This is a genomic window from Methylobacterium isbiliense, from assembly GCF_022179325.1.
GTDB lineage: Bacteria > Pseudomonadota > Alphaproteobacteria > Rhizobiales > Beijerinckiaceae > Methylobacterium > Methylobacterium isbiliense.
This window is the reverse complement of sequence record NZ_BPQQ01000023.1, coordinates 57400-108353: the sequence shown is the minus strand read 5'-3', so window position 1 is coordinate 108353 and position 50954 is coordinate 57400. Positions and strand designations below refer to the sequence as shown.

General features: G+C 72.4%; 47 protein-coding genes and 1 pseudogene (1 of these 48 running past the window's edge). 23 read left to right on the top strand and 25 right to left on the bottom strand.

Annotated elements, in window-relative coordinates:
- Positions 1-9 precede the first annotated feature (9 nt).
- Positions 10-1299, bottom strand: a complete 1290-nt coding sequence (locus MFF61_RS11570; protein WP_238235269.1) for a hypothetical protein — start codon at positions 1297-1299, stop codon at positions 10-12.
- Positions 1300-1512: 213 nt separating this feature from the next.
- Here MFF61_RS11570 and MFF61_RS11565 point away from each other — a divergent pair, with 213 nt between their 5' ends.
- The 10 genes from MFF61_RS11565 (at position 1513) to cysG (ending at position 15480) form a co-directional block, all read left to right on the top strand.
- Positions 1513-2133, top strand: a complete 621-nt coding sequence (locus MFF61_RS11565) for an ANTAR domain-containing response regulator (RefSeq protein WP_238235268.1) — start codon at positions 1513-1515, stop codon at positions 2131-2133.
- The gene (locus tag MFF61_RS11560) at positions 2130-3137 is read left to right on the top strand and encodes a CmpA/NrtA family ABC transporter substrate-binding protein (RefSeq protein ID WP_238235267.1); all 1008 of its coding nucleotides are present in this window, start codon (positions 2130-2132) and stop codon (positions 3135-3137) included. Before MFF61_RS11565 ends, MFF61_RS11560 begins: the two co-directional genes overlap by 4 nt.
- 408 nt (positions 3138-3545) lie before the next feature.
- On the top strand, positions 3546-4802 hold the full coding sequence (locus MFF61_RS11555) for a CmpA/NrtA family ABC transporter substrate-binding protein (protein ID WP_238235277.1): 1257 nt from the start codon (positions 3546-3548) through the stop codon (positions 4800-4802).
- Positions 4802-5668 (top strand): nitrate ABC transporter permease, encoded by an 867-nt coding sequence (gene ntrB, locus MFF61_RS11550; protein ID WP_238235266.1) that lies wholly within the window; start codon positions 4802-4804, stop codon positions 5666-5668. Before MFF61_RS11555 ends, ntrB begins: the two co-directional genes overlap by 1 nt.
- Before the next feature lie 12 nt (positions 5669-5680).
- Positions 5681-6475 carry an ABC transporter ATP-binding protein gene (locus MFF61_RS11545; RefSeq protein WP_238235265.1) on the top strand — a complete coding sequence of 265 codons (795 nt, stop codon included), beginning with the start codon at positions 5681-5683 and terminating at the stop codon, positions 6473-6475.
- A gap of 11 nt (positions 6476-6486) precedes the next feature.
- Positions 6487-7716, top strand: coding sequence for an NAD(P)/FAD-dependent oxidoreductase (locus MFF61_RS11540; RefSeq protein ID WP_238235264.1), 1230 nt, complete (start codon positions 6487-6489; stop codon positions 7714-7716).
- An 11-nt stretch (positions 7717-7727) separates the two neighbouring features.
- Positions 7728-9518 carry a NirA family protein gene (locus MFF61_RS11535; protein ID WP_238235263.1) on the top strand — a complete coding sequence of 597 codons (1791 nt, stop codon included), beginning with the start codon at positions 7728-7730 and terminating at the stop codon, positions 9516-9518.
- A 59-nt stretch (positions 9519-9577) separates the two neighbouring features.
- Positions 9578-11191 (top strand): sulfite reductase subunit alpha, encoded by a 1614-nt coding sequence (locus tag MFF61_RS11530; protein ID WP_238235262.1) that lies wholly within the window; start codon positions 9578-9580, stop codon positions 11189-11191.
- Between the two features lie 108 nt (positions 11192-11299).
- Entirely contained in the window at positions 11300-13984 is a 2685-nt protein-coding gene (locus MFF61_RS11525) for a nitrate reductase (protein ID WP_238235261.1), read from the top strand.
- 38 nt (positions 13985-14022) lie between these two features.
- Positions 14023-15480, top strand: a complete 1458-nt coding sequence (gene cysG / locus MFF61_RS11520) for a siroheme synthase CysG (protein WP_238235260.1) — start codon at positions 14023-14025, stop codon at positions 15478-15480.
- A 1-nt stretch (position 15481) separates the two neighbouring features.
- Here the strand turns inward: cysG and MFF61_RS11515 are convergent, their stop codons facing one another.
- The 4 genes from MFF61_RS11515 to ispH form a co-directional block, all read right to left on the bottom strand.
- On the bottom strand, positions 15482-15919 hold the full coding sequence (locus MFF61_RS11515) for a type II toxin-antitoxin system PemK/MazF family toxin (RefSeq protein ID WP_283205989.1): 438 nt from the start codon (positions 15917-15919) through the stop codon (positions 15482-15484).
- Positions 15873-16118 (bottom strand): AbrB/MazE/SpoVT family DNA-binding domain-containing protein, encoded by a 246-nt coding sequence (locus tag MFF61_RS11510; protein ID WP_238235258.1) that lies wholly within the window; start codon positions 16116-16118, stop codon positions 15873-15875. The genes MFF61_RS11515 and MFF61_RS11510 overlap by 47 nt, the downstream gene beginning before the upstream one ends.
- A 72-nt stretch (positions 16119-16190) precedes the next feature.
- Complete coding sequence (locus MFF61_RS11505) at positions 16191-17156, bottom strand: homoserine kinase (RefSeq protein WP_238235257.1); 966 nt, start codon at positions 17154-17156, stop codon at positions 16191-16193.
- A gap of 135 nt (positions 17157-17291) precedes the next feature.
- A complete protein-coding gene (ispH, locus tag MFF61_RS11500; protein ID WP_238235256.1) occupies positions 17292-18293 on the bottom strand; it encodes a 4-hydroxy-3-methylbut-2-enyl diphosphate reductase in 1002 nt (333 codons plus the stop codon).
- A gap of 227 nt (positions 18294-18520) precedes the next feature.
- On the opposite strand from ispH, the gene MFF61_RS11495 reads away from it, so the two are divergent.
- The 3 genes and pseudogenes from MFF61_RS11495 to MFF61_RS11480 all read left to right on the top strand — a co-directional run bounded on the left by MFF61_RS11495 (position 18521) and on the right by MFF61_RS11480 (position 23142).
- A complete protein-coding gene (locus MFF61_RS11495; protein ID WP_238235255.1) occupies positions 18521-20470 on the top strand; it encodes a monovalent cation:proton antiporter-2 (CPA2) family protein in 1950 nt (649 codons plus the stop codon).
- A pseudogene (locus tag MFF61_RS11490) lies at positions 20463-21872 on the top strand (MATE family efflux transporter); the annotation flags it as partial. The gene MFF61_RS11495 and the pseudogene MFF61_RS11490, both read left to right, overlap by 8 nt.
- Positions 21873-22266: 394 nt before the next feature.
- Complete coding sequence (locus tag MFF61_RS11480; protein ID WP_238235254.1) at positions 22267-23142, top strand: LysR substrate-binding domain-containing protein; 876 nt, start codon at positions 22267-22269, stop codon at positions 23140-23142.
- Positions 23143-23161: 19 nt separating this feature from the next.
- Here the strand turns inward: MFF61_RS11480 and MFF61_RS11475 are convergent, their stop codons facing one another.
- The 3 genes from MFF61_RS11475 to MFF61_RS11465 all read right to left on the bottom strand — a co-directional run bounded on the left by MFF61_RS11475 (position 23162) and on the right by MFF61_RS11465 (position 24715).
- Positions 23162-23362 (bottom strand): Flp family type IVb pilin, encoded by a 201-nt coding sequence (locus MFF61_RS11475; RefSeq protein ID WP_238235253.1) that lies wholly within the window; start codon positions 23360-23362, stop codon positions 23162-23164.
- A gap of 109 nt (positions 23363-23471) precedes the next feature.
- The gene (locus MFF61_RS11470; RefSeq protein ID WP_238235252.1) at positions 23472-23717 is read right to left on the bottom strand and encodes a DUF3072 domain-containing protein; all 246 of its coding nucleotides are present in this window, start codon (positions 23715-23717) and stop codon (positions 23472-23474) included.
- A gap of 110 nt (positions 23718-23827) precedes the next feature.
- Positions 23828-24715, bottom strand: a complete 888-nt coding sequence (locus MFF61_RS11465; protein WP_238235251.1) for a branched-chain amino acid aminotransferase — start codon at positions 24713-24715, stop codon at positions 23828-23830.
- Positions 24716-24908: 193 nt separating this feature from the next.
- On the opposite strand from MFF61_RS11465, the gene MFF61_RS11460 reads away from it, so the two are divergent.
- The 3 genes from MFF61_RS11460 to MFF61_RS11450 are packed head-to-tail and all read left to right on the top strand — an operon-like array spanning position 24909 to position 27607.
- Positions 24909-25457, top strand: coding sequence for a MarR family winged helix-turn-helix transcriptional regulator (locus tag MFF61_RS11460; RefSeq protein ID WP_373324677.1), 549 nt, complete (start codon positions 24909-24911; stop codon positions 25455-25457).
- 4 nt (positions 25458-25461) lie between these two features.
- Positions 25462-26184: a response regulator gene (locus MFF61_RS11455; RefSeq protein WP_238235250.1), complete on the top strand. Its 723-nt coding sequence runs from the start codon at positions 25462-25464 to the stop codon at positions 26182-26184.
- Positions 26185-26188: 4 nt separating this feature from the next.
- Positions 26189-27607 carry an ATP-binding protein gene (locus MFF61_RS11450; protein ID WP_373324676.1) on the top strand — a complete coding sequence of 473 codons (1419 nt, stop codon included), beginning with the start codon at positions 26189-26191 and terminating at the stop codon, positions 27605-27607.
- 28 nt (positions 27608-27635) lie between these two features.
- Here MFF61_RS11450 and MFF61_RS11445 read toward each other — a convergent pair whose 3' ends face one another.
- From MFF61_RS11445 to gap, 14 genes are all read right to left on the bottom strand, one after another.
- Positions 27636-28847, bottom strand: a complete 1212-nt coding sequence (locus MFF61_RS11445) for an NAD(P)/FAD-dependent oxidoreductase (RefSeq protein WP_238235249.1) — start codon at positions 28845-28847, stop codon at positions 27636-27638.
- A gap of 107 nt (positions 28848-28954) precedes the next feature.
- Positions 28955-30598: a B12-binding domain-containing radical SAM protein gene (locus MFF61_RS11440; protein ID WP_238235248.1), complete on the bottom strand. Its 1644-nt coding sequence runs from the start codon at positions 30596-30598 to the stop codon at positions 28955-28957.
- A gap of 792 nt (positions 30599-31390) precedes the next feature.
- Positions 31391-32371 carry a D-erythronate dehydrogenase gene (gene denD, locus MFF61_RS11435; protein ID WP_238235247.1) on the bottom strand — a complete coding sequence of 327 codons (981 nt, stop codon included), beginning with the start codon at positions 32369-32371 and terminating at the stop codon, positions 31391-31393.
- 19 nt (positions 32372-32390) lie between these two features.
- Positions 32391-33137 carry an SDR family oxidoreductase gene (locus tag MFF61_RS11430; RefSeq protein WP_238235246.1) on the bottom strand — a complete coding sequence of 249 codons (747 nt, stop codon included), beginning with the start codon at positions 33135-33137 and terminating at the stop codon, positions 32391-32393.
- 24 nt (positions 33138-33161) lie between these two features.
- On the bottom strand, positions 33162-34331 hold the full coding sequence (locus MFF61_RS11425) for a GNAT family N-acetyltransferase (RefSeq protein ID WP_238235245.1): 1170 nt from the start codon (positions 34329-34331) through the stop codon (positions 33162-33164).
- The gene (locus tag MFF61_RS11420; protein ID WP_238235244.1) at positions 34328-35200 is read right to left on the bottom strand and encodes an isocitrate lyase/PEP mutase family protein; all 873 of its coding nucleotides are present in this window, start codon (positions 35198-35200) and stop codon (positions 34328-34330) included. Before MFF61_RS11420 ends, MFF61_RS11425 begins: the two co-directional genes overlap by 4 nt.
- 136 nt (positions 35201-35336) lie before the next feature.
- A complete protein-coding gene (locus MFF61_RS11415; protein WP_238235243.1) occupies positions 35337-35882 on the bottom strand; it encodes an adenine phosphoribosyltransferase in 546 nt (181 codons plus the stop codon).
- A gap of 76 nt (positions 35883-35958) precedes the next feature.
- Positions 35959-36753, bottom strand: a complete 795-nt coding sequence (locus MFF61_RS11410; protein ID WP_238235242.1) for an inositol monophosphatase family protein — start codon at positions 36751-36753, stop codon at positions 35959-35961.
- A gap of 94 nt (positions 36754-36847) precedes the next feature.
- Entirely contained in the window at positions 36848-37816 is a 969-nt protein-coding gene (locus MFF61_RS11405) for a tetratricopeptide repeat protein (protein WP_238235241.1), read from the bottom strand.
- On the bottom strand, positions 37813-38454 hold the full coding sequence (locus tag MFF61_RS11400) for a thiamine phosphate synthase (protein ID WP_238235240.1): 642 nt from the start codon (positions 38452-38454) through the stop codon (positions 37813-37815). The genes MFF61_RS11405 and MFF61_RS11400 overlap by 4 nt, the downstream gene beginning before the upstream one ends.
- 76 nt (positions 38455-38530) lie before the next feature.
- Positions 38531-39616, bottom strand: a complete 1086-nt coding sequence (fba, locus tag MFF61_RS11395) for a class II fructose-bisphosphate aldolase (protein WP_238235239.1) — start codon at positions 39614-39616, stop codon at positions 38531-38533.
- An 85-nt stretch (positions 39617-39701) separates the two neighbouring features.
- Positions 39702-40904, bottom strand: a complete 1203-nt coding sequence (locus MFF61_RS11390; RefSeq protein ID WP_238235238.1) for a phosphoglycerate kinase — start codon at positions 40902-40904, stop codon at positions 39702-39704.
- Positions 40905-40927: 23 nt separating this feature from the next.
- On the bottom strand, positions 40928-41425 hold the full coding sequence (locus tag MFF61_RS11385) for a hypothetical protein (protein WP_373324675.1): 498 nt from the start codon (positions 41423-41425) through the stop codon (positions 40928-40930).
- A 124-nt stretch (positions 41426-41549) separates the two neighbouring features.
- Positions 41550-42557, bottom strand: a complete 1008-nt coding sequence (gene gap, locus MFF61_RS11380) for a type I glyceraldehyde-3-phosphate dehydrogenase (protein ID WP_238235272.1) — start codon at positions 42555-42557, stop codon at positions 41550-41552.
- A gap of 369 nt (positions 42558-42926) precedes the next feature.
- Here gap and MFF61_RS11375 point away from each other — a divergent pair, with 369 nt between their 5' ends.
- The 3 genes from MFF61_RS11375 (at position 42927) to MFF61_RS11365 (ending at position 44553) form a co-directional block, all read left to right on the top strand.
- On the top strand, positions 42927-43220 hold the full coding sequence (locus MFF61_RS11375; RefSeq protein WP_238235237.1) for a DUF4164 family protein: 294 nt from the start codon (positions 42927-42929) through the stop codon (positions 43218-43220).
- A gap of 133 nt (positions 43221-43353) precedes the next feature.
- Positions 43354-43725, top strand: coding sequence for a cell division protein ZapA (locus MFF61_RS11370; RefSeq protein WP_238235236.1), 372 nt, complete (start codon positions 43354-43356; stop codon positions 43723-43725).
- 201 nt (positions 43726-43926) lie between these two features.
- On the top strand, positions 43927-44553 hold the full coding sequence (locus tag MFF61_RS11365; RefSeq protein WP_238235235.1) for a L,D-transpeptidase: 627 nt from the start codon (positions 43927-43929) through the stop codon (positions 44551-44553).
- 76 nt (positions 44554-44629) lie between these two features.
- Here MFF61_RS11365 and MFF61_RS11360 read toward each other — a convergent pair whose 3' ends face one another.
- Entirely contained in the window at positions 44630-45001 is a 372-nt protein-coding gene (locus tag MFF61_RS11360; protein WP_238235234.1) for a gamma-butyrobetaine hydroxylase family protein, read from the bottom strand.
- Between the two features lie 135 nt (positions 45002-45136).
- Between MFF61_RS11360 and moaA the strand changes: the two genes are divergently transcribed.
- On the top strand, positions 45137-46177 hold the full coding sequence (gene moaA / locus MFF61_RS11355) for a GTP 3',8-cyclase MoaA (protein WP_238235233.1): 1041 nt from the start codon (positions 45137-45139) through the stop codon (positions 46175-46177).
- 192 nt (positions 46178-46369) lie between these two features.
- Entirely contained in the window at positions 46370-47023 is a 654-nt protein-coding gene (locus MFF61_RS11350; protein WP_238235232.1) for a transglutaminase-like cysteine peptidase, read from the top strand.
- Here the strand turns inward: MFF61_RS11350 and MFF61_RS11345 are convergent.
- On the bottom strand, positions 47007-47294 hold the full coding sequence (locus tag MFF61_RS11345; RefSeq protein WP_238235231.1) for a hypothetical protein: 288 nt from the start codon (positions 47292-47294) through the stop codon (positions 47007-47009). The two genes, MFF61_RS11350 and MFF61_RS11345, sit on opposite strands and share 17 nt — an antisense overlap.
- A 170-nt stretch (positions 47295-47464) precedes the next feature.
- Positions 47465-47890, bottom strand: a complete 426-nt coding sequence (arfB, locus tag MFF61_RS11340) for an alternative ribosome rescue aminoacyl-tRNA hydrolase ArfB (protein WP_238235230.1) — start codon at positions 47888-47890, stop codon at positions 47465-47467.
- Positions 47891-48016: 126 nt separating this feature from the next.
- Between arfB and MFF61_RS11335 the strand changes: the two genes are divergently transcribed.
- Positions 48017-50512 (top strand): ligase-associated DNA damage response DEXH box helicase, encoded by a 2496-nt coding sequence (locus tag MFF61_RS11335; protein ID WP_238235229.1) that lies wholly within the window; start codon positions 48017-48019, stop codon positions 50510-50512.
- 6 nt (positions 50513-50518) lie between these two features.
- Positions 50519-50954: the 5' portion of a ligase-associated DNA damage response endonuclease PdeM gene (gene pdeM, locus MFF61_RS11330; protein ID WP_238235228.1), read on the top strand. It continues 317 nt past the right edge of the window; only the first 436 of its 753 coding nucleotides appear in the window; the start codon lies at positions 50519-50521; its stop codon lies off the right edge, out of view.

Here is a 50954-nt window from a genome sequence, read left to right as displayed (position 1 = left end):
AGGGCGCGGTCAGGGCGCGGAGGCGGCCCGCCCCGGCGGCGCGTCCGGCTGCGGCCTGGCCGCCTCGGCCCGGGCGATGGCGTCGGCCACCAGGGAGGGGCTCGCCTGGAGGCTGCCGAGTTCGACCGCCGACATCGCCAGCAGCACGGGAGCGAGGCGCGCCGTGGCGTGCCCCTCCGCGTCGAACAGGCCGAGGTCGTCGCCGGCCTTGAGCCCGACGCTCGCGGATATGCGGCCGGCATAGTTCTGGATCCGGGTCTCGTCCGAGCTGCAGAGCGGCGGCGGCGGCCGCAGGGCCGCGGGCAGCGCCGCCACGGAGGTGAGCGAGGTCAGAGAGGGCAGCAATGCGGCCTCGGCGGCGAGCCGCTCGCCGTCGAGGACCCGACCGGGCGTGACCGCGGCGGAAGCCGGCCGCGGCGCGGCGGGACCGAGGCCGGTGGCGATCGAGGGCGTCGCCATCAGCGGCAGCGGCCGGGCGCTGCCGCGCGGACGCCCGGAGAGGCGCGCGAGGGCCGACCAGGGCTGGACGCGCAGCGCCGACCCGGCGGCGGGCTTGGCCGGTGCGGGGCGGGCCGCGAGGGTCTCGGTCGCCGCCGACGGGATGGCGGGCGACCTCGCTGCCGCCACGGGCTTGACCGCCGCCGGCTTGACCGCCGCGGGCTTGGCCGCCGCGACGCGGCGGGCCGGCACGCCCCGTCCCCGCGCGGCCAGGAAGCGCGCCCGGACCGTGCGGCCGATGCCCTGCGGGGCCAGCGCCGCCAGTGCGGGCGAGGCCGGCGCGCCGCGTGATGCGCCTTGGGGCGTGCCGCGCGGACGGACCGCGACCGGCGCGCCGCATTCGGCCGGCGCCCAGCGCCGCACGATCGCCAGGGCGGAGCGGCGACCGAGCACCGTGTAGTAGCGCCGCAGCAGCGAGACCGCGGCGTCGGCGCCGTGCCCGGCCGTCGCGAAGCCCGTATGGCCCTCGGCATCGGCGCCGATCTCGCCGTCCCAGTTCGCGCGCTTGATGCACCAGTAGTTGTTGAGCTTGACGCAGCGGGCCACGAAGGCGGGATCCACCGGCGAGGCGAAGGCCACCAGGGCGAGCGAGACCGGCCGCAGCGCCTCGCGGGTCTCCTCGCGCCAGTTCGACACCGCCCGTGCCTCGGCGCGGTAGAGGGCCGGCACTGCGGGCCGCGCGAGCGCCACGGCCTCGGCGATGTCCTGCCCGGTCCGGGCGGCGCTCGCGCGCAGGAAGGAGGCCGCCCGGTCGGCGCCGGGCGCCAGCACCGTGGCGACGGCGAGGAGTGCGGCGATCACGGCGTGTCCTCAGGGGAAGCGGTGGGGCGGGTCGAGGGGCATGCCGCGGCGGGTCTCCTCTGCGGCGTCGCGCTGCCGCCGATATAGAGCGCCGCAGGACGGCCTTGGTTGCGTGCCGCGCCGCTTCCGCCGCGCCCGGCTCGGCCGCCGCTGTCCCGGTCCGAGCTGCCGGGCCGCGCCGCCCGGCCCGACAATTGCCTCGCCCGCTGCCGCATGCCCGATCTCGCGTCCCCCTCTCCCCTGCCCTCTCCCGAGCAGCACCTCACCATCGCGGTCGTCGATCCGAGCCGGGCCCGTGCGGCGGTGCTGGAGGAGGGTCTGCGCACCGTCGAGGGCGCCCGCGTCGTGGTCATCCCCGACACGGTGGATCTCCTCGACCGGCTCTCGGCCCTCTCCCCGGACGTGGTGGTGATCCATCTCGAGAGCCCGAGCCGCGATCTCCTGGAGCAGATGTTCGGCGTCTCGCGCCTCGTGGAGCGGCCCGTGGCGATGTTCGTCGACCGCAGCGACGTGCCGATGATGCAGGCCGCCGTCGATGCCGGCATCTCGGCCTACGTCGTGGACGGGCTCAAGGCGGAGCGGATCAAGCCGATCATCGACATCGCCATCCTGCGCTTCAACGCCTTCGCGCGGCTGCAGCGCGAACTCACGGAGGCGCGCAGCGAACTCGCCGACCGCAAGCTGATCGACCGGGCCAAGGGCATCCTGATGACCGCCAGGGGGCTTTCGGAGGACGAGGCCTACCGGCAGATGCGCCGCAAGGCCATGAACGAGAAGCGCAAGATCGTCGACATCGCCCGGGCCATCGTCACCGCCGCGGACCTGCTCGGATGAGGCTGCAACTCGGCTACGTTCCGCTCACCGATGCCGCCGCCGTGATCGCGCTGGTCGAGGGCGGGTTCGCGGCACGCGAAGGCATGCGCGTCGACCTCGTGGCCGAGCCCTCCTGGGCGACGCTGCGCGACAAGCTGGCGCTCGGCCTCCTCGACGGGGCGCACCTGCTCGCCCCGCTGGCCCTGGCGAGCCATCTCGGGCTGAGCGGGCCGCCGGCCCGGCTGATCGCCCCGGCGGCGCTCGCCCGCAACGGCAACGCCGTCACCGTGTCGCTGGCGCTGTGGCAGGCGATGGCGCCGGCCTCCGACGCGCTGCCCGACGTGGCACGGGCGCTGGCGCGGCTGGCGGAAACCCGCTTCGCCGCCGGCCGGCCGCTGTGCCTCGCCACCGTGCACCCGTTCTCCAGCCACACCTATCAGCTCGGCCGGCTGCTCGCCCTCGGGGGCGGCCGGCTCGACCTCGTGCGCCTCGTCGTCGTGCCGCCGCCGCGCACGGTGGAGTCGCTGCGGCGCGGCCTCATCGACGGCTTCTGCGTCGGCGCCCCGTGGAACAGCGTCGCGGTGGCGGCGGGCGTCGGCCGTATCGCCGCGCTCGGCGTCGACATCGCGCCCGCCTGCCCCGAGAAGGTGCTGACCCTGGCGGCCGAGATGGAGGAGCGCGCGGCCCCGCTCCTGCGGGCACTGAAGGCGGCCGCCCGCTGGTGCGGCACGCCCGAGCACTGGCCCGATCTCGCGCGCCTGCTCGGCGGGCGGCGGCATCTCGACGTCGATCCCGACCTGATCCTGCGCGGCCTGCGGGGCGACCTGCAGGTGGCCCCCGACGGCAGCGTGCGCGCCGCCCCGGACTACCTCGTCCTCGGCGAGGACGCGCTCTCGCTCGAGCCCGGCACCGCGACCTGGATGCTGGAGGAGATGGCGGCGGCCCGCCAGCTCGCCGACGTGGCCGCGGCCCGGGGTGCCGCCGCGGGCTTCCTCCGGCCCGACCTGCTCGCTGCCTGCGATTGAGGCAATCGCCGCCGCTGCCCGGACGGCGATCAGGCCGCCCATGTTTTGTGCATCGCAGCAGAGCCCGGTGTCGGCAGCTTGGCCGGTCCGGGCGCCTACGGACGCCTTCGATCTCGGCGGTCGGGATCGCCGCGGCGGACTTGGCACGGAACCTGCTGGACTGGGGACGATCCGTCAGCGCCGACGGGTCGATACCGTCAGCAGAGCCGCTGACCCGAGTCCCCCCGCACAGGCCCCGCAGGACGGCGGCCGCGGTCGAGCTTGGGCAGCGGTTTTTTCGTTCGGGCCGGGCGGGATCGTCCGAGGGCAAGAGGAGCGGCAAGGGTGTCGATCGGCAAGAGTGACCACGACGGGAGTGACCAGGACGGTCGTGAGCGGAGTGCGCGTGCCCACACCACGCGGCGCGGGATCCTGAAGGGCGCTGCCGGTGCGCTGTCGCTCGCCGCGGCCGCGCGGGCCGCGCTTCCGGGCGGGGCCTTCGCCCAGGGGGCCGGCCCGGAGGTGAAGGGCGCCAAGCTCGGCTTCATCGCGCTCACCGACGCGGGTCCCCTCTTTGTCGCCAAGGAGAAGGGCTTCTTCGCCAAGCACGGCATGCCCGACGTCGAGGTGCTCAAGCAGGCCTCCTGGGGCACGACCCGCGACAACCTCGTGCTGGGCTCCGGCGGCAACGGCATCGACGGCGCGCACATCCTGTCGCCGATGCCCTACCTGATCAGCGCCGGCCGCGTGACGCAGAACAACGTGCCGGTGCCGATGCACATCCTCGCCCGGCTCAACACCAACGGCCAGTGCATCTCGGTCGCCAAGGAGTACCTCGACGCCAAGGTCGCGCTCGACTCCAAGGTCTTCCGGGTCGCGACCGAGAAGAAGAAGGCCGCCGGCAAGTCCGTGAAGGCCGCCATGACCTTCCCGGGCGGCACCCACGACCTCTGGATCCGCTACTGGCTGGCCGCCGGCGGGATCGATCCGGACAAGGATATCGAGACGATCGTGGTGCCGCCGCCCCAGATGGTGGCGAACATGAAGGTCGGCACGATGGACTGCTTCTGCGTCGGCGAGCCGTGGAACGCGCAGCTCGTCCAGCAGGGCCTCGGCTACACCGCGCTCACCACCGGCGAGTTGTGGAAGGACCATCCCGAGAAGGCCTTCGCGATGCGGGCCGACTTCGTGGAGAAACACCCGAACGCCACCCGCGCGCTGCTGATGGCGGTGCTTGAAGCGCAGCAATGGTGCGACAAGCCGGAGAACCGCGACGAGTTCGCCGCCATCGTCGCCAAGCGCCAATGGATCAACATCCCGGTCGGCGACGTCGCCGGGCGCATGAAGGGCACGATCGACTACGGCGACGGCCGCGTCGTCCAGGACAGCCCCTTCGTGATGAAGTTCTTCCGCGACCACGCCTCCTACCCGTTCCAGTCCCACGACCTCTGGTTCCTCACCGAGGACATCCGCTGGGGCAAGTTCGACGCGCAGACAGACACCAAGGCGCTCATCGCCAAGGTGAACCGCGAGGATCTCTGGCGCGAGGCCGCCAAGGCGCTCGGCGTCGCCGAGATCCCGGCCTCGACCTCGCGCGGCAAGGAGGCCTTCTTCGACGGCAAGGTCTTCGATCCGGCCGACCCGGCGGCGTACCTCGCCAGCCTCAGCATCAAGAAGGTGGCGTGATGGCGCTCGGCTTCTCGCTCGGCGGCCTGTCCGCCGTCCGTCCCCGGGGCGAGGCCGCGCGCCGCCCCCTGATCACCGCCGCGATGCTGCGGGGTGCGGCCGCGCGCATCGTCCCGCCCCTCGTGGTGCTCGGCCTGTTCCTGCTCCTGTGGGAGGTGCTCTGCGCCCGGCCCGGCGCCGGCCTGCCGCCGCCCTCCCGGGTGCTCTCCGAGGCGTGGCCGATCATCATCGATCCGTTCTTCGACAACGGCGGCACCGACAAGGGGCTGTTCTGGCACATCGCCGCGAGCCTCCAGCGCGTGGCGCTCGGCTTCGCCCTCGCGGCCATCGTCGGCATCCTCCTCGGCACGCTGGTCGGCCAGTCCGAATGGGCGATGCGCGGGCTCGATCCGATCTTCCAGGTGCTGCGCACCATCCCGCCGCTCGCGTGGCTGCCGCTCTCGCTCGCGGCCTTCCGGGACGGCCAGCCCTCGGCGATCTTCGTGATCTTCATCACCTCGATCTGGCCGATCATCATCAACACGGCGGTCGGCATCCGCAACATCCCGCAGGATTACCGCAACGTCGCGGCGGTGCTGCGCCTCAACGCTTTCGAGTTCTTCGGCAAGGTGATGCTGCCGTCCGCCGCCCCCTACATCTTCACGGGGCTGCGCATCGGCGTCGGCCTGTCGTGGCTCGCCATCGTGGCGGCCGAGATGCTGATCGGCGGCGTCGGCATCGGCTTCTTCATCTGGGACGCGTGGAACTCCTCGCACATCAGCGAGATCATCGTGGCCCTCGTCTATGTCGGCGTGATCGGCTTCGTCCTCGACCGCATGGTCGCCGGGATCGGCGTGCTCGTCACCCGCGGCACCGCCACCGCCTGAGGACCCTCCCCCATGTCCCATCTCGTCCTCTCGAACGTCGGCATCAGCTTCACGCGGGGCGGGCGCACCACGGAAGTGCTGCGCGACGTCAACCTCACCATCGCCAAGGGAGAGTTCGTCTCCCTGATCGGGCATTCGGGCTGCGGCAAGTCCACGGTGCTCAACATCGTGGCGGGCCTGCTGCGCGCCTCGACCGGGGGCGTGCTGCTCGACGACCGCGAGGTCAACAGCCCCGGCCCCGAGCGGGCGGTGGTTTTTCAGAACCACTCGCTCCTGCCCTGGCTCACGGTCCGCGAGAACGTCGCGCTCGCGGTCGACAAGGTGCTGCGCGCCAAGAAGAGCCGGGCCGAGCGCCGGGAGTGGATCGACCACAACCTCGCCCTCGTGAACATGACCCATGCGGCCGAGAAGCGCCCGCACGAGATCTCGGGCGGCATGAAGCAGCGCGTCGGCATCGCCCGGGCGCTCGCCATGGAGCCGAAGGTGCTCCTGATGGACGAGCCCTTCGGCGCCCTCGACGCGCTCACCCGCGCCCATCTCCAGGACCAGCTCATGGAGATCCAGCTGCGGCTGAAGAACACCGTCATCATGATCACCCACGACGTGGACGAGGCGGTGCTCCTCTCCGACCGCATCGTGATGATGACGAACGGCCCTTCGGCGACGATCGGCGAGGTGCTGGACGTGCCGCTCGCCCGGCCGCGCCGGCGCCTCGACCTCGTCGAGGACCCGATCTACACGCATGCCCGGGCCGAGGTTCTGGAGTTCCTGTACGCCCGCCACGCCAAGCCGGCGCTCGCCGCGTGAGGGACGGGGCGATGCAGGACGGTCCGGCCGAGCGTCTCGTGGTCGTGGGCAACGGCATGGCCTCGCTGCGCTTCCTCGAGCGGCTGACCGAGGCGGCGCCGGGCCGCTTCGCGGTGACGGTCGTGGGGGCCGAGCCGGTGGCCGCCTACAACCGCGTGCTGCTCTCCTCGCTGCTCGGCGGCGAGGTCGACGAGGCCGCCTGCACGTTCCGCGGCCTGGACTGGTATGCCGGGCACGGCATCACCCTGGTGACGGGCGCGCCCGTCACCGCCATCGACCGCGCCGCCCGCACGGTCGCGGTGGGCGGGGACCTGACCCTGCCCTACGACAGGCTCGTCCTGGCGGTGGGGTCGGTGCCGATCCGGCTGCCGAAGCCCGGCATGGACCTGCCCGGCGTCATCACCTTCCGCGACCTCGCCGACGTGGCGGCGATCCGCCGGGCCGCGGTGGCGGGCGCGCGCGCCATCGTCATCGGCGGCGGGCTGCTGGGCCTCGAAGCGGCCATCGGGCTCGCCCGGCTCGGCGTCGGCACCACGCTCCTGCACGTCATGGACCGGCTGATGGAGCGCCAGCTCGACCACGCGGCCGCGGCACTCGTGAAGAGCGCCATCGAGGCGCGCGGGGTGCGGGTGCGTCTGCTGGCGGACACGGCCGCGGTGGAGGGCGAGGGCCGGGTGGAGGCGTTGCGCCTCGCCGACGGCACGGTCCTGCCGGCCGACCTCGTGGTCATGTCCGTGGGCGTGCGCCCGTCCACCGCGCTCGCGCAGGCCGCGGGCCTCGATGTCGGCCGCGGCATCAGGGTGGACGACCAGCTCGCCACATCCGACCCGGCCGTCTTCGCGCTGGGCGAGTGCGCCGAGCACCGGGGCCAGACCTATGGCCTCGTCGAGCCCGCCTACGAGCAGGCCGAGGTGCTGGCCCGCCACCTCTGCGGCGGGGCGGCGGCCTACGCGGGCACGGCGCTCGCCACCAGCCTCAAGGTCTCGGGCCTGCCGGTCTTTTCCGCGGGCGTGGTCGACGTGCCCGAGGGCGCCGAGGCCGTGATCTGGAGCGACCCGGCCGCGGGCCTCTACCGCAAGCTCGTCATCGCGCAGAACCGGCTCCTCGGGGCCGTCTTCGTCGGCGACGTCGCCGAGCAGGGCTGGTGCAAGGCCTTGCTCCGCTCGGGCACCCCCCTGTCCCGCGCCGACCGCGACGACCTGATGTTCGGGCGCACCGATCCCCAACCCCTCGCAGCGTGAAGGAGCGCGCAATGGCCGACGACTTCGACGCCGAGCAGAAGCGTTACCTCGAAGGATTCGCCAACGGCATCCAGGCGGTCCGCCTGACCGGCGGGCTCGGCCTCGGCGGGGCGCCCGCCGCGGGCCCGGCGCCCGAGCCGACCGGCCCGGACGCGATCCACATCAAGGCCCAGGACAAGGTTACCAAGGCGGGCGGCAAGCTCTGCGATCAGGAGAAGTGGAAGCGGGCCGAGAACCCCTTCGACGGCCACAACCGCCTGATCGCCGAGGCCGCGACCGGCAAGGCCCCCAAGCCCGAGGACAATTTCCGCTGGCGCTACCACGGGCTGTTCTGGGTCGCACCGGCCCAGACCTCCTACATGTGCCGCCTGCGCATCCCCAACGGCATCCTGCACCACTGGCAGTTCGCCGGGATCGCCGACCTCGCGGATGCGCATGGGGGCGGCTACGCCCACGTCACCACCCGGGCCAACCTCCAGGTGCGCGAGATCGCGCCCGAGCACGGCCAGCCCTTCCTGGACGGGCTCGTGGATCTCGGGCTCACCGCGCGGGGCGCCGGCGCGGACAACATCCGCAACGTCACGGGCTCGCCCACCGCCGGCATCGACGCGCAGGAGATCCTCGACACGCGGCCGCTGGCCAAGTCCTGGCACAACTGGATCCTCAACGACCGCTCGCTCTACGGCCTGCCGCGCAAGTTCAACGTCGCCTTCGACGGCGGCGGCGTGCTGCCGGTGCTGGAGGAGACGAACGACATCGGCTTCCAGGCGATCGAGGTGATGGAGGGCGCGGGCGTCGCGCCCGGGATCTGGATGCGCCTCGTGCTCGGCGGCATCTCCGGCCACCGGGATCTCGCGCGAGATACCGGCGTGGTGCTGCCGCCCCAGGAGTGCAACCGGGTCGCCGACGCGATCCTGCGCGTCTTCATCGAGAACGGCGACCGCACCAACCGCAACAAGGCGCGGATGAAGTACGTCCTCGACGCCTGGGGCTTCGACAAGTACCTCGCCGCCGTGGAGGAGAAGCTCGGGCGCAAGCTCGACCGGGTCGACCCGGCCCACGTCAAGCCCCGGGGCGGCTTCGACCGCACCGCCCATGTGGGCGTGCATCCCCAGAAGCAGGCGGGGCTGAACTGGATCGGCGTCGTGCTGCCGGTCGGCAAGATGACCACCGACCAGATGCGGTCGCTCGCCGCCATCGCGCAGGAATGCGGCGACGGGCAGATCCGCCTCACCGTGTGGCAGAACTTCCTGTTCTCCGGCGTGCCGGACGCGAAGGTGGCGGAGGTGGAGGCGCGCGTGGCCGCGCTCGGGCTCACCACCAAGGCGTCGAGCATCCGCGCGGGCCTCGTTGCCTGCACGGGCAACCGCGGCTGCAAGTTCGCCGCTTCCGACACCAAGGGCCACGCCCTGATGATCGCCGATTACGTTGAGGCCAGGGTCGGGGATCTCGACGTCCCGGTGAACCTGCACCTCACGGGCTGCCACCATTCCTGCGCCCAGCACTACATCGGCGACATCGGCCTGATCGGCGCCAAGGTGGTGGTGAGCGAGGAGGGCGACACCGTCGAGGGCTACGACATCGTGGTGGGCGGCGGCTTCGCCGACAACCCGAAGATCGGCACCGAGATCTGGAAGTCCGTGAAGGCCGAGGATTGCCCCGGCCGGGTGGAGTTGCTGCTGCGCGACTACCTCGCCCACCGCACCGGCCCGCAGGAGAGCTTCCAGGCCTTCACGGCCCGCCGCGGCCCCGAGGCCCTGAAGGGCCTCGCCGAGACGCGGATGCTGGAGGCGGCGGAGTGAGCCCCGCCGCACGCCCCGCCCCGCGCCCCGCCTGACACCGTCGAGCCCGATCCGCGACCATGACCCAGCACGTCACGCCCCCCCTCGTCCTGATCCCCGAGAGCGCTCCCTTCAATCCCGACCAGCGGGCGTGGCTCTCGGGCTACTTCGCGGCGCTGCTCGGCCCGGCGATCGAGGGGGCCACGGCCCTCGGTGCCGCCGAGGTCCCGTCGGGCCCGGCGCTCGCCGACAACGGCGATGCGCCCTGGCACGATCCCTCGCTGCCTCTCGACGAGCGCATGGGGATGGCCAAGGACCGCCCCGCGCCGCAGAAGCTGATGGCCGCGATGGCCCAGCAGGATTGCGGCCAGTGCGGCTACAACTGCGCCGACTATGCCAATGCGATCTTCCTCAAGAAGGAGGAGCGCCTGAACCTCTGCCAGCCCGGCGGCAAGGACACGCTCCGGATGCTGAAGAAGCTGGAGGCGGAGCTGGGCGCCGCGCCTCCCGCAGGGGCCGCGGCGACGGCGGCCGAGGAGGCCCCCAGGGCGGAGGTGCCGCTCGGGCCCTACGGCCTGTGCCGCGAGAACCCGGCCGAGGCCGTCTTCCTCTCGCGGCGGCGCCTCAACGCGCCGGGCGGCGAGAAGGAGACGTGGCACATCGAGATCGACCTCCAGGGCACCGGCATCGACTACGTGGTCGGCGACTCGCTCGGCCTGTTTCCGGCCAACGCCCCGGCCCTCGTCGACACGGTGATCGCCGAACTGGGTGCCCGGCCGGAGCGGGTGATCGCCACCAAGTTCGGCGAGAAAACCCTGCGCGAGCACCTGCTCACCACCTACGCGCTCGGCGCGGCGCCCGACAGCCTCTTTCAGCTCCTGTCGCTCCTCACCTCGGGGGCGCAGCGCCGCAAGGCGCAGAGCCTTGCGGCGGGCGAGGACCCGGACGGCGACCTCGCCCATCTCGACGTGCTGGCCGCCCTGCACAAGTTCCCGGGCGCGCGGCCGGACGCCGAGGTCTTCCTCGAAGCCCTCGACGAGCTGCAGCCGCGCCTCTACTCGATCTCGTCCTCGCCCAAGGCCGATCCGGGCCGGGTCTCGCTCACGGTGGACGCGGTGCGCTACAGCCACCGCTCGCGCCTGCGCCTCGGCGTCGCCTCGACCCATCTCGGCGAGCGGCTGGCCGAGACCGCGACCGTGCGGGTCTACCTGCAGAAGGCGCACGGCTTCGGCCTGCCCGCCTCGCCCGAGACGCCGATCATCATGTGCGGTCCCGGCACCGGCATCGCGCCCTTCCGCGCCTTCCTGCGCGAGCGCGCCGCCACCCGGGCGCCCGGCCGCAACTGGCTGTTCTTCGGCCACCAGCGGCAGGCGTCCGACTTCTTCTACCGCGAGGAGCTGAACGCCCTGAAGGATCAGGGCGTGCTCACCCGCCTGTCGCTCGCGTGGTCCCGCGACGGGGCGGAGAAGACCTACGTCCAGGACCGCATGCGCGAGAACGGCCGCGAGCTGTGGCGCTGGCTCGAGGAGGGCGCGCATTTCTACGTCTGCGGCGATGCCAAGCGCATGGCCAAGGACGTCGAGCGCGCGCTCATCGACATCGCCGCAAAGGAAGGCGGACGCAGCCCGGAGGACGCGGTCGCCTATCTTGCCGCCCTCAAGAAGGCCGGCCGCTACCAGGCCGACGTGTACTGAGCTGCGCGGAATTTCCTCCCGCAAGGGAAGCGGATCCCGCGTCCGTTCGGCAGCCGAGGCCCGCCTCGTGCGTCGCCGAGATTCCATCCCGTTCGGAGCGGGTCTTCCATGAACCTTCACGTCCCGGACCTCGCGCCTCTTCCCGAGCCGGTGCGCACCACCTGCCCCTATTGCGGCGTCGGCTGCGGCGTGCTCGCGCGGCCGGACGGTGCCGGGGGCGCCGGCATCGAGGGCGATCCCGAGCATCCGGCGAATTTCGGCCGTCTCTGCTCCAAGGGCTCCGCGCTCGGCGAGACGCTCGGCCTCGACGATCGGGTGCTGCACCCGACCATCGCGGGCGCGCGCGTCACCTGGGACCACGCGCTCGACACGGTGGCGGAGCGCTTCCGGCGCGTCGCCGAGGCGCACGGGCCGGACGCGGTGGCCTTCTACCTCTCGGGCCAGCTCCTCACCGAGGACTACTACGTCGCCAACAAGCTCGCGAAGGGGTTCATCGGCACGCCGCACGTCGACACCAACTCGCGCCTGTGCATGTCGTCCTCGGTGGCCGCGCACCGGCGCGCCTTCGGGTCGGACACGGTGCCGGGCTGTTACGAGGATCTCGACCAGGCCGACCTCGTGGTGCTGGTCGGCTCCAACGCCGCGTGGTGCCACCCGATCCTGTTTCGCCGCATGCTCGACGCGCGCGCGAAGCGCGGCACCAGGATCGTCACGATCGACCCCCGGCGCACCCAGACCGGCGAGGAGGCGGACCTGTTCCTGGGGCTGAAGCCCGGGACCGACGCGGCCCTGTTCTCCGGCCTCCTCGTCCACCTCGCCGAGACCGGCGCCGTCGACGAGCGCTACGTAGCCGCGCACACCGCCGGGTTCGAGGCCGCGTTGGAGCGCGCCCGCGCGATCGCCCCCGACAGCGCCGCCACCGCGGCCCTCACGGGCCTCGCGGAGGCCGATGTGCGGCACTTCTTCGAGCTGGTGCGCACGACGCCGCGCGTCGTCACGGCCTTCTCGCAGGGGGTCAACCAATCGGCGCAGGGGACCGACAAGGCGAACGCGATCATCAACTGCCACCTCGCCACCGGCCGCATCGGCAAGCCCGGCATGGGCCCGTTCTCGCTCACCGGCCAGCCCAACGCGATGGGCGGGCGCGAGGTCGGCGGGCTCGCCAACATGCTCGCCGCCCACATGCACTTCGCGCCCGAGGAGGTCGACCTCGTCCGCCGCTTCTGGGGGGCGCCGCGCATCATCACGGGCGAGGGGCTGAAGGCCGTCTCCCTGTTCGAGGCGATCGAGCGCGGCCGGATCAAGGCCCTGTGGGTGATGGGCACCAACCCGGCGGTGTCGATGCCCCGCGCCGACCGCGTGCGCGCGGCGATGCGCAGCCTCGACACCCTGGTGATCGCCGAGGCGGTCGCCACCACCGACACCGTGCGGGTGCGCGAGGACGCGATCGTGCTGCCGGCGCTCGCCTGGGGCGAGAAGGACGGGACGGTCACCAATTCCGAGCGGCGCATCTCGCGCCAGCGCCCCTTCCTCAAGGCCCCGGGCGAGGCGCGGGCCGACTGGTGGATGCTGGCGCAGGTCGGGCGGCGCCTCGGCTTCGCCAAGGAGTTCGCGTGGCCGAACGCGGCCGCGGTCTTCCGCGAGCACGCCGCGCTGTCGGGCTTCGAGAACGCGGGCAGCCGCGACTTCGACCTCTCGGGCCTCGCCGACATCACGGATGCCGCCTATGCGGGGCAGCGGCCGGTGCAATGGCCCCTCCCGCGCAGGACCCGCACCAGCGAGGCGCGGCTGTTCGCGAACGGCGGCTTCTTCACCCGCGACCGGCGGGCCCGCTTCGTCGCCGTGCAGAAGCCCGCGCTCGCCGATCCGACGAGCGCCGCGTTTCCGTTCCGCCTCAACACCGGCCGGGTGCGCGACCACTGGCACACGCTCACCCGGACGGGGAAGAGCCCGCGCCTCTCGGCCCATCGCGCCGTGCCCTTCGTGGAGGTCCATCCCGACGACGCGGCCCGGGCGGGCCTCCGCGAGGGCGACCTCGCCCGGGTGCGCACGCCCTACGGCGCGGCGGTCTTGGAGGTGATGGTGACGCCCGGCGTGCAGCCCGGCGTGCTCTTTGCCCCGATGCACTGGAGCGAGGCGACCGCCTCGGCGGGCCGCGTCGGCGCGCTGGCCCAGGGCGCCGTCGATCCGGTCTCGGGCCAGCCCGAACTCAAGGCGACGCCCGCCGCCATCGCGCCGGAGCCGATGCGCTCGCGCGGCTTCCTCATCACCCGCACGCCCGCGCCCGCGCCCGAGGGCTGGTGGTGGGCACGGGCCGCCATCGAGGGCGGCTCGGGCCTGATCGTGGCGACGAACGACGGACCGGCCGAGGCCGCCGCCCTGATGCGGGCGCGCTTTCCCGGTGCGGCCTTCAGCGAGTACGCGGACCCGGCCTGCGGGGTCTACCGCGCGGCGGCCTTCGCGGAGGGGCGCCTCGTCGGGGCGCTGGCGCTGGCGCCCGCGGCCGAGCGGCCGTCCTTCGAGGCCGCCAAGGCGTTCTTCCGCACCCAGGAACTGCTGGAGCCGGCGGCGCGGCGCGCCCTGATCTCGGGCCGGGCCGAGAGCGGCGGCAGCGGTCCGCTGGTCTGCGCCTGCCACACGGTCGGGCGCGACACCATCGCGGGCACGATCGAGGCCGGCGCCGCCAGCGTCGAGGCGGTGGGCGCGGCCTGCCGGGCCGGCACGAATTGCGGCTCGTGCATTCCTGAGATCCGCAAGCTTCTGGCGGCGGCGCTTGCGCCGAGCCCGGCGTGAGCGCATCGTCCCGGCGATCCCCTCATCGTTTGATCCTCATGCGTACCCCCCGCTCCCCGCGCGAGACGCGCTCCCCCGGCCTCGAACCCCTCGCGGTCCTGCCGGTCTTCGTGACCCTCCAGGGCAAGCGCGCGGTGCTGGCCGGAGCCAACGGCGGCGCGGCCTGGAAGGTGAAGCTCCTGGCGGCGGCCGGCGCGGAGGTCGACGTCTACGCGCGCGAGCCCACGGAGGAGATGCGGCTGGCCCCCGCCGAGGCGGTGGCCGGGCGCGTCACCCTTCACGAGCGCGACTGGAGCCCGGCGGATCTGGAGGGCGCCGCCTTCGCGATCGCCGCGCACGAGGACGAGGGCGAATGCGCCTGCTTCGTCGCGGCGGCACGTCAGGCCGGCGCCATCGTCAACGCCATCGACCGGCCGCATCTCTGCGACGTGTCCTTCGGGGCGATCGTCAACCGCTCGCCCCTGGTGGTCGGCATCTCGACCGAGGGCGCGGCCCCGGTCTTCGGCCAGACCGTGCGGGCCCGCATCGAGGCGATGCTGCCCGCGGGCTTCAAGGCGTGGGTGGCGGCGGCGCGCGACTGGCGGGCCGCGGTGAGCGCCCGCTACCACGCCTTCGCGGAGCGGCGTGCCTTCTGGGAGCGCTTCACCAACCTCGCCTTCGCGGAGCCCGATCGCGCGCCCGTGCAGGCCGACCTCGACGCCCTGATCGCCGAGACCGATGCCGGCCCGCGCGGCGGTGCCGTGACGCTGGTCGGCGCCGGCCCGGGCGATGCCGAACTCCTGACCCTCAAGGCCCTGCGGGCGCTGCGCGGCGCCGACGTGATCCTGTACGACGACCTCGTGGCGCCGGAGATCCTGGACTACGCCCGGCGCGAGGCGCGCACGATGCTCGTCGGCAAGACCGGGCATGGTCCCTCCTGCCGCCAGGACGACATCAACGCCCTGATGGTGAGCCTCGCCAAGTCCGGCAAGCAGGTGGTGCGGCTGAAATCCGGCGATCCCCTGGTCTTCGGCCGGGCCGGCGAGGAGATCGACGCCTGCCGGGCCGCCGGCATTCCGGTGACGGTGGTGCCGGGCGTCACGGCGGCGCAGGGGGCGGCGGCCTCCCTCGGCCTGTCGCTGACGCACCGGGACGCGGCGCGCCGCCTGCAATACGTCACCGGCCACGACCGCCGCGGCGCCCTGCCGGACGACCTCAACTGGGCCGCGCTCGGCGATCCCTCGGTCACGACCGTGGTGTACATGCCCAAGCGCACCCTGCCCGCGCTCCTCGACCGGGCGGTGGCGGAGGGCCTCGGCCCGGACACCCCGGCGCTGGCGGTGTTCAATGCCACCCGCGCCGATCAGGCGGTCGTGCACGGCACCGCCACGACCTTGCCCGAGCGGGTCGCGGCGGCCGGCCTCGACGGACCTGCGATCGTGATGGTGGGCGATGCGCTCGGGCGCGGCGCGCAGAGCGCGGCTGCGGATCTGGAGCGGGCGGCGGTCTCGGGGTGAGTCAGGCGAGGTGGAGGAGGGCGCCGAGCTTGGCTCCGACCTCATCCAGAAGGGTCTGGGGCGCCCGGCAGAGGAACACCGCGCCGCGCGCGAGCCACGGCACATTCTTGGCTTGGTCGGCCAGAACCACGCCGCGCAAGGCACCGTCGCGGGTGGCGTCGGCATCAACGAGGGCGAGACCACCGGGGAGCGCGAGGCCGCCCGGCACGGCAACCTCGAACGGGTAGCCCTTCACGCGGCCGGTGACCGGGCAGAGGATGCACAAGCGTGTGGCTTGGTTGTAGCGGCGCGGGGTGAGGACCAGGGCCGGCCGCTTGCCCGCCTGTTCGTGCCCGGCCTGAGGGTCGACATCCACCGCGATCACGTCGCCACGGTCTGGGCAGTGGCGAGGATCAGAGGAGTTCCGGGCCGCGCGGAGAATCCGCGAGACCGTCGTCATGGCGGTTCTCGTCGGTGATGCCGGCCAGACGATCATCGAGCGCGTAACGCGGCCGGTCCACCACGGGGATCACCACCAATCGGCCGGTCTCGACCCGCAAGTCCGCGGGCGTGCCTTCCGCCGCCCCGAGTTCACGCAGCGCGCCGCTCGGGATGCGCAGGGCGACGCTGTTGCCCCATCTGGCGAACTGAACTCTCATGCACGCACTCGTGCGGATCGCCTGTAGATCCGATGGATATCCTTACGCCCGAGATGTGGCGAGGTTCGGCCCTCACCCGCTCCAGCCGTACTCCGCCGCCTCGTTCACCCGGCGGTGGAAGGCGAGCTTGCGGTCGTATTCCAGCGGGTCCTTGGGCTTCACCAGCGCGCCCGGGGGCACGTTGAGCCAGTCCACGAGGCGAGTGAGCATGAAGCGCAGGGCTGCCCCGCGGCACAGGACCGGCAGGGCCGCGACCTCGGCCGGCTCCAGCGGGCGCAGGGTCTCGTAGGCGGCGATCATCGCCTGGCCCTTGGTGCGGTTGAACGACCCGTCCGCCTCGAAGCACCACGCGTTGAGGCAGATCGCGAGGTCGTACGCAAAGGCGTCCGTGCAGGCGAAGTAGAAGTCGATCAGGCCGGAGACCCGGTCGCCGATGAAGAAGACGTTGTCGGTGAACAGGTCGGCGTGGATGACGCCGCCCGGCAGGTCGCGGGGCCAGCCCGCCTCCAGGCTGGCGAGGTCCTGGCGCGTGCGCTCGGCGAGGTTCGGGGCGACGCGATCCGCCTCGGCCTCGGCGGCGGAGAAGAGCGGGCGCCAGGCCTCCACCGAGAGCGCGTTCGGCCGCCGCAGGGCGAAGTCGGCCCCGGCGGCGTGGAGGCCGGCGAGCGCGCTGCCCAGCGCCCGGCAATGGCGCACGCCGGGGCGGCGCACCGAGACCCCGTCGAGGAACGACACGATCACCGCCGGCCGGCCGCAGAGCCGGCCGAGCGCCGTGCCCGCCCGGGTGCGGATCGGCTGCGGGCAGGCGAGCCCGCGCGCCGCCAGATGCTCCATCAGCCCGAGGAAGAACGGCAGATCGGCTTCCGCCACCCGCTTCTCGTAGAGGGTCAGGATGAAATGGCCGCCCGTGGTGTGCAGGAAGAAGTTGGTGTTCTCGACCCCCTCGGCGATGCCCTTGTAGGAGAGCAGGCCGCCGATGTCGTACTCGGCCAGGAAGGCGCCGAGCGCCTCGTCGGGAACCTCGGTGTAGACCGCCACGGTCCGGTGTCCGTCTTGGGTGGGAGGAAGTCTTGCGTGGGTGGAAGGCGCCGGAATGCACGAGGCGCCGCCCCGGTTGATGGAGCGGCGCCTCGCGCTTGTCAAAGCCGTCGGCGGTGGCCGTGGGGCGGCGGGCTACTCGGCGGCCTCGCTGCGCAGCTCGCGCGGCAGCGGGAAGACCATGTCCTCGGTGGTGGTCGAGACCGTGTCGACCGTCACCGTGTAGCGGGTCGCGAAGGCGTCGATGATCTCCTCCACCAGCACCTCGGGGGCCGAGGCGCCGGCGGTGAGGCCGAGCCGGCGGATGTTCGCGAAGGCGTCCCAGTCCACGTCCTCGGCCCGGTTGACCAGCCGGGTGATCGGGCAGCCGGCGCGCTCCGCGACCTCGCGCAGGCGCTGCGAGTTCGAGGAATTGGACGAGCCGACGACGATCAGCGCGTCGACGAGCGGCGCCACCTGCTTGACCGCCTCCTGGCGGTTGGTGGTGGCGTAGCAGATGTCGTCCTTGTGCGGGCCGACGATCGCCGGGAACTTCTTCTTGAGCGCCTCGACGATGTGGTGGGTGTCGTCCACCGACAGGGTGGTCTGCGTCACCCAGGCGAGGTTGTCGCGGTTGGCGGGCTCCAGCGCCTCGATCTGCTCCAGGTCCTCCACGAGCGTGATCGAGCCCGCGGGCAACTGCCCCATCGTGCCGACCACCTCCGGGTGCCCGGAATGGCCGACGAGGAGCACGTGGCGCCCGCGCTTGTGGTGGATCTCCGCCTCGCGATGCACCTTGGTCACCAGCGGGCAGGTCGCGTCGATGGTGGTCAGGCCGCGGCTCTCGGCGGTCTGGGGCACCGTCTTGGCGACGCCGTGGGCCGAGAAGATCACCGGCTTGCCGCCGTCCGGCACCTCGTCGAGCTCGGCGACGAACACCGCCCCTTTGCGCTTCAGGCTCTCGACCACGTACTTGTTGTGGACGATCTCGTGCCGGACGTAGACCGGCGGCCCGTAGATCGCGAGCGCGCGCTCGACCACGTCGATGGCCCGCACCACGCCCGCGCAGAACCCGCGGGGGGCGCAGAGCAGGATCTCGAGCGGGGGCTTCTCGGGCGCGGGCGCGCCGGGTTCGTTCTGATTCACGGGAGCGGTCATGATAGCCGGGATGTGGCGAGGCGGGGCGGCCTCTGTCAACCTATCATGGCATCGAATCGCCGCGATCAACAGTGCGCGGGCGCAAGTCGTCCCTGCCGCTCCACCCCTGCCGCTTCTGCGACACCGGCCCGGCCGGCGTCTCGCCTGCGCCACGTCCGCGGGTTAGGTTGCCGGTTCTCTGGCTCATCCTCTTGCCCACCCTCTTGCCCACCGGGAGCCCGTCCGCGATGGCGAGTGCCGCCGACCACGCCAGCTTCCTGCCGCCGGTCCTGACCTTCCTGTCGGCGGCGGTGATCGGCGTGCCGATCTTCCGCCTGCTCGGTCAGAGCGCGGTGCTGGGCTACCTCGTCGCGGGGGTGGTGATCGGGCCGTCCGGGCTCTCGCTCATCACCGAGGCGGAGACGGCGCGCAGCGTCTCCGAACTCGGCGTCGTGCTGCTCCTGTTCATCGTCGGGCTCGAACTCGAATTGTCGCGCCTCATCTCGATGCGGCGGGACATCCTCGGCCTCGGCACGCTGCAGCTCGCCTTGTGCGCGGTGGCGCTCGGAGGGCTCGCCATGCTGGGCGGCCTGTCGATGGCGGCCGCCACGGTGGTCGGCATCGCGCTCGCCCTGTCGGCGACGGCGGTGGCGCTGCAACTGCTGGAGGAGCGCCGCGACCTCGGCGCCCCCTACGGCCAGCGCGCCTTCGCGATCCTGCTGTTCCAGGACCTGTCGGTCGTCGCCATCCTGGCGCTCCTGCCGCTGCTCGCCTCCACGGGCACCACGTCGGGCGGCAACTGGCTGGGGGAGGCCTTGCAGGCCACCGGCTCGGCGGTGGCCGCCGTGGTCGCGGCCGTGCTCGTCGGGCGCTACGGCCTCAACCCGTTCTTCCGGATGCTGGCGGCGAGCGGCGCGCGCGAGGTGATGACCGCCGCCGCCCTGCTCGTGGTGCTCGGCACCGCGCTCATCATGGAGCATGTCGGGCTCTCGATGGCGATGGGGGCGTTCCTGGCCGGGCTGCTGCTGGCCGAATCGAACTTCCGCCACCAGCTCGAAGCCGATATCGAGCCCTTCCGCGGCATGCTGCTCGGCCTGTTCTTCATGAGCGTGGGCATGTCGATCGACCTCGCGCTGGTGCGCGAGCACTGGCTCGCGCTGTCGGCCGCGACGGTCTCGGCGATCCTGCTCAAGACCGCCATCGTGGTGGGACTGTTCCGCCTGTTCGGCTCGCCCTGGATCGATGCCCTGCGCGGCGCGGCGGTGCTGGCGCCCGCGGGCGAGTTCGCCTTCGTGCTGCTGCCGGTCGGCGGCGAACTCGGGATCGTGGACGGGAATGCCGGGCGCCTCGCCATCGCGCTCGCGGCGCTCACCATGCTGATCGGTCCGCTCGCCGCCAAGGGCCTCGACGCCCTGCTGGCGACGCGGCGCACCAGCGCCCTCGAACCGGCCTACGACGTGATCGAATCCGCGGAGGCGCGGGTGCTGGTGATCGGCTTCGGCCGCTTCGGCCAGATCCTCAACCAAGTGCTGCTGGCGCAGGGCGTCAGCGTCACGGTGATCGACAAGGACGTGGAGCAGATCCGCAGCGCCGCCCGCTTCGGCTTCCGGGTCTATTACGGCGACGGCACCCGCCTCGACGTGCTGCGGGCGGCCGGCGGGGCCAGGGCCGAACTCGTCTGCATCTGCATCGACGACCCCGAGGAGACGCTCAAGATCATCGATCTCGTCCACGCGGAATTCCCCTCCGCCCGCACCTACGTGCGGGTGTACGACCGGGTGCAGGCGATCGAGGCGATGAACCGCGACGTGGACTATCTCATGCGCGAGACGGTGGAATCGGCCCTCGCCTTCGGCCGCGCCACCCTGGAGGCGCTCGGCGTGCCGGCCGCGGAGGCGGCGGGCGTCGCCGACGACGTGCGCAAGCGCGACGTGGCGCGGCTGGTGCTGCAGCAGGCGGGCGATCCCCTCGACCGGGCCGACCCGGTGCGCAGCCTCGTGCGGATCAAACCCGAGCCGCTGATCACGCCGGTGCGCTCCTCCCGGGCACTCACCGCCGAGACCCAGGACATCATCGCCAAGGAGCGCCCGGCGCCGCCCGAGCCCGCCCGCACGGACGGGGCGGCGGCGGACAAGGCCCGCGCGGAGGCCGTGCGCGCGGACGAGATCCGGCCCGAGCCCGTTGCCGACGATGCATGAGGCGCCCGCCGCCTTCGTCACCGGATCGACGCTGCGGCACGTCGTGGTGATGGGCGCGACCGGGTCGGTCGGCCTGATGGCGATCTTCGCCGTCGACCTCCTGTCGCTTCTCTACGTCTCGTGGCTCGGCGATCCGAACCTCACGGCGGCGGTGGGCTTCGCCACGATCGTCCAGGTCTTCGCCATCGCCATCAACATCGGCATGATGATCGCGGTCGGCGCGCTCGTGGCGCGTGCGCTCGGGGCCGGCGACCGCGAGGCCGCCCGCCGCATCGCCGCCTCCGCGATGGTGCTGACGGTGGTCGCGGCGCTGGCGGTGACGGGGCTGCTCCTCCCCGTCCTCGACCCGGTCCTGGCGCTCATCGGCGCCGCGCCCGAGACGGTGCCGGTCGCCCGGCGCTTCCTCCACATCACCCTGCCGTCGATCGCCGCGATGGCGCTCGGCATGGGCTTCTCCGGGGTCCTGCGGGCGGTGGCCGATGCGCGCCGCGCCATGATCGTCACGGTCGGGGGCGCCCTCGTGACGGCCCTGCTCGACCCGCTGCTGATCTTCGGCCTCGGCCTCGGCCTCGACGGCGCGGCCTGGAGCGTGGTGGCGGCCCGCCTCGCCTTCGCGGGCGTCGGCTGGCACGGGGCCGTGGTGGTCCACCGCATGGTGGCCCGGCCCCGTCCCGCCGACCTGCGGGCCGATGCGCCCGAGGTGCTGCGCATCGCCCTGCCGGCGGTGGCGACGAACCTTGCTCCCCCGGTGGCGAGCGCGTTCCTGGCCCACGTCGTGGCCGGATTCGGCACGGCGGCGATCGCCGCCAACGCGGTGATCGAGCGCCTGATCCCGGTCGCCTTCGGCGGCCTCTTCGCCCTCTCGGGGGCGATCGGCCCGATTCTCGGCCAGAACTGGGGCGCCGGCCGCTTCGACCGCATGCGGCGCGTCCTGCGCGACGCGGCCCTGGTGACGGGCGTCTACGTGGTCGCGGTCTGGCTCGCCCTGGTGCTCGGTCGCACCGCCATCGTCGAGGCCTTCGCGCTCAGCGGGGAAGCGGCCCGCCTCGTCGCGTTCTTCTGCCTCGTGGCGGGGGCCGCGTGGTTCTTCAACGGGCTCCTGTTCCTGGCGAACGCCTCGTTCAACAACCTCGGCTTCCCGCTCCTCTCCACCGCCTTCAACTGGGGCAGGGCCACGCTCGGCACGATGCCATTCGCGCTGGCGGGGGCCTGGGCCGGCGGCCCGGAGGGCGTGCTCGTCGCCATCGCGCTCGGCTCCGCCCTGTTCGGCACCGCGGCCCTGGTCGCGGCCTTCCGGGTCGTCGGAATCCTGGAAGGCCGCGCGGGTGCGTCCGTCCCGGCCGCCGCTTCAGCAGGCGAGAGTGCCTTTCAGGCGCCGGCCGTTCCTGGCCACGATCCTCACCACCCCATGCGGGGATCCCCGCCGGGCCTTGAGGCCTCGTCGACCCGCCAGGTGCAGGGTCGGGTCGTCCCGCCACGAGAGCGCGAGGGCGCCGACCACCTCGGTGCGCGTGAGGCCGAGATCCTTCAGCATCCGGTCGTCGAGGTCGGCCAGGCGGTGGGCGGCGCGGCGGTTCTGCCACAGACGGATGGCCTGCACCGCGATCCGGCCGGTCGCGCGACCGGCCCGCAGGACCAGCGAGAGAACACCGAAGGGAGCAAAGCCGATCCTCATCGTGACCTCCAGCGGCGCCCGTCGGAAGGAGCGGCCGCGCCACCCTCATAGTCCCGCTCGACCGATCCGTTGAGCGAATGGTTGAGATGTGTCACATCACGGATGCTGATGAGAGGCCGCCGTGGTCCATCCCCTCGATATCGACCAGCTCCGCACCTTGGTGGCGATCGCCGACAGCGGCTCCTTCACCCGGGCCGCAGACCTCGTCCACAAGACGCAATCCGCGGTCTCGATGCAGATGCGGCGCCTGGAGGAACGGGTCGGCCGCGAGGTCTTCTCGCGCGCCGGACGGGGCGTGCGGCTCACCGACGACGGCGAGCGGCTGCTCGACTACGCGCGCCGGATCGTGCGCCTCCAGACCGAGTGCCTCGCCACCTTCGACGAGGGCGATCTCGCCGGGCGGGTGCGGCTCGGCCTGCCCGACGACTACGCCGAGCGCTACCTGCCGGAGATCCTGGCCCGCTTCTCGCGTGCCCATCCGCGGGCCGAGGTGACGGTGGTATGCGAACCCACCGACATGCTGGTCGCGCGCCTCGGGCAAGGCGACATCGACCTCGCCATCGTGACCGAGACGCGCCAGCACGGCGGCATCGAGACGATCCGCACCGAGGCGCTGCTGTGGGTTGCATCGAGCCGCCACCGGGTTCATGCCGAGACGCCGCTGCCTCTCGCGCTCGGCCGCCCTCACTGTGTCTGGCGCCGCGCCGCGACCGCCGCCCTGGAGCGCGCCGGGCGGCCGAGCCGCGTCCTGTTCGTGAGCTGGAGTTCCACCGCGGTCGGCGCCGCGGTGCTGGCGGGGCTCGCCGTCTCGGTCCTGCCCGAGAGCGCCCTGCGCCCGGGCATGCGCACACTGAGCCCGGCCGAGGGCTTCCCTGCCCTGCCCGCCTGCCGCATCGGGCTCATGCGCCACCGCGCGCCCGAGCCGCAGCCCCTCGCCGACGCGCTCGCCGGGCAGATCCGTCAGAGTCTGAGCAACCTCGGCGCGGCCGCCGAGTAGCGAGCCGCGTCAGGATGGCTCAGGCTCCGCTGAGGACGGCCACCACCTTGGTACTCAGAGTTGCATAGAGAATGCGCAACTGGTCGCCGTAATTCCCGACGCCGACGGCCAGGACCAGGAAGACCAGTGTTACGATCAAGCCGTACTCGATCGCCGTCGCTCCCGATTCGTCGTTCAGGAAGCGGCGTGGCGATCCGACGCTGCGCCAAAGGCTGCCCACGACGCTCTCCTGTTCCGACCTGTGCGAGAACTACACGCTAACCTCCTCACCATCCGTTAAGAGGATGCCCGAAAGGACGGTTGCGACCGATCCTCTCGGGCCTTGCGCCTCAAGCCTTGCCGGTGGCCTTGCGCAGGCTGTCGATGCGCTCTGAGGCCTCGGCCTTGTCGAGATCCGGATCGAACGCCTCCTCGTCTCCGGCCTCCTCGGACAGTGTCTTGAGGTAGGAGGCCTGGGCGCCGGTCATCGGCTCGCCGCCCGTGGTCCAGTCCTTCGGATCCTTGATGCGGTTCGATGCGTCGCTGCCCTTCGGATCCGTGTCGTCGTGACGATCGATCGCCTTCCTGGCTGTCATGTCGGCTCCTCTTCGTTCACGTATTGTTCTCGGTACGGGAACGCCGGAGACGGGCCTCCGGTTCCGGGGCACGGGGCCCGCGGCCCGCGGCCCCGCGCTCCGGTGAAGCTTCAGGCTGCCCGGGCGCGGGGCTGCACCTCGGCGCTGTAATCGTCCATCAGCGTGCGGGTCATGGCCGCAGGCTGGAAGCGGTAGGGGCCGATCTCCGACACCGGCGTCACCTCGGCGGCCGAGCCGGTGATGAAGCATTCGGAGAAATCCGCCAACTCCTCGGGCCGGATGCGGCGCTCGATGACCTCGAAGCCGCGGCGGCGGGCGAGCTCGATCACCGTCTGCCGGGTGATGCCGTTCAGGAACCGGTCGGCGAGCGGCGTATGGATCGCGCCGTCCCGGATGAAGAACACGTTGGCGCCGGTGCACTCGGCGACGTTGTCCTCCCAGTCGAGCATCAGGGCGTCGGCGTAGCCCTTGTTCTCGGCCCGGTGCTTGGAGATGGTGCAGATCATGTACAGGCCCGCCGCCTTCGAGGAGGAGGGCGCGGTGCGGGGATCGGGCCGGCGGTACTCCGCCATGTCGAGGCGGATGCCCTTCATCTTGGTGGCCGGGTCGAAATAGCTTGGCCATTCCCAGGCCGCGATGGCGAGGTGGATGGTATTGGCCTGGGCCGAGACGCCCATCATCTCCGAGCCGCGCCACGCGACGGGGCGCAGGTAGGCGTCCGCAAGCCCGCTCTCTTTGAGCACGAGCTTCTTGGCGGCGTCGATCTCGGCCACCGAATAGGGGATCTCGAAGTCGAGCAGCTCGGCCGAGCGGCGCAGGCGCGCGGAATGCTCCGTGCACTTGAAGATCTCGCCGCCGTAGGCGCGCTCGCCCTCGAACACGCACGAGCCGTAATGCAGGCCGTGGCTGAGTACGTGAATCTTCGCGTCCGCCCACGGCACCATGCGGCCGTCGAACCAGATGTGACCTTCACGCTGGTCGAAGGGGATGACGGACATGACGATGATCCTCGTATGCGGTTCGTTTCCGCGAAGGCGGCCAACTCGCAACCTTCGGTCTTCGCAGACGCGAAAGACGTTCATTCGTTTCGCCGGCGGGGTTGACGGGTATCAACGGGGCTGAGATATGTCAACAAGGCTGACGTAAATCCGAGGGCCGTGCGCGGCCCTCGCCGCACCATGGGGGACGACGGTGAAGCAGGCTGCCCGGACGCGACCCCTTTCGCCTGAGCCTCCCGACGCCGCCAACGAGGACCTGCCCGAGGCCGGGCACGCCGACGACCTGATCGAACTCCTGTTCTTCGCCTACCGCGACTTCGTCTCCGATCCCGACCGCATCCTGGAGGAATACGGCTTCGGCCGCGCCCACCACCGCGTCCTGCACTTCGTGGAGCGCAACCCCGGCCTCACGATCGCCGAACTCCTCGATATTCTGCGCATCACCAAGCAGAGCCTCAACCGGGTGCTCAAGGAATTGATCGAGACCGGCTACATCGAGCAGCGCGCCGGCACGAGCGACCGTCGCCACCGCCTCCTCACCTGCACGCCCCGCGGGCGGCGCCTCGCCGAACAACTCGCCGAAGTGCAGGGCGAGCGGGTGCGCCGGGCGCTGGCCGAGGCGGGCCCGGCCGCCCGCGGCCCGGCGAGCCGTTTCCTCCTCGCGATGATCGACCCTACGGATCGGCCGGGGGTGAGCCGGCTCCTCGCGGCCGCACCGCCGCGCCCGGCGGACGAGGCCTGAGGCGATGCCGGTGCTCGTCACGCAGGCGGACCTGCCCGATCACGCCCCCCACATCCTCGTGGTCGACGACGACCGGCGGCTGCGCGACCTTCTCTCGCGCTTCCTGTTCGAGCACGGCTACCGGGTGACGGCGGCGGCGAGCGCCGCCGAGGCCCGGGCCAAGGGCGCCAACCTCGTGTTCGACGCCCTCGTCCTCGACGTGATGATGCCGGGCGAGACCGGGTTCGACTACGCCCGCCAGATCCGCCTGACCTCGCAGGTGCCGATCCTGATGCTCACGGCCCGCTCCAACCCGAACGACCGGGTGACGGGGCTGGAGATCGGCGCCGACGACTACCTGCCCAAGCCTTTCGAGCCGCGCGAGCTGATCCTGCGGCTCGCCAACATCCTGCGGCGGCGCCACGGCGGCGGGGCGGCCGAGCCCTCCGCGCCCCTCGATGCGGTGCGCTTCGGGCCGTTCCTGTTCCGGGTCGAGCGGGGCGAACTCACCCGCGACGACGAGCTGATCCGCCTGAGCGAGCGCGAGCGCGAGATCCTCACCATCCTGGCGCTCGCCAAGGGCGGCAACGTGGCGCGCGAGGCGCTGGCGGGCGCCAGCGAGGCCGGCAACGAGCGCACCATCGACGTGCAGATGAACCGCCTGCGCCGCAAGGTCGAGGACGACCCGGCCAATCCCCGCTACGTCCAGACCGTGCGCGGCGTGGGCTACCGCCTCGTGCTGGACTAGTCGGGTGGCGGCGTCGCCGGGCCCGTTCGCGGGAGCGCAAGGGCCGCCCGGGCTCGACGCCCGTCCGACCGGGGCGGCCCGCCTCGACCCCCGGCGGCTGTGGCGCCGCATCGGCCGGTTGCTGGCCGACCGGCTGCCCAAGGGCCTCTACGCCCGCTCGCTCATCATCATCATCGCGCCGGTCGTGCTGCTGCAATCGGTGATCGCCTACACGTTCATGGAGCGCCACTGGCAGCTCGTGACGAAGCGGCTCTCGGCGGCGGTGACGGCGGATGTGGCCGCCCTGATCGACATCTACGAGAGCTACCCTCAGGACCGGGACGCGGCCACGCTCCAGCGCATCGCGGGCGAGCGCTTGAACCTCGACATCGACATCCTGGAGGGGGCCAAGGTGCCGCCAGCGGGGCCGCGGCCGTTCTTCTCGCTCCTCGACGAGGCCCTCTCGGACGAGATCCGCCGCCAGATCAACCGGCCCTTCTGGATCGACACGGTCGGCCGCTCCAGCCTGATCGAGATCCGCGTCGAGATCCCGGGCGGGGTGATGCGGGTCATCGCCCGGCGCAGCCAGGCCTACGCGTCGAACTCGCACATCTTCCTGCTCTGGATGGGCGGCACCTCGCTGGTGCTGCTCGGCGTCGCGATCCTGTTTCTGCGCAACCAGATCCGCCCGATCCTGCGCCTCGCCGACGTGGCCGAGAGCTTCGGCAAGGGCCGCGAGGTCGAGTTCCGGCCCCGCGGCGCGCGCGAGGTGCGCAAGGCCGGTCTCGCCTTCATCGAGATGAAGCGGCGCATCGAGCGGGCGATGGAGCAGCGCACCACGATGCTGAACGGGGTCAGCCACGACCTGCGCACCATCATCACGCGATTCCGCCTCTCGCTCGCGCTGCTCGAACAGACCCCGGAGATCGACGACCTGCGCCGGGACGTCGACGAGATGAGCCGGATGCTGGAAGCCTATCTGGCCTTCGCGCGGGGCGATTCCGGCGAGCAGGCCTCGCCCGTCAACCTCCGGGCGCTGCTGGAGGATCTGCGCACCGACGTCGAGCGGCTCGGCGGGCACGTCAGCGAGGTGGCGGTGACCGCCCCGGCCACCGTGACGGTCCGGCCGGACGCGTTCCGCCGCTGCCTGTTCAATCTCGCGGCCAATGCCGCCCGCTACGGCGACACCATCGCGATCACCGCCCGGCAGGAGAGCCGCTGGCTCGCCGTCTCGATCGACGACGACGGCCCGGGCATCCCGCCCGAGCAGCGCGAGGAGGTGTTCAAGCCCTTCGTGCGCCTGGACGATGCCCGCCAGGACGCGGGCGGCTCCGGCCTCGGCCTCGCCATCGCCCTCGACATCGCCCGCATGCACGGCGGCGACGTCTCGCTGCACGACAGTCCGCTCGGGGGCCTGCGGGCGACGGTGCGGATCCCGGCCTGACGGCAAGGCCCGCGGCGAGGCGCCCCGGCTATGCCGGCCGCACGATCGGGCGGGCCTGAAGGATCGGGGCGGCGGCGGCCAGGATCGCGGCGCGGTCGCGCAGCGGCGGCACGATCCGCTCCCGGTTGATGGTCCGCTTGGTCGCCTTCGCCTCCGGGCCGGACGCCACCAGCGTGTCCCGGTCCCAGCCCGCCGTGTAGGCCGCCCCCCAGGCGCCGAGATCGAGGACCGTGACGTAGTCGGGCGCCGCGAAGGCGAGGCGCGCCTCGGGGCAGCCGAGGAGGTCGCAGGCGGCGTTGTGGCCGGCGAGCCGCCCCATCGGACGCGCGTGCTGGCAGGACATCACCGTGGCGTGCCCGGCCGCGTCCGCCGCCGCCCGCGCCACGTCCCCGGCCGCGTAGAGGCCGGCCACGCCCTCGACCTGCAGGAAGGCATCGACCGGAACCCGGCCGAGAGGGTCATGTGCGACCGGCAGCGGGGCCGCAAGCGGGCTCGCTCGCAGGCCCGTCGCGCACAGGACCGTGTCGGCGGCGATCCGGGATCCGTCGGCGAGGCGCACGCCGTCGGGCTCCACCGCCACGACGCCGGTCTGCCGGTGCACCTCCACGCCTGCCGCGGCGAGCGCCTCACGGATCGCCGGCCGGGCCGCGCCCATGTCGGCGCCGGGCTCCGCACCGCGCTCGATGAGCACCACCCGGGCCGGGTCGGCGGGCGAGGCGAGATCCCGCAGCCGGGCGGGCAGCTCGCAGGCGGCCTCGATCCCGACGAGGCCCGCCCCGACCACCACCGCGGTCGCGCGTCCGGGCCGCGGCTCGGTGCGCGCGAGGTCGCGCAGGTGCTCTGCGAGCCGTGCGGCGCCCGCGTAGGTGTCGACGTCGAGCATCCGCTCCGCGCCCGAACACGGCGGACGGGCGAGCGTGCTGCCCGTCGCCAGCACGAGGCGGTCGTAGGAGAGAGCCTCCGCCGCTCCGGAGAGCCGGACCTTGCGCAGCGCCGGATCGATGCTCTCCGCGCGGGCCTGCACCCGCGCGACGCCGATTGGCCCGAGCACGTCGTCGAGCGCGACGCGCAGGCCGTCGAGGTTCGGCTCGTAGCAGCGCACCCGGAAGGTGTGGAACGGGTCGGGCGCCACGAGGGTGATGGCGAGGTCGCCGCCCCGCTCGCCCGCCAAGCGCGCGGCGGCCGCTGCCGCCCACAGGCCCGCGAAGCCGCCGCCCAGGATGACGAGCCGCCCTGCCATCGCCCCCTCCCCGCTCGTGCCGGCGCGCTCCCGAAAAGTCGCACCGGAGGCCCGGAGGTTCGCCCGCCACGCCGGCCGGCGCAACCGTCCGGCGGGACGATCGGGCGTCAGGCCACGGCCGCGACGCGCTCCTCGCCGCAGCCCTCGGCACGGGCCGGCAGCGCCTCGGGTTCGGCCCAGCCCCCGGCATCGATCTGCGCGATGCGCGCGTCGATGGTCCGCACCACGAACTGCGCGAAGGGATAGAGATGGGTGAAATGCGCGATGTTGCGCAGCACCGCCTCGTAGGATTTCGGGCGGTGGCGCACGCAGTCGTAGAGCGTGTGCCAGAAGTGGCGCGCCAGTTCGGGATGCCGCACATGCATGGCCCAGAGCAGGCGGCCGAACGCGACCACGTCGCGCCGGGCCGTCTGCCAGTAGAACCTGCGCTGGCGCAGGGTCGGCCGGTCGAGCAGGCGCCCGAGCCGGCGCACCCGCGCGAAATAGGCGTCCGCATCGTAGGTCTGCGCGACCACGTCGCGGTAATCCTGCATGATCTCGCGGCGAGGGCGCAGGGTGGTGAAGTTGAGACCCGCCGTGCACATGTCGCCGGACTCGGTCATGGAGGCGCGGAAGCGGTCGAACAGGCGCCCCTCCCGCGACAGGCGGCGCGACAGCTGGGTGTTGGGCAGGGCCGTGAGCAGCCCGACCGTCGCGGTCGGGATGCTGGTGTCGCGGATGCAGGTGCTCATGCTCTGCGCGACGCTCTTCTCCTCGGTGTCGAAGCCGACGATGAAGCCGGCCGCGACGTACATGCCCGCCTTGTAGATGCGGTGGACGCTCTCGGCGATGCTGCGGCGGGTGTTCTGCTTCTTCTGGGTCTGGACCAGCGTGGCCTCGTCGGGCGTCTCGATGCCGACGAACAGCGCGAAGAAGTTGCAGCGGCGCATCAGCCGCAGCAGCTCCGCATCGTCCGAGATGTTGAGCGACGCCTCAGTCGAGAACTTGAACGGGAAGCCATGTTTCTCCTGCCACGCCTGGAGGTGGGGCAGGAAGGCCTTCACGGCCTTCTTGTTGCCGATGAGGTTGTCGTCCACGAAGTCGACGTGGCCGCGATAGCCGAGGGCGAGCAGGCGGTCGAGTTCCGCCAGCATCTGCTTCGGCGTCTTCGTCCTCGGGGCGCGGCCGTAGAGCTCGATGATGTCGCAGAACTCGCAGGTGAAGGGGCAGCCGCGCGAGAACTGGACGTTCACCCAGAGATAGTGCCGGAAGTCGAGCAGGTCGAAGCGCGGGATCGGCGACGCGGTCACGTCGGCCTTGAACTTCGGGGCGGTGAAGCGGCCGCGGCGCTCGCCGGCCTCCCAGGCGGCCACGAACTCGTGGATAACGCCCTCCGCCTCCCCCACCACGATGAAGTCGGCCTCGTCGAAGACCTCGGGCGTCGAGGTCGGGGCCGGGCCGCCGAGGCAGATCGGCACGCCGAGCCGCCGGCAGCGCTCCATCAGGGCGAAGATCGCCGGTTCCTGCGGCAGCATCCCGCCCGACATGACGAGGTCGGCCCCCAGGATATCGGCGTCGGTCAGCTCCTGTGCGTTGCAGTCGATCAGCCGGAGCTGCCAGGTCTGCGGCAGCATCGCTGCCAGCGTGATCAGGCCGAGCGGCGGGGCGAGGCAGCGCGCCCCCTGGAGCGCGCAGGCCGCCTCGAATCCCCAGAACGAATTCGGATTGAAGCGCGGCGAGACGAGGAGAATGCGGGTTTCAGGCTTCGGCATCACGGCTGGCTCCGTCTCGTCTCCGGATCAGACGAGGTATAGCCACCCCTCGTCCGATATGCCGTGCCCCAGCCGACACAGTCGGCCGCCGCCGATGCGAAGGAAACGGCTGCTGTCGATGGGACGACGGGATCGGGGATATTTGCGCCTTTTTGGCGGCGGGTCGGGCTAGTGACACGTGATGCTGATTCGACGTCAGCTCGACAAATTTGTCCCTGCGGGTGGCGATTCGATAAGGATGCCGAGGTCCGCAGGTCGTGCCGCGATGCGTCTTGGACAGACTAGCGGCAGATGGTTTTCCCAGGCCGCGCTGTCATCACGCGCGCCGGCTGCGTGAGGCGACATGACGGGTATTTCGCCCGAATTGATATTTCCGGCTTCATCGAGGCCGGCGGCGATCTCGGACCGGACTGCATGCAGCGTCATGGCGCGGCGCGCCGGCCTCCCGTGCCGGCCACGTCTTTGCCCGGCGCGGGCAAGGAGACCCGTGTCCGCACGCCGGCCCGAGGCAAGCGCGTCCGTTGCCCGGCCGATCAGGGGATCGCGGTAAGGCGCGGGGAGAGGTTATGGAGGATGGACGATCCCGCGTGGCGCGCCTCGCCGCGCGAAGCGGCGCCTGCGCCAGCCAACGTCTCCATCCGATCGGGCAGGCCCGAGGTCGAGCGGACACCTGCGCCTCGACCAGCGAGATGGCGGCGCGACGACGATGCGGGATGGCAGGGCGGTCAAGCATGCCCGCCACTCCCGCTGGAGGAGTGTCGCGGTGCCGGAACCGGCCCCGCCGAGCGATCCTCAGGCGGCGATGCGCCCGCCCAGCTCGTCCTCGATATGCGCCCGGATGATCGTCTCGAAATCGGGCTCCGCGGTGAAGCCGAGTTCGGTGGCCCGGCGCGCGTCGAAGGCGCGGGGCCAGCCGGCCACGATGCGCTCGATGGTCGGGTCCGGCTCGCGGCGGATGCGGGCGACCACGGCATCGCCCGCGATGCGGCGCAGGGCCTCGATCTGCTCGGCCACCGTCACGGCGACGCCCGGCATGGTGAGATTGCGCCGGTCGCCGAGGCGAGCACCGTCGATCGTCGCGGCATGCAGCAGGAAGCCGACCGCGGCGCGGGGCGACGCATGCCAGTGGCGCACCGAATCCGAGACCGGCAGCACCGCCTCCTGCCCGGCCAGCGGCTCGCGGATGATGCCGGAGAAGAAGCCCGACGCCGCCTTGTTGGGCTTGCCCGGCCGGACGCAGATCGTCGGCAGGCGGATGCCCACCCCGTCGAAGATCCCCCGGCGGGTGTAGTCCGACAGAAGGAGTTCGCCGATCGCCTTCTGGGTGCCGTAGCTGGTGAGGGGCGCCGTCAGGTACTCGTCGCCGATCGGCTCGGGCATGGGCGCGCCGAACACCGCGATCGAGGAGGTAAAGACGAGGCGCGGCCGATACCCCTCGCCGATCGCCCGCACGGCGTCGAAGAGCTGGCGGGTGCCGTCGAGGTTGATGCGGTAGCCCTTGTCGAAATCGGCCTCCGCCTCGCCGGACACGATGGCGGCGAGGTGGAAGATCACGTCCGGCCGCCCCGCCACCAGCCGCTCGGCCTCGCCGGGGGCCGAGAAGTCCGAGGCCGAGAGCGAGACCGGCACGCGCACCGGCGGGGCCTCCGGCGCCACGACGTCGTGGAGCGTCAGGCGGGTGACGGCCGTGCCGCCGAGCTGGCCGTCCTGGGCCAGCCGGGCCAGGAGCTTGCGCCCGACCATGCCGGCGGCGCCGAGAATCAGGATGTGCATCGGAGTCTCCGCAGCAGGCTCAGAGCGCGAAGCCGCCGTCGACGAGGTGGGTGTGACCGGTGGTGAAGCGCGACTCGTCCGAGGCGAGATAGACCGCGAGCGCGGCCACCTCCTCGGCGGTGCCGAGGCGCCCCATCGGCTGCCGGTCGATGAAGGCTTGGCGCGCCGCCTCCTCCGTCGTGCCGGTGGAGGCGGCGAGCGCCGTGATCCGCTCGTCGAGGGAGGGCGACTGGATGGTGCCGGGGCAGATGGCGTTGGCGCGGACCCCCTGGCGGATGAAGTCGCGCGCCACCGCCATGGTCAGGCCGATCACCGCCGCCTTGGTGGCTCCGTAGACGTAGCGGTTGGGTGCGGTGGCGATCGTGGAGACCGCCGAGGCGATGTTGACGATCGAGCCGCCGCCGCGCTCCAGCATCCCGGGCAGGGCGTGGCGGATCGTGCGGTGCATCGATTTCACGTTGAGGTCGAAGGCGAAGTCCCAGTCGGCCTCCGAGCAGTCGAGCACGGTGTTGTGGTGCACGAAGCCCGCGGCGTTGACGAGGATGTCGATCGGGCCCGCACCGCGCAGGCAGGCGGCCACCGCCGCATCCGAGCGCACGTCGAGGGCCGCCGTCTCGGCACCCGCGAGGCCTTCGAGCTTGGCGCGGTCGAGATCGGTGGCCAGCACCCGGGCGCCCTCGGCCAGGAACGCCTCCGCGATCGCCCGCCCGATCCCCTGTCCCGCCGCCGTCACGACGGCGCTCTTGCCCGCGAGACGTCCCACCATGCGTTCACCCTCCCGGTTGGCCCGTCACGCGACGCGCTTGATCATGTGCACCAGGCGGCGGTCCGGCCGGGCCTCGACCCGATCCGTCGTCCAGCCGTGGCGCGCATACCAGCCGATGGTGCGCGCGAGCTTCTCTCCCGTGTAGAGGCGCAGATCCGCGAGGTCGAGATGCTTCGCGCGCTCCTCAACCGCTGCGAGCAGGCGCGTGCCGAGCCCCCGCCCCTGCCGATCCGGCGCCACCGCGACGCTCCACACCAGCAGGTGGTCGGGCTCGGGATCGAGGACGAGCGCGCCGGAAAGGCCGTCGCCCTCCTCCAGGAGCCAGACCTCGTGGGCGTCGATCACGGCGTCGGCCGGCGTGAGGAGCGGCAGCGGCTCGACGCCGAGCAGCGCACGGTTGGGCGCGTAGGCGGCCTTCTGCAGGGCGCCGAGGGCCGGCGCGTCCGCGCGGGTCGCCCGCCGCAGCGGGAGGCCGGGGATGCGCGCCGCGGTGAGCGCCGAGAGGCGCAGGCGCTGCCCACCGTCCGGGCCGTGGTTGCCGGGCGCGAGCCAGCGGTCGTAGGCCTGCCGCACCTGCGGCCATTCCGTATCGAGGAGCGAGAACCACGCCGTGTCGCGGTTGCGGCCCTTCACGATCATGGCCTGCCGGAAGATGCCCTCGAACGCGAAGCCCAGGCGGCCGGCGGCGAGGCGCGAGGGCGTGTTCAGCGCATTGCACTTCCACTCGTAGCGCCGGTAGCCGAGGGTGTCGAAGACGTAGCCGGCGAGCAGCCGCATCGCCTCGGTGGCCCCGGGGCTGCGCTGGAGCGCCGGCGTGTAGAGGATGTTGCCGACCTCGATCACCCGGTTGGCGGGGTCGATCCGCATCAGGGCCGCGTGGCCGACCGCATGGCCCGACCGCGCGTCGAGGATGGCGTAGAACAGCGGGTCGGGCGAGGCCGCGCAGGTCTCGAGGTAGGCCGCGAAGGCGGCCGGGTCGGGGAACGGCCCGCGCGGCATGTACTGCCACAGGGCCTCGGTGCCGGGGCCGACGGCGCCGCCCCCGAGCGCCCCGGCATGCGCCGCCGCGTCGAGCGGCACCAGGGAGACGTGGCGGCCTTCGAGGGTGAGGCGCTCCGGTCGCGGCGCCGGGTCCGCCGGGAGAACGAGGGCGCCGATGGGCAGCCCGGTGGCGGGGTCGATCGTCTGGCTCACGGGCGCTCCGAGTCGCGGGTCCGCGCCTCCCTGGCTTCCAGATCCTTGCGGAAGAAGCCGTTGAGTTCGGCGAAGCTCACCGAGCCGTCGAACCCGCCGAAGCTGCCCTCCTGGCTGATCCGCTTGGCCGCCCGGATGAAGCCCGTCCAGGCGGCGCGGGCGAGCGCGGAGCCGACGCTGATGCGGCGTACCCCGAGTTCCGCCAGATCCGCGACGCGCAGCCCGGGATTGGTGCTCATCAGGATATTGACCGGGCGCGGGCTCAGGGCCGCCACGAGGTCGCGGATCTCCTCGCGGCGCTTCGGTCCCGGCGCGTAGAGCACCTCCGCTCCGGCCTCCGCATAGGCCTGGAGGCGGCGGATCGCCTCGCGCAGCGGCTCGGCATGGCCGGTGAGGTAGGCCTCGCAGCGCCCGGTGAGCAGCACGTCCGCGCCCGTGGCGTCGATGGCCTGCCGCGCCGCCCGGATGCGCTCCACCGCTTGGCCGAACTCGTAGAGCGGCGTCTCGGCCGAGCCGGTCGCGTCCTCGATCGACAGGCCGGCAACGCCGGTCCCGACGCAGAGGGCGACGTTCCGCGCGACGCCCTCCGGGTCGTGCGCGTAGCCGGATTCGAAGTCGGCGTTGACCGGCAGGTCCGTGGCGGCCGCGATCTCGGCGATGTGGCCGAGCATCGCGTCGCGCGGCACCGCCCAGTCGGTGTCCGGCAGGGCGCGCGTGAAGGCGAAACCCGAACTCGTGGTGGCGAGCGCCGGGAAGCCGAGGCCGGCGAGATAGCGGGCGGTGCCCAGATCCCAGGGGTTCGGCATCACGAAGCAGCCCGCGCCGTGCAGCGCCCGGAAGGCGGCGCGGCGGGCGGCGAGATCGGTCATCGGCGTCCTCCTCTGCCGGTTGGGCGCCCCGATGCGCCGGCCGGTTCCGGGCAGAAGCGCCCGAGGCTCTTCTGCGTGGCCTCTCGCTTCCGCACCAGCCTCATCCGCCGAACCGATTCCGCCTCGGCGGATGGGTTCAGTGTCCCTCGAATTCCAGCAGGGTCCAGACCGGCACGTCGAGGGCGCGCAGCTTGGCGGCGCCGCCGAGTTCGGGCAGGTCGATGACGAAGCAGGCGGCCACCACCTCGGCGCCGATCCGGCGCAGCAGCTCGACCGCGGCCGTGGCGGTGCCCCCCGTGGCGATCAGGTCGTCCACCAGCACCACCCGGTCCCCCGGCTTCACCGCGTCGGAGTGGATCTCCATCTCGTCGGTGCCGTATTCGAGCGCGTAGGCGATCGAGACCGTGGCGTGGGGCAGCTTGCCCTTCTTGCGGATCGGCACGAAGCCCGAGGAGAGCTGGTGGGCCACCGCGCCGCCGAGGATGAAGCCCCGCGCCTCGATGCCCGCCACCTGATCGATGCGCCCGCCCGCGAAGGGATGCACCAGGGCGTCCACGGCGCGCCGGAAGGCCCGCGCGTCCCCGAGCAGGGTCGTGATGTCCCGGAAGACGATGCCGGGCTTCGGGTAGTCGGGAATCGAGCGGATCGACTCCTTCAGCGCCGTGAGGGTGCGCGGATCCATGCGGGGCCTTTGTCGTCGCTCAGCGAGGAAAGCGCAGGCGTTAGACCAGATCGCGCGCGCCCTTTCCAGAGCCCCCCTACTGGTTGGCCTTGCGCAGCAGCGCGATCAGGTCGCGATGCAGCCCCTCGTTGCCGCAGGCGACCGAGCGGGCCGCGAGCGCGTCCGGCCCGCCATCGGCGCTGCTCGCGAAGCCGCCGGCCTCGCGCACGAGGATCAGGCCCGCCGCGAGATCCCAGGTCTGCAGGTCGCGCTCCCAGTAGAGATCGACCCGCCCGCAGGCCACGTAGGCGAGGTCGAGGGCGGCCGAGCCGTAGCGGCGCACGCCGCCCGTCACGGCCATCACGGTCCCGAGTTCCTTGAGCAGCCGCGGGTGGTTGCCGCGCCCGAGATAGGGCGAGCCGTAGGCCACCAGCGCATCCGCGAGGTCGCTGCGGCCCGAGACCCGCAGGCGGCGGTTGTTGAGGAAGGCGCCCTTGCCGCGCTCGGCGATGAACAACTCGTCCTTGATCGGGTCGTAGATCACCCCGGCGACGATGTGGCCCTCGCGTTCCAGCCCCACCGAGATGCAGAAATGCGGGATCCCGTGCAGGAAGTTGGTGGTGCCGTCGAGGGGATCGACATGCCAGGTGTGGGTCTTGTCCGGCCCCTCGATGGCGCCGCCCTCCTCCATCACGAGGCTGTAGCCGGGCCGGGCCTTCATCAGCGCCTCGCGCAGCACCGCCTCCGCCCGCTTGTCGGCGGCTGAGACGAAGTTGCCCGGCCCCTTACGCGAGACCTGGAGGTTCTCGACCTCGCCGAAATCGCGCTTGAGGCCGCGCGCGGCCTTGCGCACGGCATCGACCATCACGGTCATCAGGGGAGAGTTGATCATGCGGCGGTCCCGGGTTCGGCGGCCGCACGCGCGATGCGGGCGCGGAGCGCGCCGTCGCGGGGAAGGGACCGCCCTCTCGACGTCGTGAGCGGCCTTAAGGCGTCATCCGGTCGGCGGCAAGGCGTTCGGCGCGGGCTCGCTCGTCCGGGGTCAGCCCCGCGAGCGCCTGGGTGAGCCAAGCGTCGCTCAAGCCTTGCGCCGCCGCCGCCATGTCCCAGGCCGCCGCCTCGACGAGGTTCTTCGGCACCCCCCGCCCGGCGGCGTAGAGGCGGGCGATGCGGTTCTGCGCCACCGCGTTGCCCCGCCCCGCCGCATGCCGGAAGTAGCGGGCGGCCCGCGCCTCGTCCCGCGGCACGCCCTCCCCGTTGAACAGCAGGATCGAGAATTCGACCTGCGCCGCCACGTCGCCGTTGTCGGCCGCGCGACGAAACAGCTGCGCGGCCCGGGCCGCATCCTTGGGCACGCCCCGCCCCTTGAGGTAGAGGATGCCGAGCGCGTGCTGGGCGGCCGGCAATTCCTGGTCCGCCGCCCGGCGCAGGAGGCCGCCGGCGCGCGTGAGATCGTCGGGGATCCCGGTCGCGAGCAGGATCAGGGCGAGGTTGTAGCTCGCTGCCGCCTCGCCCTTCGCCGCTGCCTTCTCCAGCCACGCCCGGCCCGCCGCCGGATCCTTGGCCATGCCCCGGCCCTCGATCGCCATCATGCCGAGGATCGCGGCGGCATGCGGGTCGCCCAGATTCGCCGCCAGCCGGTACCATTCCGCCGCCTTGGCGGGATCCTGGCGCACGCCGAGGCCCTGGTTGTAGAGTTCGCCGAGCAGCGTCATGGCCGCGGCGTCGGTCTTGGCGCGCTCCAGCCGCTTCGTCGCCTCCCGGAACGCCGTCACGTAGTAGCCGCGCTGGTAGGCGCCGTAGGCGACGTCGGCCTTGGGATCGTCCGAGCCGACGGCGGGCGGCAGGGTCGAGGAGCCGGGGAGCAGGTTGGTCGGCGCGGCGGGCGCCGGGCCGGCCGCGAGCGCAACCGACGGGACGGCCAGCAGCGCGACGGCTGCGAGGAGCCGCCTCACGGACCGTCTCCCGCAAGCCGCGCCTGCGCGGCCGCCACGGCTGCCGCACCGTCCGGCCCGTCCCAGAGGGCCGCGTCGAGGCCGATGAATTCGGCCCCCGTGGCGGCGAGGTCGGCCACCGCCTCGAGGCTGCGCGCCACCGCGATGCAGGGCGTCTCGAAGATCTCGGCCCACCACGCGGCCTGGGCGCGCACGTCCTCGGGCGCCGCGGAGCCGGACTCGCCGAACAGCACGTAGTCGACGCCCGCCTCCCCCGCCTCCATGGCGGCGTGGCGCGAGCGCAGGCGGCCCGCGCCGAGGATGCGCCCCTCGCGCAGGCGCTCGCGCAGGTCGCGCAGCTCCGCGGCCGGCTCCTCGGCCGCGAGGGCGTGCACCCCCTCCGCGCCGCCCCGGGCCGCCACCGAGACGAGGTCGAGGCCAGGCGCGGCGCACGAGATCACCACCGCCGCGCCCGCCGCCTGCGCGGCGGGGGCGAGCTGCTTGACAAGCTTGACGAGGCTGCGCTCGTCGGCGGGCGCGAGCCGCAGGATCACGGCCGCCACGTCGCCGGCCGCACAGGCCGCCGCGAGGCGCGGCACGAGGTCCGGCCCGGCCTCCGGGCCGGAAAGCAGGACGAGGCGGGTGGAGGGTTCGCTCATGCCTGATCGGAGGCCCAGAGCCGGCGCGAGCCCGCCGCCCCGTCGGGGCGAGGCGGTTCTGCGCCGGTTCCGGCGGTTACTCCGCCGCCTGCTTGGTGGCGCCGAAGGACGGGTCGAGCTTGCCGGCGGCGTAGCGCTTGGCCATCTCCGACAGCGCGACCGGCCGGATCTTGCCGGCATGGCCCGCCGTCCCGAACTCCTCGAAGCGCTGCTTGCACAGCTTCGTCATCGCCTCCATGGCGGGCTTGAGGTACTTGCGCGGGTCGAACTCGGCCTTGTTCTCGCTCAGGATCTTGCGGATCTGGCCGGTCATCGCCATCCGGTTGTCGGTATCGATGTTGATCTTACGCACGCCGTGCTTGATGCCGCGCTGGATCTCCTCCACCGGCACGCCCCAGGTCGGCTTCATCTCGCCGCCGTACTGGTTGATGATGTCCTGCAGGTCCTGCGGCACCGAGGACGAGCCGTGCATCACGAGGTGCGTGTTCGGCAGGCGGCGGTGGATCTCCTCGATCACGTGCATCGCCAGCACCGCGCCGTCGGGCTTGCGGGTGAACTTGTAGGCGCCGTGCGAGGTGCCCATCGCGACCGCGAGGGCGTCGACCTTGGTGGCCGCCACGAACTTCTCCGCTTCGGCCGGGTCGGTGAGGAGCTGGTCGTGCGAGAGGGTCCCCTCCGCGCCGTGGCCGTCCTCGGCCTCGCCCTGCCCGCTCTCCAGCGAGCCGAGCACCCCGAGCTCGCCCTCCACCGAGACGCCGGCCCAGTGCGCCATCTCGGTCACCTTGCGGGTGATCTCGACGTTGTAGGCGTAGTCGGCCGGGGTCTTGCCGTCGGCCTTGAGCGATCCGTCCATCATCACCGAGGTGAAGCCGTACTGGATCGCCGTGGCGCAGGTCGCCTCGTTGTTCCCGTGGTCGAGATGCATGCAGACCGGGATGTGGGGATAGATCTCCACCAGCCCGTCGATCAGCTTGGCCAGCACGACGTCGTTGGCATAGGCGCGCGCGCCGCGGCTGGCCTGCAGGATGACGGGCGCGTCGCAGGCATCCGCCGCCGCCATGATGGCGAGGCCCTGCTCCATGTTGTTGATGTTGAAGGCCGGCACGCCGTAGCCGTGCTCGGCGGCGTGATCCAGAAGCTGCCTCAGCGTGATGCGCGCCATCTTACCCTCCGACGGTATCGTGTGGTTGCAATTATAGGCGAACGGGGCGGCGGCGTCCTGCGCGGCACCGCCTGGACCGAACGCCTCACGCCTTGAGGCGCAGCGCGTCGACGCCCGGCAGCGGCTTGCCTTCCAGCCATTCGAGGAAGGCCCCGCCCGCGGTCGACACGTAGGTGAAGTCTCCCGCGACGCCCGCATGGTTGAGCGCCGCCACCGTGTCGCCGCCGCCCGCTACCGAGACGAGCTTGCCCGCCCGGGTGCGCTCGGCCGCGTGGCGGGCCGCCGCCACCGTGCCCTGGTCGAAGGGCGCGAACTCGAAGGCGCCGACCGGCCCGTTCCAGACCAGCGTCCGGGCGTCGTTGAGCGCCGCGGCGATCCGCTCGACCGACTGGCTGCCGATGTCGAGGATCATCCCCGCCTCGGGGATCGCGTCGATGCCGTAGGTGCGGTGCGGCGCGCCCGCCTTGAACTCCTCCGCCACCACGGCGTCCACCGGCAGGATGATGGCGCAGTTCGCCTCGCGCGCCGCCTCGATGATGCGCAGCGCCGTCCCGGCCAGATCCTTCTCGCAGAGCGACTTGCCGACCGGCAGGCCGGTGGCGTGCAGGAAGGTGTTGGCCATGCCCCCGCCGATCACCAGCGCGTCGACCTTGGCCACGAGGTTCTGCAGCAGGTCGATCTTGGTCGAGACCTTGGAGCCGCCCACGATGGCGAGCACCGGGCGGCTCGGGGCCTCCAGCCCCTTCGAGAGCGCCTCGATCTCCGCCTGCATCAGGCGCCCCGCATAGGCCGGCAGGACGTGGGCGAGGCCTTCCGTCGAGGCGTGCGCCCGGTGCGAGGCCGAGAAGGCCTCGTTGACGTAGACGTCGCCGTTGGCGGCGAGCGCCCGCACGAAGTCCGGATCGTTCTTCTCCTCGCCCGCATGGAAGCGGGTGTTTTCCAGCATCACCACGTCGCCGTCGCGCAGGCGCGCCACCGCCTCGGCCGCACCCTCGCCGATGCAATCCGCCGCGAAGGCGACCGGGCGGCCGAGTTCCTTCTGCACCGCCTCGGCGATCGGGCGCAGCGATTCCGTGTCGTTCGGCTTGCCTTTCGGCCGGCCGAAATGCGCGAGCAGCACCACGCGCCCGCCGGCCTCGATCACCTCGCGGATCGTCGGCAGCACGCGGGTGATGCGGGTCGCGTCCGTGACGCGGCCGTTGTCCATCGGAACGTTGAGGTCGACGCGCACGAGCACGCGCTTGCCCCGGAGCGCGCCGGCATCGTCGAGGGTGCGGAAACGGGTCATCGGCATCGGCCTTCTGTCGGGGGTCAGCGCGGCGGGATCAGGGACTGCAGGTTCAGGCGCTGGGCCGCGAGGGTGAGCGCCACCGTCAGCACGGCGGTGATGAGGGCGGTGAGAAGCAGCAGGCCGAGGCCGGGCAGGCGCCGGGTGCGTTCGGAGACGGCCCGCACCTCGCTGCGGAGCGCCGCGAGGTCGGCTTGCCGGGCCGCCTCGTTCATGCGGGAGCCGGCCTCCTGCACCCGATCCTCGACGCGGGCGAGCAGCGCCTCCGAGCGGGCATACTTGTCCTCGATGCGCGAGGCCTTGTCCTCGATGCGCGCGAGCTGGTCGATCACCGTCTGGGGCAGGCCCGGGCCGGCGCCGGCCGGTGCCGGGCGGGGCGGCTCGGCGGGCGCCGGCAAGGGAGGCGGGCCGGCCGGCACCGGCATGGTCCCGGAGGTCGTGCCCGACAGGGAGCCCGCGGCATGACCTTGGGGGGAACTCTGGCCCTGGGGGGAGCGGTTGGCGTCCGTCGCGTCGATCATGGCGGCTCCTCGGCTCGCGCCGCCGCAGCGGGCGCGGGTGTCGGGTGAACGGGGGCCCGATCCGTCGGTCCGGTGCGGCCGCGGGCCCTCGCGCCTGGCGCGAGGAACCCCGGCCGGCGCCGCCTCAGATCAGCTTCGCCATGGCCACCGCCGTGTCGGCCATGCGGTTCGAGAAGCCCCACTCGTTGTCGTACCAGGACAGCACCCGCACGAAGGTTCCGTCCATCACCTTGGTCTGATCGATGTGGAAGGTCGAGGAATGCGGGTCGTGGTTGAAGTCGATCGAGACGTTGGGAGCTTCGGTGTAGCCGAGCACGCCCTTGAGCGGGCCGTTCGCCGCGGCCTTGATCGCCTCGTTGATCTCGGCGACCGAGGTCGCGCGCTTGGCCACGAACTTGAAGTCCACCACCGACACGTTCGGGGTCGGCACCCGGATCGCCGTGCCGTCGAGCTTGCCGTTCAGCTCCGGCAGCACGAGGCCCACCGCCTTGGCGGCGCCCGTGGAGGTCGGGATCATCGAGAGCGCGGCGGCGCGCGCCCGGTAGAGGTCCTTGTGCATCTGGTCCAGCGACGGCTGGTCGTTGGTGTAGGAGTGGATCGTCGTCATGAAGCCGCGCTCGATGCCGACCGCGTCGTTGAGCACCTTGGCCACCGGCGCGAGGCAGTTCGTGGTGCAGGACGCGTTCGAGATCACGAGGTGATCGGCCGTCAGCTTGTCGTGGTTGACGCCGTACACGACCGTGAGGTCGGCCCCGTCGGCCGGGGCCGAGACGATGACGCGCTTGGCGCCCGCATCGAGATGGGCCTTGGCCTTGTCGCGCGCCGTGAAGATCCCGGTGCATTCGAGGGCGATGTCGACGCCGAGCTCGCGGTGGGGCAGTTCGGCCGGGTTGCGCACTGCGGTGACGCGGATGCGCTGGCCGTCGACCACGATGGCGTCGCCCTCGACCTTCACCTCGCCGGGGAAGCGGCCGTGCACGGAGTCGAAGCGCAGCAGGTGGGCGTTGGTCTCGACCGGGCCGAGATCGTTGATGGCCACCACCTCGATATCCGTGCGGCCGGCCTCCTTGATGGCCCGCAGCACGTTGCGGCCGATGCGTCCGAAGCCGTTGATGGCGACCTTGACCGTCATGACGATGACTCCCGAGAGGAAGCGGGAGCGCATCGCCCCCGGTTCCGGCTGAGGGACGCGCGCGCCGCCGCACGGCCGGGCGCCGTCCTGGATGATGGATGTGGGGTGATATGAGGCGCCGCATCCGGAACGGCCATCCCGCACGCGCCGGTCGGCCCCGATGGGGCGGCACGGGCGGTGGAGGCGGGAGACGTCACGGCAACCCGGGTTCTAGGGCGTGGCGCGGGCCGACATGGCCCGGCGCGAGCGCCGGCTTCCTAACATGACGGCCTAGCCTGTCAAACCCGCGGGGCCGCGGCCTCGGGCGATTGCGGGAGCGGACGGCTGTCGCTACGATTCCCGTCGGCGTATCCGGCGTGGGGGTGGACGATGACGGCAGCGGTGGAGGACGCGCTGCGCCGGCTGGAAGCGACCGTCGCCCTGCTCGAATCCGCGGTGGCGCGCCGACTCGATGCCGAGCGCAGCCGCGGCGACCTCGAAGTCGAACTCGACCTGATGCAGCAGGACCGCGCCCGGCTCGCGGCCGAACTCGACGGCACCCGCGCGCGGCTCTCGGAGGCGGAGGCGACGGTCGACGAGGTCGAACGGCGGCTGGGCCAGGCCATCGGCGCCGTCGAGGGCGTGCTCACCCGCGGCGAACCCGCCGGGCGCGCCGGGGAGTGATCGCGGGCCACCTTAAAGTTTGAGGTTGAACCGCCTCCCACAATTCAGCTCAGGTTTCTGTTTCTGCATCATGGTCGCCGCAAAGCCGGTTCACGCTGCGGCGAAGGGTGCTCGGGTTGCGTCGGGAGGAGTCATGCCTCAGGTCACGGTGAGCATCGCCGGCAAGAGCTACCGGATGGCCTGCGGCGAGGGCGAGGAGCGCCATCTGGAGGAACTGGCGCGCGGCCTCGACGCCCGCATCGACGAGATGCGCAAGGCTTTCGGCGAGATCGGCGACATGCGCCTGCACGTGATGGCGGCGCTGACCCTCTCGGACGAACTGGCCGAGACGCGGCGGCGCATCGAGACGCTAGAGCGCGAGATCGCCGCCCAGCGCGAGGCCGCGGACGGGGCCGCGCAGGCCCGCCTCGCCGCCGAGAGCCGTCTCGCGGAGGGGATCGGTCGCGCCGCCGAGCGCGTGGAGCAGATCGCCCGCCGCCTCTCCGGCGCGACGGGCGAGGGCTGAGCCCGGCGCTCATCCGACACCCGCCCGCATCAGTGTGACACGCGGACCACGGCCCTTCGCAACCGCACAAGCTCGGCCGTTTTAAGCTTGGCTTTGCGGCATCGGCGTTTACGGCTTGGCCATTGGTTCCGCCGCACGATGCGCGGCAGTTGCTTCCCGCATCGATCCCCCTCCACCCCGACCGCTTCCCGAGAGGCTCCCATGCGCCGCTTCGTTCCCGCACTTGCCGGGCTCGCCAGCGTCGTCGCAGCGTGGACGGCTCCCGCCGCCGCCTACGAGATCGACCCGCTCACCCGCCAGCCGCTCTCCCAGGGGCTCACCATGACGGTGCGTCCCTCCTCCGCCGCGGCCGCCGATCCGCTCGACGCCACGGTGCCGAAGCTCAGCCCGATCCCGCGCGAGACCGTGGCGTATAACGGCCCGTACGGCCCCGGCACGATCGTGGTGTCGACGAGCGAGCGGCGGCTCTACTACGTGATGGGCGGCGGTCAGGCGCTGCGGTACGGCATCGGCGTCGGCCGGCCGGGCTTCACCTGGGGCGGCCAACAGAGCATCACCATGAAGCGCGAATGGCCGGATTGGCGTCCGCCGTCGCAGATGCTGCGCCGCCGGCCCGACCTGCCGCGCTACATGAAGGGCGGTCCCGAGAACCCGCTCGGCGCCCGCGCCATGTATCTCGGCGGCACCCTCTACCGCATCCACGGCTCGAACGAGCCGGAGACCATCGGCACCGCGGTGTCGTCGGGCTGCATCCGCATGACGAACGACGACGTCATCGACCTCTACGCCCGCGCGAAGGTCGGCACCCGGGTGGTCGTGCAGCGCTGAGGCGCCGCGCCCTCCCGAACAGGACACCGGAAGGGCCGGCGCGAGCCGGCCCTTTTTCCCGTTTCGCGGCCGCCGGTCAGGGGCGGCGCTTGGGGTCGCGGGACAGGCCGCGCTTGGCCAGTTCGTCCTCGTAGCGCGCGAAGCGCTCGGTCCGCTCGGCGCCGAGCTGGCGCAGCAGCGACCACGAATAGATGCCGGTGTCGTGCATGTCGTCGAACATCAGCTTGACCGCGTAATTGCCGACCGGCTGGACCGACAGGATCTGCACCTCGCGCTTGCCGCCGATCCATTTGCGCTCGGAGGGCGCATGGCCCTGCACCTCGGCGGACGGGCTCTCGACCCGCAGGTACTCGGCGGGAAGCGCGTGGGCCGCGCCGCTCGCGAAGCTCACGTGCAGCGTGCGCTTGTCCTTCGACAGCCGGATCTCCGTCGGCCAATCCTCGTCCATATCGGTCGTCCTGCCTTGATGCGGCCCGGCTCCGCGGGCGGGCCGGCGGCGACGCGGCTTGCTCGCGGGCCGGCCAACCCTCATATGCAGAACACGATGCGGCCGCGAGAGGCCGCGCCGAGGAAATGATCCGCCATGTGGGGTCCTCCCGACGCTCCGACGCGCCCGGCGCCCGTGCGGCCCGCGCCGCTGATCGACCCGTTCCAGCGGGCGATCACCTATCTGCGCGTCTCGGTGACGGATCGCTGCGACCTGCGCTGCGTCTACTGCATGTCGGAGGACATGGCCTTCCTGCCCAAGCGCGACCTGCTCACGCTGGAGGAGCTGGACCGTGTCTGCACCGTGTTCGTGGAGCGCGGGGTGCGCAAGCTGCGCATCACCGGCGGCGAGCCGCTGGTGCGGCGCGACATCATGCACCTGTTCCGCGGCCTGTCGCGCCATCTGGCGAGCGGAGCGCTCGACGAACTGACCCTCACCACGAATGGCACCCGGCTCAAGCAGCACGCCGCCGAACTGGCCGATCTCGGGGTGCGCCGCATCAACGTGTCCCTCGACACCCTCGATCCGGACAAGTTCCGGGCCATCACCCGGCGGGGCGACCTGCCGGTGGTGCTCGACGGGATCGCGGCGGCCCGGGCCGCCGGCCTGAAGGTCAAGATCAACGCGGTGGCCCTCAAGGGCGTGAACGAGGACGAGATCGCGGCGATGCTCGCCTGGGCGCACGGCGAGGGCATGGACCTGACGCTGATCGAGGTGATGCCGCTCGGCGAGGTCGAGCCCGACCGCACCGATCAGTTCCTGCCGCTCTCGGTGGTGCGCGAGCGACTGCAGGCGCGCCACACGCTCACGCCCCTGCCCGACCGCACCGGCGGCCCGGCGCGCTACGTGCGCGTCGAGGAGACCGGCGGGCGCCTCGGCTTCATCACCCCGCTCACGCACAATTTCTGCGAGAGCTGCAACCGCGTGCGCCTGACCTGCACGGGCCGGCTCTACCTGTGCCTCGGCCAGGAGGATGCGGCCGACCTGCGCGCGCCCCTGCGCGCCTCGCCCGACGACGCCCTGGTGGCGGAGGCCATCGCCGAGGCGATCACCCGCAAGCCCAAGGGCCACGACTTCGTCATCGAACGCGCCGCCCGCCCGGCCGTGCCGCGCCACATGAGCACGACCGGCGGCTGAGCCGCCTCCGACCACCCAGGAAACCGCAAGGGCGAGAGAGGCGGCGGCCGCGGGCCGCCCGACTGCCGGGAGCCTGCGCCCGGGCCATCCACCGCGATCGCGCCAGCCCGTTAACCGTTTGTTTACTCCCGCGTTGCTGCGGCCCCGCTTCCGTGTCACGACTTCTTAACGGAAGCTTAACGGGGCGGGCAGATGCGGCAGGGCAGCGGGATCCGGAGGCTCGTTCGGTCGGGCATCGCGGTGCTGGCGCTCGGGGCGACCACCCTCCAGCCGATGGCCGGCCAGGCCGTCGCCCAGACCCTGGCCTCTCTCGGCGGCGGGGCCGCGCCGGCGGCGATCACCGGCGAGGCCAAGCCCGTTATCGCCTGGAGCGAGTTCTGCCGCCGCTACGCGTCCGAATGCGCGATCGACCCATCCGAGCCGGACGTGGTCACGCTCACCCCCCGGCTCTGGCAGACCATCGTCTCGGTCAACCGCGCGGTGAACGGCAGCAAGCGCCCGGTCACCGACCAGGAGCATTGGGGCGTGCCGGACCGCTGGGACCTCGCCGAGGACGGCTCGGGCGATTGCGAGGACTTCCAGCTGCTCAAGCGCAAGCTGCTGGCCCAGAGCGGGCTGCCGCGCCGGGCGATGCGCATGACCGTGGTGATCGACGAGAAGGGCGAGGGCCACGCCGTGCTGATGCTGCGCACCGACCGCGGCGACCTGATCCTCGACAACAAGACCTCCGCCGTGCTGCCCTGGCAGCGCACCGGCTACGTCTTCATCAAGCGCGAGGCGCAGGAGGCCGGTCCCTGGGTCTCGCTCGGCCGCGCGATCGGCCCGGCCGTCACCGCCAACCGCTGAGCCCGCCGCCGGCCTTCGCGGCCGCGTCCCTGGCCTGCGCCCGCGCCTCCTCGGCGAGCGTCCGGCTCGCATGGGTCCAAGGAGCATCGAGGATCACGCGCACCGGCGGCCGCGCCGGCGGGACCTCCGCCGGACCCTCGGCGGCCGGTGCAAGACCGGGGCGCAGCATCACCGCGTCCGCCGGCCGCCCGCCCGCCACGATCATCACCCCGACGCAGCCGGCCGCCAGCGCGCCGCCGCGCAAGGCCGCTCCCCACAACGCCCGCATCATCGCTCGCACATCCCTGTCGGCGGCCCCCGTCTGATGCCGGGGCTCGCCTGGACTCGAGCATCGCCGTCGGCGCTTAACGCCCGGCCCGCATCGCTCGGTCCGCAACCGCAGGACGTGCCGGAATTCCCCCGCATCCTGAATCGATCGTCAGCGCCGGTCGGGACGAGCGCTCAGTCCGGGTCGGCGTCGCGCACGCGCAGGCGCTTCACCGCGCCGCGGCTCTTCTTGGCATCGAGGCGGCGGGTCTTCGAGGCGAGGGTCGGGCGCGTCGGGCGCCGGACCTTCGGCGGCACCGCCGCCTCGCGCACCAGCTCGGCCAAGCGCTCGCGCGCCTCGGCCCGGTTGCGCTCCTGGGTCCGGTGGGCCTGCGCCGTGATGACGAGGACGCCGTCGGCGGTGAGCCGCCGCCCGGCGAGGGCCATCAGGCGGATGGCCACGGCGTTCGGCAGCGAGGGCGAGCGGCGCACGTCGAAGCGCAGCTGCACCGCCGTCGCGACCTTGTTGACGTTCTGGCCGCCCGGCCCCGAGGCGCGCACGAAGCTCTCCTCCAGCTCCGCCTCGTCGATTGTGATGGATGGCGTGCACGCGAGGGCCACGGGGTGCGTCTCCTCGCCGGTCGTCCGGCCCGGGAGTGATGACGTCAGTGATGACGTCTTGCCGCCCGGCGCACAACCGGGAAGGGGACGCGCCGCGAGCGCGGGATCTGCCCTAAGTAGGAAGCCGTGTCCGCGCCCTCCCCCGCTCTGCCGCCCGACTTTCTGCGCTGGTTCGCCTCGCGCGGCTGGCAGCCGCGCCGGCACCAGCTCGACCTGCTCGCCGCCGCGCAGGCGGGGCGCTCGGCGCTCCTCGTGGCGCCCACCGGCGCCGGCAAGACCCTGGCCGGCTTCCTGCCGACCCTGGTCGATCTGGCCGGCCGGAAGAGGTCGGCGACGAGCGGCCTGCACACGCTCTACATCTCGCCCCTGAAGGCGCTCGCCGTCGACATCGCCCGCAACCTCGAGGCCCCGGTGGCCGGCCTCGGGCTGCCGATCCGCATCGAGACGCGCACCGGCGACACCCCGGCCCACAAGCGCAGCCGCCAGATCGCGCGCCCGCCGGACATCCTGCTCACGACCCCGGAACAGCTCGCCCTGCTGATCGCGCACCGCGAGGCCGAAGCCGTCTTCGCCGGGCTCAGGCGGGTGGTGCTGGACGAACTCCACGCCCTCGTCACCTCGAAGCGCGGCGATCTCCTGTCCCTCGGCCTCGCCCGGCTGCACCGGCTGGCCCCGGGGCTCGCCGCCACCGGCCTCTCGGCCACGGTGCGCGAGCCCGAGGCCCTCCTGCGCTACCTCGTGCCGCGGACGGAGGCGGCGCGGGAGGCGGACCTGATCGTCGCGGCGGGCGGCGCCAAGCCGGATCTGCGCCTCCTCGAAGCGAGCCGGCGCCTGCCGCTCGCGGGCCACACCGCCTGGCAGGCGATGCCGGCGATCTACGACCTGATCCGGCAGCACCGGATGGTGCTGGTCTTCGTCAACACCCGGCTCCAGGCCGAGTACACCTTCCAGGAATTGTGGAAGCTCAACGAGGACGCGCTGCCGATTGCGCTCCATCACGGCTCGCTCGACGCCACGCAGCGCCGCCGGGTCGAGGCCGCGATGGCGGAGGGGCGGCTGCGGGCGGTGGTCTGCACCGCGACCCTCGATCTCGGCATCGACTGGGGCGACGTCGACCTCGTGGTGAATGTCGGGGCGCCGAAGGGCGCGAGCCGGATCATGCAGCGCATCGGTCGCGCCAACCACCGCATGGACGAGCCGTCGAAGGCCTACCTCGTCCCGGCCAACCGGTTCGAGATCCTGGAATGCCGCGCGGCGCTCGACGCCGTCGAGGAGGCCGCGCAGGACACGCCGGACGCGCGCCTGGGCGCCCCCGACGTGCTCGCCCAGCACGTGCTCGGCATGGCCTGCGCGGGCGGCTTCGCGCTGGAGGATCTCTACGACGAGGTGCGCTCCGCCGCGCCCTACGCGGACCTGCCGTACGAGGAATTCGAGCAGGTGGTGGATTTCGTCGCCACCGGCGGCTACGCGCTGCGCGCCTACGAGCGCTTCGCCAAGATCCTGCGCGGGCCGGACGGGCTCTGGCGCGTGCGCGACGCCCGCACCGCCCAGCAATATCGGATGAACCTCGGCACCATCATCGAGTCCACCACCGTCAAGGTGCGGCTCGCCCGCTCCGTGCGGGGCAGGCCCGGCACGATCCTGCCCGCGGGCGGGCGGGTGCTGGGCGAGATCGAGGAGGATTTCGCCGAGACGCTCACGGTCGGCGACACCTTCCTGTTCGCCGGCGAGGTGCTGCGCTTCGAGGGGCTGCACGAGGACGAGGCCCTGGTCACCCGCGGCCCGCCCGGCACCGATCCGGCGATCCCGAGCTATGCCGGGTCGAAGTTTCCGCTCTCGACCTTCCTGGCCGCCCGCGTGCGCGACCTGATCGCCGATCCCTTCGCGTGGGACCGCCTGCCCGCCCAGGTCTCCGACTACCTGCTGCAGCAGCGCCGCCGCTCGATCCTGCCCGGCCCGCGCGACCTCCTGGTCGAGACCTTTCCGCGGGCCAAGCGCCACTACCTCACCTGCTTCCCGTTCGAGGGCCGCCTCGCCCACCAGACGCTCGGCATGCTGCTCACCCGCCGCCTGGAGCGGGCGGGCCTGCGCCCGCTCGGCTTTGCGGCGAACGATTACGGGCTGGCGGTCTTCGGCACCCGAGACGTCGCCGAGCGGATCGGGCGGGAGCCCGGCTTCCTCGACCGGCTCTTCGCCGAGGACATGCTCGGTGACGACCTCGAAGCCTGGCTCGACGAATCCGCCATGATGAAGCGCACCTTCCGCCAATGCGCGGTGATCGCCGGATTGATCGAGCGCCGCCATCCGGGCCAGCGCAAGACCGGGCGGCAGGTCACGATCTCGACCGATCTGATCTACGACGTGCTGCGCAAGCACCAGCCGGACCATCTGCTGCTGCGCGCCGCGCGCCAGGATGCGGCAACCGGACTCCTCGACGTGCGCCGCCTCGGCATGATGCTGTCGCGCATCCAGGGGCGAATCATCCACAAGGCGCTCGATCGCGTCTCGCCGCTCTCCGTGAACGTCATGCTCGAGATCGGGCGTGAGCGCGTCTACGGCGAGGGCGCCGACGAGATTCTGGCCGAAGCCGAGGCGGCGCTGCTCGACGAGGCGCTCGCCTGACGAACCATGAGCCAAGGCACCCGGGCTCGCGAGGACGACACGACCGTGACGCCGGCCCTGAAGCTCGAGAAGACCCGGAAGACCCCCACCCTGACCCTTGCCGGCGAAGCCCTCACCCTCGATCTGAGCGGCGCGCTGTGGCTCGAGGCCCACCGCACCCTCGTGGTCTCGGACCTGCACCTGGAGAAGGGCTCCGCCTTCGCGGCCCGCTCGGGCCAGTTCCTGCCGCCCTACGACACCCGCGAGACCCTGGCCTGCCTGCACGAGGTGGTGGCCCGCTTCGATCCGGCCTGCGTGGTGGCGCTCGGGGATTCCTTCCACGATGCCGGCGGGCCCGGCCGGATGGACGAGGGCGACCGCGCGCTGATCGCCGCACTGCAGGAGGGGCGCGACTGGGTCTGGATCAGCGGCAACCACGACCGCGCGGTGCAGGACGGGGTCG

Bases quoted from the DNA above. Each gene is read 5' to 3' on its own strand.
- MFF61_RS11345 (WP_238235231.1), bottom strand. From the start codon at position 47,294: ATGATGCGGGCGTTGTGGGGAGCGGCCTTGCGCGGCGGCGCGCTGGCG.
- MFF61_RS11525 (WP_238235261.1), top strand. From the start codon at position 11,300: ATGAACCTTCACGTCCCGGACCTCGCGCCTCTTCCCGAGCCGGTGCGC.
- MFF61_RS11415 (WP_238235243.1), bottom strand. From the start codon at position 35,882: ATGGATCCGCGCACCCTCACGGCGCTGAAGGAGTCGATCCGCTCGATT.
- MFF61_RS11360 (WP_238235234.1), bottom strand. From the start codon at position 45,001: ATGGACGAGGATTGGCCGACGGAGATCCGGCTGTCGAAGGACAAGCGC.
- MFF61_RS11540 (WP_238235264.1), top strand. From the start codon at position 6,487: ATGCAGGACGGTCCGGCCGAGCGTCTCGTGGTCGTGGGCAACGGCATG.
- MFF61_RS11495 (WP_238235255.1), top strand. From the start codon at position 18,521: ATGGCGAGTGCCGCCGACCACGCCAGCTTCCTGCCGCCGGTCCTGACC.
- cysG (WP_238235260.1), top strand. From the start codon at position 14,023: ATGCGTACCCCCCGCTCCCCGCGCGAGACGCGCTCCCCCGGCCTCGAA.
- MFF61_RS11455 (WP_238235250.1), top strand. From the start codon at position 25,462: ATGCCGGTGCTCGTCACGCAGGCGGACCTGCCCGATCACGCCCCCCAC.
- MFF61_RS11375 (WP_238235237.1), top strand. From the start codon at position 42,927: ATGACGGCAGCGGTGGAGGACGCGCTGCGCCGGCTGGAAGCGACCGTC.
- MFF61_RS11510 (WP_238235258.1), bottom strand. From the start codon at position 16,118: ATGAGAGTTCAGTTCGCCAGATGGGGCAACAGCGTCGCCCTGCGCATC.
- MFF61_RS11350 (WP_238235232.1), top strand. From the start codon at position 46,370: ATGCGGCAGGGCAGCGGGATCCGGAGGCTCGTTCGGTCGGGCATCGCG.
- MFF61_RS11565 (WP_238235268.1), top strand. From the start codon at position 1,513: ATGCCCGATCTCGCGTCCCCCTCTCCCCTGCCCTCTCCCGAGCAGCAC.
- MFF61_RS11370 (WP_238235236.1), top strand. From the start codon at position 43,354: ATGCCTCAGGTCACGGTGAGCATCGCCGGCAAGAGCTACCGGATGGCC.
- MFF61_RS11430 (WP_238235246.1), bottom strand. From the start codon at position 33,137: ATGGTGGGACGTCTCGCGGGCAAGAGCGCCGTCGTGACGGCGGCGGGA.
- MFF61_RS11410 (WP_238235242.1), bottom strand. From the start codon at position 36,753: ATGATCAACTCTCCCCTGATGACCGTGATGGTCGATGCCGTGCGCAAG.
- MFF61_RS11385 (WP_373324675.1), bottom strand. From the start codon at position 41,425: ATGATCGACGCGACGGACGCCAACCGCTCCCCCCAGGGCCAGAGTTCC.
- MFF61_RS11545 (WP_238235265.1), top strand. From the start codon at position 5,681: ATGTCCCATCTCGTCCTCTCGAACGTCGGCATCAGCTTCACGCGGGGC.
- MFF61_RS11465 (WP_238235251.1), bottom strand. From the start codon at position 24,715: ATGTCCGTCATCCCCTTCGACCAGCGTGAAGGTCACATCTGGTTCGAC.
- MFF61_RS11440 (WP_238235248.1), bottom strand. From the start codon at position 30,598: ATGCCGAAGCCTGAAACCCGCATTCTCCTCGTCTCGCCGCGCTTCAAT.
- MFF61_RS11530 (WP_238235262.1), top strand. From the start codon at position 9,578: ATGACCCAGCACGTCACGCCCCCCCTCGTCCTGATCCCCGAGAGCGCT.
- denD (WP_238235247.1), bottom strand. From the start codon at position 32,371: ATGCACATCCTGATTCTCGGCGCCGCCGGCATGGTCGGGCGCAAGCTC.
- ntrB (WP_238235266.1), top strand. From the start codon at position 4,802: ATGGCGCTCGGCTTCTCGCTCGGCGGCCTGTCCGCCGTCCGTCCCCGG.
- MFF61_RS11470 (WP_238235252.1), bottom strand. From the start codon at position 23,717: ATGACAGCCAGGAAGGCGATCGATCGTCACGACGACACGGATCCGAAG.
- MFF61_RS11420 (WP_238235244.1), bottom strand. From the start codon at position 35,200: ATGACCGATCTCGCCGCCCGCCGCGCCGCCTTCCGGGCGCTGCACGGC.
- MFF61_RS11515 (WP_283205989.1), bottom strand. From the start codon at position 15,919: ATGACGACGGTCTCGCGGATTCTCCGCGCGGCCCGGAACTCCTCTGAT.
- MFF61_RS11560 (WP_238235267.1), top strand. From the start codon at position 2,130: ATGAGGCTGCAACTCGGCTACGTTCCGCTCACCGATGCCGCCGCCGTG.
- ispH (WP_238235256.1), bottom strand. From the start codon at position 18,293: ATGACCGCTCCCGTGAATCAGAACGAACCCGGCGCGCCCGCGCCCGAG.
- fba (WP_238235239.1), bottom strand. From the start codon at position 39,616: ATGGCGCGCATCACGCTGAGGCAGCTTCTGGATCACGCCGCCGAGCAC.
- MFF61_RS11400 (WP_238235240.1), bottom strand. From the start codon at position 38,454: ATGAGCGAACCCTCCACCCGCCTCGTCCTGCTTTCCGGCCCGGAGGCC.
- MFF61_RS11365 (WP_238235235.1), top strand. From the start codon at position 43,927: ATGCGCCGCTTCGTTCCCGCACTTGCCGGGCTCGCCAGCGTCGTCGCA.
- MFF61_RS11390 (WP_238235238.1), bottom strand. From the start codon at position 40,904: ATGACCCGTTTCCGCACCCTCGACGATGCCGGCGCGCTCCGGGGCAAG.
- MFF61_RS11445 (WP_238235249.1), bottom strand. From the start codon at position 28,847: ATGGCAGGGCGGCTCGTCATCCTGGGCGGCGGCTTCGCGGGCCTGTGG.
- moaA (WP_238235233.1), top strand. From the start codon at position 45,137: ATGTGGGGTCCTCCCGACGCTCCGACGCGCCCGGCGCCCGTGCGGCCC.
- MFF61_RS11535 (WP_238235263.1), top strand. From the start codon at position 7,728: ATGGCCGACGACTTCGACGCCGAGCAGAAGCGTTACCTCGAAGGATTC.
- gap (WP_238235272.1), bottom strand. From the start codon at position 42,557: ATGACGGTCAAGGTCGCCATCAACGGCTTCGGACGCATCGGCCGCAAC.